Annotated in this window: 55 protein-coding genes and 1 tRNA gene (2 of these 56 only partly in view); 16 read left to right on the top strand and 40 right to left on the bottom strand. The window is 60.8% G+C overall.

Annotated elements, in window-relative coordinates; translation table 11 throughout:
- A protein-coding gene (glmS, locus tag KIT08_09600) for a glutamine--fructose-6-phosphate transaminase (isomerizing) (protein ID UYN89340.1) crosses the window boundary here: on the bottom strand, positions 1–1,188 show its 5' portion. The gene continues 654 nt to the left of window position 1, outside the view; the window shows 1,188 of its 1,842 coding nt (coding positions 1–1,188); the start codon lies at positions 1,186–1,188; the stop codon falls past the left edge of the window.
- A 600-nt stretch (positions 1,189–1,788) separates the two neighbouring features.
- Here glmS and KIT08_09595 point away from each other — a divergent pair.
- From KIT08_09595 to KIT08_09555, 9 genes are all read left to right on the top strand, one after another.
- Complete coding sequence (locus tag KIT08_09595) at positions 1,789–2,853, top strand: rod shape-determining protein (GenBank protein ID UYN89339.1); 1,065 nt, start codon at positions 1,789–1,791, stop codon at positions 2,851–2,853.
- Positions 2,854–2,924: 71 nt separating this feature from the next.
- On the top strand, positions 2,925–3,767 hold the full coding sequence (gene mreC / locus KIT08_09590) for a rod shape-determining protein MreC (GenBank protein UYN89338.1): 843 nt from the start codon (positions 2,925–2,927) through the stop codon (positions 3,765–3,767).
- 4 nt (positions 3,768–3,771) lie between these two features.
- Positions 3,772–4,266: a hypothetical protein gene (locus KIT08_09585; GenBank protein UYN89337.1), complete on the top strand. Its 495-nt coding sequence runs from the start codon at positions 3,772–3,774 to the stop codon at positions 4,264–4,266.
- Positions 4,266–6,359, top strand: coding sequence for a penicillin-binding protein 2 (gene mrdA, locus KIT08_09580; protein UYN89336.1), 2,094 nt, complete (start codon positions 4,266–4,268; stop codon positions 6,357–6,359). Before KIT08_09585 ends, mrdA begins: the two co-directional genes overlap by 1 nt.
- Positions 6,360–6,470: 111 nt before the next feature.
- Entirely contained in the window at positions 6,471–7,175 is a 705-nt protein-coding gene (minC, locus tag KIT08_09575) for a septum site-determining protein MinC (protein UYN89335.1), read from the top strand.
- 5 nt (positions 7,176–7,180) lie between these two features.
- Positions 7,181–7,993, top strand: a complete 813-nt coding sequence (minD, locus tag KIT08_09570; protein UYN89334.1) for a septum site-determining protein MinD — start codon at positions 7,181–7,183, stop codon at positions 7,991–7,993.
- Positions 7,986–8,252: a cell division topological specificity factor MinE gene (gene minE / locus KIT08_09565; protein UYN89333.1), complete on the top strand. Its 267-nt coding sequence runs from the start codon at positions 7,986–7,988 to the stop codon at positions 8,250–8,252. The genes minD and minE overlap by 8 nt, the downstream gene beginning before the upstream one ends.
- Positions 8,253–8,305: 53 nt before the next feature.
- Positions 8,306–9,412 (top strand): rod shape-determining protein RodA, encoded by a 1,107-nt coding sequence (locus KIT08_09560; GenBank protein ID UYN89332.1) that lies wholly within the window; start codon positions 8,306–8,308, stop codon positions 9,410–9,412.
- 17 nt (positions 9,413–9,429) lie between these two features.
- Positions 9,430–10,920, top strand: a complete 1,491-nt coding sequence (locus KIT08_09555) for a glutamate--tRNA ligase (protein ID UYN89331.1) — start codon at positions 9,430–9,432, stop codon at positions 10,918–10,920.
- Between the two features lie 78 nt (positions 10,921–10,998).
- Here KIT08_09555 and KIT08_09550 read toward each other — a convergent pair whose 3' ends face one another.
- The 6 genes from KIT08_09550 to KIT08_09525 form a co-directional block, all read right to left on the bottom strand.
- Entirely contained in the window at positions 10,999–11,697 is a 699-nt protein-coding gene (locus KIT08_09550; protein UYN89330.1) for an SDR family oxidoreductase, read from the bottom strand.
- Positions 11,698–11,714: 17 nt separating this feature from the next.
- Positions 11,715–12,617, bottom strand: a complete 903-nt coding sequence (locus KIT08_09545; GenBank protein UYN89329.1) for a cupin domain-containing protein — start codon at positions 12,615–12,617, stop codon at positions 11,715–11,717.
- A gap of 43 nt (positions 12,618–12,660) precedes the next feature.
- Positions 12,661–15,114 (bottom strand): amidohydrolase family protein, encoded by a 2,454-nt coding sequence (locus KIT08_09540; GenBank protein UYN89328.1) that lies wholly within the window; start codon positions 15,112–15,114, stop codon positions 12,661–12,663.
- Positions 15,115–16,683, bottom strand: coding sequence for a sugar ABC transporter ATP-binding protein (locus KIT08_09535; protein ID UYN89327.1), 1,569 nt, complete (start codon positions 16,681–16,683; stop codon positions 15,115–15,117).
- A gap of 50 nt (positions 16,684–16,733) precedes the next feature.
- Positions 16,734–17,999: a substrate-binding domain-containing protein gene (locus KIT08_09530; protein UYN89326.1), complete on the bottom strand. Its 1,266-nt coding sequence runs from the start codon at positions 17,997–17,999 to the stop codon at positions 16,734–16,736.
- A gap of 121 nt (positions 18,000–18,120) precedes the next feature.
- Complete coding sequence (locus KIT08_09525) at positions 18,121–19,143, bottom strand: ABC transporter permease (GenBank protein ID UYN89325.1); 1,023 nt, start codon at positions 19,141–19,143, stop codon at positions 18,121–18,123.
- A 306-nt stretch (positions 19,144–19,449) separates the two neighbouring features.
- Between KIT08_09525 and KIT08_09520 the strand changes: the two genes are divergently transcribed.
- Positions 19,450–20,742: an amidohydrolase family protein gene (locus KIT08_09520; GenBank protein ID UYN89324.1), complete on the top strand. Its 1,293-nt coding sequence runs from the start codon at positions 19,450–19,452 to the stop codon at positions 20,740–20,742.
- 6 nt (positions 20,743–20,748) lie between these two features.
- Here the strand turns inward: KIT08_09520 and KIT08_09515 are convergent, their stop codons facing one another.
- Genes KIT08_09515 through KIT08_09480 form a run of 8 tightly spaced genes read right to left on the bottom strand, consistent with a single transcriptional unit; the run spans position 20,749 to position 30,642 of the window.
- Complete coding sequence (locus KIT08_09515) at positions 20,749–22,548, bottom strand: hypothetical protein (protein ID UYN89323.1); 1,800 nt, start codon at positions 22,546–22,548, stop codon at positions 20,749–20,751.
- Between the two features lie 40 nt (positions 22,549–22,588).
- The gene (locus KIT08_09510; GenBank protein UYN89322.1) at positions 22,589–24,079 is read right to left on the bottom strand and encodes an aldehyde dehydrogenase family protein; all 1,491 of its coding nucleotides are present in this window, start codon (positions 24,077–24,079) and stop codon (positions 22,589–22,591) included.
- Positions 24,080–24,083: 4 nt separating this feature from the next.
- On the bottom strand, positions 24,084–25,475 hold the full coding sequence (locus KIT08_09505) for a 2-oxo acid dehydrogenase subunit E2 (protein UYN89321.1): 1,392 nt from the start codon (positions 25,473–25,475) through the stop codon (positions 24,084–24,086).
- Between the two features lie 27 nt (positions 25,476–25,502).
- The gene (locus tag KIT08_09500) at positions 25,503–26,504 is read right to left on the bottom strand and encodes an alpha-ketoacid dehydrogenase subunit beta (protein ID UYN89320.1); all 1,002 of its coding nucleotides are present in this window, start codon (positions 26,502–26,504) and stop codon (positions 25,503–25,505) included.
- Positions 26,491–27,510: a thiamine pyrophosphate-dependent dehydrogenase E1 component subunit alpha gene (locus KIT08_09495; protein ID UYN89319.1), complete on the bottom strand. Its 1,020-nt coding sequence runs from the start codon at positions 27,508–27,510 to the stop codon at positions 26,491–26,493. The genes KIT08_09500 and KIT08_09495 overlap by 14 nt, the downstream gene beginning before the upstream one ends.
- A complete protein-coding gene (locus KIT08_09490; protein UYN89318.1) occupies positions 27,510–28,385 on the bottom strand; it encodes an NAD(P)-dependent oxidoreductase in 876 nt (291 codons plus the stop codon). The genes KIT08_09495 and KIT08_09490 overlap by 1 nt, the downstream gene beginning before the upstream one ends.
- A gap of 13 nt (positions 28,386–28,398) precedes the next feature.
- Positions 28,399–29,247, bottom strand: a complete 849-nt coding sequence (locus KIT08_09485) for a cupin domain-containing protein (GenBank protein ID UYN89317.1) — start codon at positions 29,245–29,247, stop codon at positions 28,399–28,401.
- A 12-nt stretch (positions 29,248–29,259) separates the two neighbouring features.
- Positions 29,260–30,642 carry an aminopeptidase P family protein gene (locus tag KIT08_09480; GenBank protein UYN89316.1) on the bottom strand — a complete coding sequence of 461 codons (1,383 nt, stop codon included), beginning with the start codon at positions 30,640–30,642 and terminating at the stop codon, positions 29,260–29,262.
- A 211-nt stretch (positions 30,643–30,853) separates the two neighbouring features.
- On the opposite strand from KIT08_09480, the gene KIT08_09475 reads away from it, so the two are divergent.
- The gene (locus tag KIT08_09475; GenBank protein UYN89315.1) at positions 30,854–31,540 is read left to right on the top strand and encodes a cupin domain-containing protein; all 687 of its coding nucleotides are present in this window, start codon (positions 30,854–30,856) and stop codon (positions 31,538–31,540) included.
- A 58-nt stretch (positions 31,541–31,598) separates the two neighbouring features.
- Positions 31,599–31,672: transfer RNA gene (locus KIT08_09470), tRNA-Gln, on the top strand.
- A 368-nt stretch (positions 31,673–32,040) separates the two neighbouring features.
- Here KIT08_09470 and KIT08_09465 read toward each other — a convergent pair.
- From KIT08_09465 to KIT08_09445, 5 genes are read right to left on the bottom strand one after another with little or no spacing between them, the layout of a single operon-like run.
- Complete coding sequence (locus tag KIT08_09465) at positions 32,041–33,138, bottom strand: hypothetical protein (GenBank protein UYN89314.1); 1,098 nt, start codon at positions 33,136–33,138, stop codon at positions 32,041–32,043.
- On the bottom strand, positions 33,135–35,315 hold the full coding sequence (locus tag KIT08_09460; protein UYN89313.1) for a YfhO family protein: 2,181 nt from the start codon (positions 35,313–35,315) through the stop codon (positions 33,135–33,137). The genes KIT08_09465 and KIT08_09460 overlap by 4 nt, the downstream gene beginning before the upstream one ends.
- A 9-nt stretch (positions 35,316–35,324) precedes the next feature.
- Positions 35,325–36,866, bottom strand: a complete 1,542-nt coding sequence (locus KIT08_09455) for a hypothetical protein (protein UYN89312.1) — start codon at positions 36,864–36,866, stop codon at positions 35,325–35,327.
- On the bottom strand, positions 36,863–38,851 hold the full coding sequence (locus KIT08_09450) for a hypothetical protein (GenBank protein ID UYN89311.1): 1,989 nt from the start codon (positions 38,849–38,851) through the stop codon (positions 36,863–36,865). Before KIT08_09450 ends, KIT08_09455 begins: the two co-directional genes overlap by 4 nt.
- A complete protein-coding gene (locus KIT08_09445; protein UYN89310.1) occupies positions 38,841–40,136 on the bottom strand; it encodes a hypothetical protein in 1,296 nt (431 codons plus the stop codon). Before KIT08_09445 ends, KIT08_09450 begins: the two co-directional genes overlap by 11 nt.
- A gap of 234 nt (positions 40,137–40,370) precedes the next feature.
- Here KIT08_09445 and KIT08_09440 point away from each other — a divergent pair, with 234 nt between their 5' ends.
- On the top strand, positions 40,371–41,069 hold the full coding sequence (locus KIT08_09440; GenBank protein UYN89309.1) for a hypothetical protein: 699 nt from the start codon (positions 40,371–40,373) through the stop codon (positions 41,067–41,069).
- Here the strand turns inward: KIT08_09440 and KIT08_09435 are convergent, their stop codons facing one another.
- From KIT08_09435 to traF, 13 genes are all read right to left on the bottom strand, one after another.
- Entirely contained in the window at positions 41,070–41,375 is a 306-nt protein-coding gene (locus KIT08_09435; protein UYN89308.1) for a YggU family protein, read from the bottom strand.
- 3 nt (positions 41,376–41,378) lie between these two features.
- Complete coding sequence (locus tag KIT08_09430; protein ID UYN89307.1) at positions 41,379–41,621, bottom strand: YggT family protein; 243 nt, start codon at positions 41,619–41,621, stop codon at positions 41,379–41,381.
- Positions 41,622–41,629: 8 nt separating this feature from the next.
- Positions 41,630–42,343, bottom strand: coding sequence for a YggS family pyridoxal phosphate-dependent enzyme (locus KIT08_09425; protein ID UYN89306.1), 714 nt, complete (start codon positions 42,341–42,343; stop codon positions 41,630–41,632).
- Positions 42,340–43,128, bottom strand: a complete 789-nt coding sequence (gene pgeF, locus KIT08_09420) for a peptidoglycan editing factor PgeF (GenBank protein ID UYN89305.1) — start codon at positions 43,126–43,128, stop codon at positions 42,340–42,342. The genes KIT08_09425 and pgeF overlap by 4 nt, the downstream gene beginning before the upstream one ends.
- Positions 43,128–44,114 carry a DUF2085 domain-containing protein gene (locus KIT08_09415; protein UYN89304.1) on the bottom strand — a complete coding sequence of 329 codons (987 nt, stop codon included), beginning with the start codon at positions 44,112–44,114 and terminating at the stop codon, positions 43,128–43,130. Before KIT08_09415 ends, pgeF begins: the two co-directional genes overlap by 1 nt.
- A gap of 5 nt (positions 44,115–44,119) precedes the next feature.
- Positions 44,120–44,602 (bottom strand): redoxin domain-containing protein, encoded by a 483-nt coding sequence (locus tag KIT08_09410; GenBank protein UYN89303.1) that lies wholly within the window; start codon positions 44,600–44,602, stop codon positions 44,120–44,122.
- Complete coding sequence (locus KIT08_09405; GenBank protein UYN89302.1) at positions 44,599–45,489, bottom strand: sulfite exporter TauE/SafE family protein; 891 nt, start codon at positions 45,487–45,489, stop codon at positions 44,599–44,601. The genes KIT08_09410 and KIT08_09405 overlap by 4 nt, the downstream gene beginning before the upstream one ends.
- A 6-nt stretch (positions 45,490–45,495) precedes the next feature.
- Positions 45,496–46,611 (bottom strand): L,D-transpeptidase family protein, encoded by a 1,116-nt coding sequence (locus KIT08_09400; protein UYN89301.1) that lies wholly within the window; start codon positions 46,609–46,611, stop codon positions 45,496–45,498.
- A gap of 82 nt (positions 46,612–46,693) precedes the next feature.
- Complete coding sequence (locus tag KIT08_09395; protein UYN89300.1) at positions 46,694–49,111, bottom strand: heavy metal translocating P-type ATPase; 2,418 nt, start codon at positions 49,109–49,111, stop codon at positions 46,694–46,696.
- Between the two features lie 17 nt (positions 49,112–49,128).
- Positions 49,129–49,332, bottom strand: coding sequence for a heavy-metal-associated domain-containing protein (locus KIT08_09390; protein UYN89299.1), 204 nt, complete (start codon positions 49,330–49,332; stop codon positions 49,129–49,131).
- A 21-nt stretch (positions 49,333–49,353) separates the two neighbouring features.
- Positions 49,354–49,623, bottom strand: coding sequence for a metal-sensitive transcriptional regulator (locus KIT08_09385; GenBank protein UYN89298.1), 270 nt, complete (start codon positions 49,621–49,623; stop codon positions 49,354–49,356).
- 96 nt (positions 49,624–49,719) lie between these two features.
- The gene (locus tag KIT08_09380) at positions 49,720–50,313 is read right to left on the bottom strand and encodes an HAD family phosphatase (protein ID UYN89297.1); all 594 of its coding nucleotides are present in this window, start codon (positions 50,311–50,313) and stop codon (positions 49,720–49,722) included.
- 65 nt (positions 50,314–50,378) lie between these two features.
- The gene (gene traF, locus KIT08_09375; GenBank protein ID UYN89296.1) at positions 50,379–50,981 is read right to left on the bottom strand and encodes a conjugal transfer protein TraF; all 603 of its coding nucleotides are present in this window, start codon (positions 50,979–50,981) and stop codon (positions 50,379–50,381) included.
- Between the two features lie 121 nt (positions 50,982–51,102).
- Between traF and KIT08_09370 the strand changes: the two genes are divergently transcribed.
- Genes KIT08_09370 through folK form a run of 3 tightly spaced genes read left to right on the top strand, consistent with a single transcriptional unit; the run spans position 51,103 to position 52,666 of the window.
- Positions 51,103–51,825, top strand: coding sequence for an SDR family oxidoreductase (locus KIT08_09370; protein ID UYN89295.1), 723 nt, complete (start codon positions 51,103–51,105; stop codon positions 51,823–51,825).
- A gap of 3 nt (positions 51,826–51,828) precedes the next feature.
- Complete coding sequence (locus tag KIT08_09365; protein ID UYN89294.1) at positions 51,829–52,185, top strand: dihydroneopterin aldolase; 357 nt, start codon at positions 51,829–51,831, stop codon at positions 52,183–52,185.
- A complete protein-coding gene (gene folK, locus KIT08_09360; protein UYN89293.1) occupies positions 52,178–52,666 on the top strand; it encodes a 2-amino-4-hydroxy-6-hydroxymethyldihydropteridine diphosphokinase in 489 nt (162 codons plus the stop codon). Before KIT08_09365 ends, folK begins: the two co-directional genes overlap by 8 nt.
- Positions 52,667–52,721: 55 nt before the next feature.
- Here the strand turns inward: folK and KIT08_09355 are convergent, their stop codons facing one another.
- The 7 genes from KIT08_09355 to KIT08_09325 form a co-directional block, all read right to left on the bottom strand.
- A complete protein-coding gene (locus tag KIT08_09355) occupies positions 52,722–52,868 on the bottom strand; it encodes a hypothetical protein (GenBank protein ID UYN89292.1) in 147 nt (48 codons plus the stop codon).
- A gap of 76 nt (positions 52,869–52,944) precedes the next feature.
- Positions 52,945–53,574 (bottom strand): GTP cyclohydrolase I FolE, encoded by a 630-nt coding sequence (folE, locus tag KIT08_09350; protein ID UYN89291.1) that lies wholly within the window; start codon positions 53,572–53,574, stop codon positions 52,945–52,947.
- 4 nt (positions 53,575–53,578) lie between these two features.
- Positions 53,579–54,139 (bottom strand): ribosome-associated translation inhibitor RaiA, encoded by a 561-nt coding sequence (gene raiA, locus KIT08_09345; protein UYN89290.1) that lies wholly within the window; start codon positions 54,137–54,139, stop codon positions 53,579–53,581.
- 77 nt (positions 54,140–54,216) lie between these two features.
- Complete coding sequence (locus tag KIT08_09340) at positions 54,217–54,789, bottom strand: ComF family protein (protein ID UYN89289.1); 573 nt, start codon at positions 54,787–54,789, stop codon at positions 54,217–54,219.
- A 117-nt stretch (positions 54,790–54,906) separates the two neighbouring features.
- On the bottom strand, positions 54,907–55,848 hold the full coding sequence (locus KIT08_09335; GenBank protein UYN89288.1) for a type II secretion system F family protein: 942 nt from the start codon (positions 55,846–55,848) through the stop codon (positions 54,907–54,909).
- A gap of 2 nt (positions 55,849–55,850) precedes the next feature.
- Positions 55,851–56,819, bottom strand: coding sequence for a type II secretion system F family protein (locus KIT08_09330; GenBank protein ID UYN89287.1), 969 nt, complete (start codon positions 56,817–56,819; stop codon positions 55,851–55,853).
- 3 nt (positions 56,820–56,822) lie between these two features.
- Positions 56,823–56,886, bottom strand: the 3' end of a protein-coding gene (locus KIT08_09325; GenBank protein UYN90806.1) for a CpaF family protein. Its footprint extends 1,193 nt past the window's final position; 64 of the gene's 1,257 nt are visible here — the last part of the coding sequence; its start codon lies beyond the right edge, outside the window — the gene reads right to left on this strand; its stop codon occupies positions 56,823–56,825.

Raw genomic sequence — 56,886 nt, 5'->3', positions numbered from 1 at the left:
CTGCATCGAGATGTAGCCATCCGCAATGCGCATGGCCTGCGAGCCGATCATATTGATGTTGGCCCACAACTTGGCGCCGCGCTTGCGGCCCTCAGCCATGGCAGCCAGCGTATCCGCCGTCTCGCCTGACTGGCTGATCGCCAGCACGGCCATCTTGTCCGTGATCAGCGGGTCGCGATAGCGAAACTCGGAAGCAATGTCAAACTCCACGGGGATCTTGGCGATGCGTTCAATGTACTTGGCGCCGATCTGCCCGGCATAGCCTGCCGTGCCGCAGGCGATGATGTAGATCTTCTCCAGGTCTTTGACGAACTTCTCATTGAGCTTGAGGTCCGGCAGCAGGATACGGCCAGTCTCAAAATCCACACGGCCGGAGATGGTGTCAGTGAGCGAGCGCACTTGCTCGTGAATTTCCTTCTGCATGAAGTGGCGATACTCACCCTTCTCGGCCGCCACCGGATCCCAGAAGATCACGTCCACATGCGGCTCGAGGGTCTCGCCCTGCAGGTTGCTCAGGCTCATGCCATCACGAGTCACGACTGCCATCTGGCCCGATTCCAGGAACACGACTTCGCGGGTATGCTCCAGGATGGCGGGCAGGTCGGACGAGATGAACATCTCGTCCTTACCAAAGCCCACCACCACCCCACCGGCGTTGCCCATGCGGGCGGCAACAATGCGGTCTGGCTGGCGTGAGCTGAAGAGCACGATGCCATGATGGCCGCGGATCATACGCAGCACCTGGCGGGCGGCGTCTTCCAGGCTGCCATCCTTGGCCATGAAGCGATCCACCAGCTGCACGATGACTTCGGTGTCGGTGTCCGACTTGAACTCAACGCCTTCGGCTTCCAACTCTTCGCGCAATTCCAGGTAGTTCTCGACGATGCCGTTGTGCACCAGCACCACCTCGCCGGAGACGCTGGTGTGCGGGTGCGCATTGCGCACGTTGGGCTCGCCGTGGGTGGCCCAACGGGTGTGGCCGATGCCCAGCTGGCCGTGCACGGGCTGCTGCTCCACCGTGCTGAACAGGCGGTCCAGCTTGCCGGCATCCCGCCGAATTTCAATGTGCTCGTCTTCCAGCACGGCAATGCCGGCCGAGTCGTAGCCGCGGTACTCCAGGCGCTTAAGCCCGTTCAAAATGATCGGCGTCGCATCCCGCGGGCCGATGTATCCAACAATTCCACACATGTGAAGAATCCTCCAACACTGTCTATAGGCCGCTGCTGGGGCTTTTGTCCGCATGGTTGCCCACGCGGCGTTGTGCGCCAGCTTTATCTTGGAGGGAAATTCGGGGGCGGGTCTCCCGGAGTGGCATCCGCTGATCTACGCAAGCTGGTGGACGGCCTTCGGCCGCCCCCTTGCGCTTGCTAGTATTCGATTTTCGTGGCCCAGGGCCACTTATCTTCGCGGTGAAGCGTGGAGAAACATGCTTCTGTTTCTCCAGCGGAGCGTAGCTCCGCAAGAACCAACTCAACCTCGTCACCCGGCCGTGGTTTTCGACCACAAATGCCGGGCCGTGCGCTGTTCCCTCAAATGTCGTTGGTAGTTTTATCTGCTCGCTTTCACCTCACACTTATCTCAAGTGGGCATGATTATACCCAGCATAGCCATCCAATTTGTTCAAGACGGGTGAACGGCTGCCTGCGCCTGCATGGTAGAATCACTTGATTTTCTGCAAGGTCTCGCAGTCAGTTCACTGCCTACAACTAATGAAGAAGTTGTCACTCACACAAGAACCCCACCCTGCCATGGCAGGGTGCTTTGCATTGCTCTGCCTACGGGGTATGAATGGCCTTTAACCCTCTCAATTGGATTCTTGGCTTTTTCTCGCTGGATATTGGCATTGATCTGGGCACGGCCAACACCCTGGTGTTCGTACGCGGCAAAGGTATCGTCATCAACGAACCGTCATGGGTAGCGGTGGAAAAGAAATCGCGCATCCCTATCATGGTCGGCGATAAGGCCGCCGTGGGCCAGGTGGCCAAAGAGATGGCCGGCCGCGCCCCTAAAAACGTCGTGGTCATCCGCCCCTTGCGGGATGGCGTGATCTCCGAATTTGAGATCACCGAAGCCATGCTGGCCCACTTTATCGGCAAGGCTCACGAGCAGAGCATTGTGCCCCTGCCCCGCCCGCGTGTGGTGGTGGGCGTGCCCACCGGCGTCACCGAGGTGGAAAAGCGTGCCGTGAACGACGCCGCCTTGCTGGCTGGCGCCCGCGAGGTCTATCTCATCGAAGAACCCACGGCCTCAGCCCTGGCGGTTGGCCTGCCGATCAACCAGGTGGGCGGCAGCGTCGTGTTGGATATCGGCGGCGGCACCTCTGAAGTGACCGTCTTCTCGCTCGGCTCGGTGGTAGCCAACCGCAGCCTGCGCGTAGCAGGCGACGAGCTGGACCAGGCCATTGTGCAGTACATTCGCAACAAGTACAACATTCTCATCGGTGAACGCGCCGCTGAGCAGGTCAAGATCAAGATCGGCTCGGCCTTCCCACTCAAGGAAGAGAAGACCACCACCGTGCGCGGCCGCAACCTGGTGACCGGCCTGCCCGAAACGCTGGAGATCTCCTCCATCGAAATTCGCGAGGCGCTCAGCGGCCCGGTGGACCAGATCATCCAGGCCGTGAAAGAAGCGCTGGACGATGTGCCACCCGAAATGGTGGGCGATGTGATGGACAACGGCGTGTGCATGTGCGGCGGCGGCGCACTGCTGCAAGGCCTGGCCGAACGCCTCAGCGACGAGCTGCGCCTGCGCTGCTGGGTGGCGGATGACCCGCTCACCTGCGTGGCCCGCGGCGCCGGCCTGGTGCTGGACGATATTGAGGCCTACCGCCACTTTCTGCTCCAGATGGATTAATGGCGCCTTAGCGCCTGTACCAGCCACCCGCAGCAGGCTGGATTCTAGCGATATGATTTCTGCGGTTCACAATGCGCCCCTCTCGTAACAATCCCTATCAGCTCGCCGCCCTGCTGGTCGCCGCCGCAGGCCTTTTGCTGTTGGCCCTGGGCGGCTACCTTACCCCGCTGTTCACGGGAGCCCTAAACCCTGTGGAAGGCGTGCAAGGCTGGCTGTACACACGCTTTCAAGCCGTGCAGGATTTTGTGAACGCGCCGGTTAACATCGCCAGCCTGCGACAGGAGAATGCCTTGCTGCGCGCCGAGAACGCTCAACTGCAAACGGAGATCATCACCCTGCAGCAGCAGGTCTCCGAAGGCGAGCTGCTCTCCGCCCTGCTGGATTTTGCCCGCGCCCGCCCTGAGAACACCTACCAGGCGGCCGGCGTCATCGGTCAGGACCCGAGCCCTTTCCTCCATTACATCATCATCAACCGCGGCTCAGACGATGGGTTACGCCGCGGTATGCCGGTTGTCTCGCAACAGGGCCTGGTTGGCCGCATCGCCCAGGTGACCGCCACAGCCTCCCGAGTGGAGTTGATCACCGACCCCGGCAGCCAGGTGAGCGTGCGCATGCAGCCCTCCGAAGTGGACGGCCTGCTCAGTGGCAGCGTCACCAGCCAGCTCAGTATTGACCTCATTCCGCTGGATGCCAACCTGCAAGCCGGCGACCTGGTGTTCACATCCGGTATTGGTGGCGCCTATCCCGGCAACATCCTCATCGGCCAGATCAGCAATGTGCGCCGCGAGGCGACGGCGTTGTTCCAAACCGCCTCCGTGCAATCAGCGGTGGATTTCACCCGCTTGGAGATCGTGCTGGTCATCGTCAACTTCCAGCCTCTCGACATCAGCCCCTTGCTGGACAGCGGGAGCTAGCAGCATGCGTACGCTGCTGGCTGTACTGCTCCTGCTGGGCGCCACCCTGCTGCAGGTCACCCTGCTGCCGCGCATCCGCATGCTGCAAGGCAGCGTAGACCTGGTGCTGCTGGTACTGCTCACCTGGATGATGCAAGAGGACAACCGCCCAGACTGGCGGCTGGGCCTGGTGGCTGGCGTGATGATGGGTTATGCCAGCGCGCTGCCCGACATCGTTCTCATCGCCGGCTACACGCTGGCCGCCCTGCTGTGCCAGTTACTGCATCGCCGCATCTGGCAAGTGCGCATGCTTACCCTGCTCACCAGTCTCATTCTGGGCACTCTCACAATACACATCCTCACCCTGGGCTATCTATGGCTGTCGGATAACCCCATGTCAGCCGGGGAAGCTTTTAACCTCATTACTCTGCCCACCCTGCTGCTGAATCTCATCCTTCTCTTACCCGTAAATGCTTTAATTTCAGAGTTGAACAAACTGTTTGCCACACCTACCAACTGATGAGCCTGATAAACGGAACCCCGAAAAAAGCCCAAAGCTCGCTGGAGCAATGGCGTCTGCTAACCTTCTTTGGTTTTGTAGCGCTGGTCTTCTTTATTTTTGCCCTGCGCCTCTTCTATCTGCAGGTGCTGGAGCATGAGAACTGGCTTAGCCAGGCCGAGGGCAATCGTACCGAAGTCATCAGCCTCGCCCCGCAGCGCGGCGTGATCTACGACCGCAATGGCGTCATCCTGGCGCAGAATGTGCCTTCATACAACATTGTTGTGGTGCCCGCCAACCTGCCGACTGACCAAGGCGAGATCGAGGAGATCATCTTCGCGCTGGCCGAGCTTACTGACCAGCCGGTGAGCCTGGGCAGCATTGACGACCCGCTGATCCCATGCGGCGACAACCTGGGCGTACGCCAGATGATCGAGCTGCAGACCAGCTTCTCTCCCTACGACCCCGTTGCCATTCAGTGCAACGTCTCGCGCGAGATGGCCCTCGCCGTCAAAGAACGTGCCGTGGACTGGCCTGGGGTTGAAGTAGTTGTTGAACCCATCCGTGAATACCCCACTGGTTCCATGTCGGCTGCCATCATCGGGTATCTTGGCCCCATTCCCGCTGCGCAGGAAGAAGCGCTGCGCGCCCTAGGCTTTGTACCCAACCGCGATAAGGTAGGTTACGGCGGCCTGGAGCTCTACTTTGATGAGCTGCTGCGCGGCACTCCCGGGCGCCGCGTGGTGGAAACGGACGCAGGTGGCCAGGTTCTTCGCGATATTGAGCCACCGATCGAGGCTGTTGCTGGCGAGAATATCGTGCTCACCATTGATGCTCGCCTGCAAGCGGCTGCCTCCGCCATTATTGAAGAAGAGCTGGGCCTGTGGAACGCCTATTTTAGGGATCTACCGCGCAGCCATATGACCAGCGGCGTCATCATTGCCATGAACCCCAGAACTGGTGAACTCCTCGCCATGGTCTCGTGGCCGACTTTTGAGAACAACCGCATGACGCGCTTCATCCCCGCCTACTACTACGAACAGTTGTTGGCAGATGCCACCAAACCGCTGGTCAACCACGCCGCCGGCGCTGAATTGCCCGCCGGCTCCGTGTTCAAGATCGTCACGGCTGTGGGCGCTCTGAATGAAGGCATTGTCTCACCTGAAACCATCATCCAGACCCCTGGCTCGATCACGGTCAGTCAGCGCTTTTACGAAGGCGAAGCCGGCCAGAACCGCGAATTTGTGGATTGGAACCGAGCGGGTTTCGGCCAGCTGAACTTCTATGGCGGCATCGCCAACTCCAGCAATGTGTACTTTTATAAGCTGGGCGGCGGCTATGAAGGTGAGATCCCCGAAGGGCTCGGCATCTGCCGCCTGGGCACTTACGCCCGCGCCATGGGTTACGGCAGTGCGCTTGGCGTAGAGCTTCCCTATGAGGTCAATGGTCTGGTGCCAGACCCTACCTGGAAACGCTTGAACCAGGGCGAGAATTGGTCTACTGGTGACACCTATATCACCAGCGTAGGTCAAGGCTATATCCTCTCGTCGCCGCTGCAAGTCCTTGTCTCCGCTGCTACGATTGCCAATGACGGCGCGCAGATGCGCCCCACCTTGCTGCGCCAGGTGGTGGACGGTGAAGGCAACATCATTCAGGATTTCGAGCCAGACCTGCGCTGGGACATTACCAAAGATGCCATTATTGAAAACTATGAGAACCCTCAAGGCATCGGCGCCTGCCGCCCCACCGGTGAGATGAGCACGGTGGACCCGGCTGTGATCGATGCTGTGCAGCGCGGCATGCGTGAAGCCGTCACCTATGGCACACTGGCTGAGCGCTTCGCCAACCTCACCATCGCTGCCGCGGGCAAGACCGGCACCGCCGAATACTGCGACGAGGTGGCCGCTGCCAACAACCGCTGCCAGTACGGCGCCTGGCCCAGCCACGCCTGGTCTGTCGCCTACGCGCCCTACGACGACCCCGAGTTGGCCGTGGTGGCTTTCGTATACAACGGCAGCGAAGGCTCGTCTGTGGCCGGCCCGATTCTCAACCGCGTCATCCAGGCTTATTTCGAGCTCAAGTCCATTGACACGCAACTCGGCCTCGCTCCGTAGCCCTCGATTTTTTTGACCCAAAGGCGCGGCCAAGGGCCGCGCCTTTTTGTTTCGACCCATACATGACTCCATTCCCCAGCGCCGCAAAAACCGCAATGCTATAATTTTTTGGTGAGCGACGTACAAGTCATACCCATCGACATCAAAGGCATCCGCGAAGGGCTGCTGGTCACCCTGCCCGAGGGCGAATGGCCCGCGCTGGAGCAAGCCCTGCTGGATGAACTGACCCGCCGGGGTGAGTTCCTCAAGGGCGCCAAGCTCATCATCAACGTAGACACGCACGACCTCAACGTGGCCGCCGTGAGCCGCCTGCGTGACCGGGTCACCGACAGCGGCCTGCTGCTGTGGGGTGTGCTGAGCAACTCGGCCCTCACCGAGCGCAGCGCCCAGTTGATGGGCATGGCCACTCGCATCCACGATGGCGCTCGCGCGCCGGAACCGGAAGCCGAAGACTACGACGAGCCCGCTGCCCCGCAAGACCTGGGGCCGGATGGCGGCATCATGGTGCGGCGCACCCTGCGCTCCGGCGCCAGCCTGCATGCCCCCGGCCACATCACCATCATTGGCGATGTGAACCCCGGCGCCGAGGTGGTGGCCGGCGGCAACGTGGTGGTATGGGGCCGCCTGCGCGGCCTGGTACACGCCGGTGCCCATGGCAATGAGGACGCCTTTGTGTGCGCCATGGATCTTTCGCCCACCCAGCTGCGCATCGCCGGGCATATTGCCATCCCGCCCGCTGAGCGCGGCCAGATTTCCCCCGAGATTGCCCGCGTGCAAGACGGGCAGGTAATTGCAGAAAATTGGACCTTAGGATAAATACGATGACTGGACGCGTAATAACCATTACTTCAGGCAAAGGCGGCGTGGGTAAAACCACCGCCACTGCCAACATCAGCGCCGCCCTGGCGGCCATGGGCCACAAAGTGGTCTGCATGGACGCCGATATCGGCCTGCGCAACCTTGACGTTGTGCTGGGCCTCGAGAACCGCATCGTCTACGACTTGGTAGACGTGGTGGAAGGCCGCTGCAAGGTACGCCAGGCTATGATCCGCGACAAGCGGCTGGAGGAGCTCTATCTCATCCCCGCCGCACAAACGCGTGACAAAAACGCGGTGGCCCCCAAAGACATGGTGCGCATTTGCGATGAGCTGCGCAAGGACTTTGACTACATCGTGATCGATTCGCCTGCCGGTATTGAGCGCGGCTTCAAGAACGCTATCGCTCCCGCCGACGAAGTGGTGATCATCACCAATCCTGAAGTTTCCGCCGTGCGCGATGCTGACCGCATCATTGGCCTGGTGGAGGCTGAGCAGAAAGGCCCCGCCAAGCTGGTGGTCAACCGCATAAACACCGAAATGGTCGAGCGCGGCGACATGCTGGCAGTAGCCGACGTGCTTGAACTGCTGGCAGTCGAACTCATCGGCATTGTGCCGGATGACACCGCCGTACTGGTCAGCACCAACAAGGGTGCCCCCATCGCCCTCGAGCCCAAGAGCAAGACCGGCCAGGCCTTCCGCGATATTGCCCGCCGCCTTACCGGCGAAGAAGTCCCTTTCAGTGCCAGCAACGGCAACAGCGGCTTCCTTGGCCGCCTCTCCAAGCTGATGAAGACCAAAGAAGGGCGCAATGCCTAGCCTGAGCGAACTCCTCGGGCGCAAGCGCAGCGCCAGTACCGCCAAGGACCGCCTGCGCGTCGTGTTGATCCATGATCGTAGCGTCCTGCCCCCTGGCGTGATGGACTCGCTGCGCCAGGAGCTCATCGAGGTCGTGGCGCGCCATATTGATGTGGACCGCCACGCCGTGCGCGTGGAGATGGTGCAAGAGGGCCGTAGCGCCACACTGCAGGCTGAGATTCCCATTAAAGCCGCCCCAAAGCAGTCCTCATCTGAGTAATAATCTGCCCTGCGCTTGCAGGGCAGATTTCTTTATCCTGTTGGCGAGACCCCATGCGAACCGCTATCTGGCGACACTTTGACTTTTGGCTGCTCGGCGCAGTCGTAGTGCTGCTCACCTTTGGCGTGGCCATGATCCGCTCCGCCATCGCTGGCAACGCCGAACTGGTCGAGCTCAACGTGCTGGGCCGCCAGATCTACTTTGCCCTTGCCGGCCTGGCCGTTATCGTTGTTTGCACCCTGCTCGATTACCGCTTGTGGATCTCGGCCAGTCGTGTGCTCTATGTGCTGCTGGTGGTCTTGCTGCTCTTCACCATTTTGGCTGGCCAGACCAGCTTCGGCGCCCAGCGCTGGCTCAACATCGGCCTGGTGGTGCTGCAGCCCTCCGAGCTGGCCAAGATCACCATGATCATCATCCTGGCCGACTTCTTCGCCCGCAACCGTGACAAGATCGGCGATCTGCGTTGGGTGGCCCGCAGCGTGCTGCTGACCGCCGGCCTGGTGGTCCTCATCCTGCTACAGCCCAATCTCAGCACTTCAATCGTTCTGCTCACCGTTTGGTTCTCGCTGCTGTGGGCCAGCGGGCTTAAACTCAAACATTTGGCCCTGTTCATTGTAGGTGGCCTCTTGGCTGCCGTGATCAGCTTTCCCTTGCTGCAAGACTACCAGCGCGACCGCATCATTCGCTTTATTGCCCCCGAAGAGGATGCACGCTACGGCAGCAGCTACAACGTTACCCAGGCGCTCATCAGCATCGGTTCCGGCGGTGTGCTCGGCCAAGGGTATGGTCAGGCCACCCAAGTCCAGCTGCGTTTCCTAAAGGTGCGCCACAACGACTTCATTTTCTCGGCCATCTCTGCGGAGTTTGGCCTGGTGGGCGCAATGGCCGTTCTGGGCATGCAGCTTTTTATCATCTGGCGCTGTGTGCGCGCCGCGCGGCTTTCTCAAGATGCGTTTGGTTCGCTGATCGCTTACGGAATTGGCGTTATTATTGCGCTGCATACCATCGTGAATGTCGGCATGAACATACAACTGTTACCTGTTACCGGCCTGCCGTTGCCATTTGTCAGCGCGGGCGGGAGTTCATTGCTGACCTTTATGTTTGGTATCGGGTTGGTGCAAAGCGTGATCGCTCGTCACCGATCCCTCAACTTCTCATAGCAAAGGCTTCGCAGTACATGACGCAGACCAACGCAGCCCGAGTGCGCTTCGCGCCCTCTCCCACGGGCCTTACCCACCTGGGTAGCGGCCGCACCGCCCTGTATAACTACCTGCTTGCCCACCAAACCGGCGGGCAATATATTTTGCGCATCGAGGACACCGACCAGAAGCGCTACAACCCGGACGCCGAGCAAGACCTGACCAGCAGCCTGCAATGGCTGGGCCTGCAGTGGGACGAAGGCCCGGGTGTAGGCGGCCCGCACGAGCCGTATTACCAATCCAAGCGCATGGAGATCTACCGCCAGCACGCCGAACAGTTGGTGGAGAACGGCAAGGCCTTCTATTGTTTCTGCACGCCGGCCGAGCTGGATGCAGTGCGCAAAGCCCAGCAGGAAGCCAAACAGCCGCCCCACTACTCCGGCAAGTGCCGTAACCTGCCGCTGGCCGAGGCCAAGCAGCACGTGGCGGCCGGCGAGACGCATGTGGTGCGCTTCAAAGCGCCCAAGGACGGCAGCATCACCGTGCACGACGAGCTGCGCGGCGACATCACCGTGCAGAACCGCACCATCGACGACCGCGTCCTGCTCAAGAGCGACGGCCACGCCCTCTATCACCTGGCCGCCATGGTGGATGACCATCTGATGGGCATCACCCATGTGCTGCGCGGCGAGGAGTGGCTGCCCAGCCTACCCTTGCATGTGCACATCTACGAAGCCTTTGGCTGGCCTCAACCCAAGTGGATCCACCTTTCAGTCTTCCTCAAGCCTAGCGGCAAGGGCAAGATGAGCAAGCGCGAGACCGAAGCCATGAAGCTGACCGGACAGTCGATCTTCATTCAGGACCTGGCCCAGATGGGCTACCTGCCCGAGGGCGTCATCAACTGGATCGTACTGATGGGCTGGAGCTACGACGACAAGACCGAATTCTTCACCCTGCCCGACCTTATTGAAAAGTTCGACATCGCCAAGCTCAACCCGTCGCCCGCGGCGATCGACTTCAAGAAGCTGGACCATTTCAACGGGCTGCACATCCGCGCCCTGCCCGCCGAGGAGCTGGCTCGCCGCCTGCTGCCCTTCTTCGAGCGCTCCGGCTACCAGGCCGACCCGGCCCTGCTGGCGCGCATCACGCCGCTAATCCAGGAGCGCATCGTCACGCTGGACGATGCGCCTGAGATCGCCGGTTTCTTCTTCCGCCCCAGCGTAGACGTGCCGGCCGAGAAGCTGCTGCTCAAAGACAAGACCGCCGCCGAGTCCGCCGCCGTGCTGGCCAAGGCGCTCAACATCCTCGAAGCCTTGCCGGAGCTGACCGCCTCGGCCGCCGCGGCGCCCATGCGCGCCGCCGCCGACGAGCTCGGCATCAAGGCCGGCGCCCTGTTCACCCAGCTGCGCAACGCCACCACCGGCCAGGAGATCAGCCCGCCGCTCTTCGAGAGCATGGAGCTCATCGGCCGCGAGACGGTGCTGGCCCGCCTGCGGGCGGGGGTGGACGCACTCAGCAAGCTCAGCTAGAAAGAACCTCACCCAAACGACAAAAAAAAAACACGGCCTTGTGGCCGTGTTTTTCTGTTCTTCATGGCTGGAGAATTCCTACCACCAGCCGCCATCTACATCCAAATTCACTCCGTTGACGCCCTGGTTTTCCAGCAGGAAGATGGCCGCATCAGTCACATCCTTGATCGTCACCAGTTTCTTGGTCAGCGTGCGGGCGGAGAGCGCCTCCAGCACGCCGGCCGGTTTGTCTGCCCAATACGGCGTCTCGCCCACCACGCCCGGATGGATCGCGTTCACGCGCAGCGGCGAGAGCTCAACCGACATGGCCCGCACCAGCGTGCTGACACCACCGTTGATCGTGGTCACCGTGGCCGAGCCGGGGTACGGGCGCTCCTTGGCCATGCCGCCGTACATCAGCACGCAGCCGTCTGCCCGCATCTGCGGCAGCAAGGCATGCACCACTTCGGGGTAGCCTACCAGCTTTAGGGTCACCAGCTCCACTGCCTGGTCAATGTCGTAAGTTTTAATGCTGTTCTCGTCGCGAGCGATCGACACCAGCACCAGGTATTGCACGTCCTTCACATCCGCCAGCGCCTTGGCAATGTCGCGCGGCTTGCTCAGGTCAAAGTTCACACCGATCGCGCCGTTGCCGATCTCCTCGGCCACCTTCTGGGCGCGGCCGGCCTCGCGGCCGGTCACAACCACCGGGTGGCCCTTGCCGGCATAGTGCAAGGCTAGCGCCTTGCCCAGCTCAGACGTTCCGCCTACAACTACAACAGTGCCCTTGTCTGCCATCAGGTGTCTCCTCTGCCTTACTCGTTCTTCAGTTGCTCTTCAAAATAATCCCAGTCACGGCCAAAGCGATACGCATGCCGCGAGGGGGATTGCGGCGCCGAGGTTTCGAGCCACTGCACCGTGGTGTTCATCTTGTTCTTGAAGCCGTGCACGCAGCCCACCCCGGCCCAGGCCACATCGCCGGGCTTCAGAGTAAAGGTCTGGTTGTCGAACCAGGCCTCCACCTCGCCGTCCAGGATCATGTAAGTCTCTTCGAACGGGTGGTCATGGCTGCCGGCCCCGCCGCCGGGGATGTACTTGACCATGAACATGGTGTGCAAGTGGGCGCCCAGGTCGCTATCCACCATCATCTTGACCGTAATGCCGGTGTACACCAGCAGCGCCGTGCGCATGCTGCCCGAAACGGCCAGCAACTCCTGCGATTGTTTGCCAGGGTCCATGTGCTGATCAGTGATATTGCCAAAGAAACGCGTACGCGTATCGCGTGGATTGACGCGGATCGGCTCGCCCACCTGGGCCACCCGCCCCTTGACCGGGAACACATCGCCGTCCTTCCACAGCCGTGGTTGCGGGGCCAACATCTCCACCCAGCGCACTTTGCCGGCGCCGCGGTTCTTGTAGCCGTGCGCGGCGCCCACATGGATCAGGCCATAGTCGCCCTTCTCCAACGCGAACGCGCCGTCGCCGGTTTCGCAGATCAGCTCGCCTTCCAGCACATACACGCTCTCTTCGAACGTGTGCAGGTGCGTATCCACGTGGCCGCCGGGCTCCAGCTCGCAAATATTGAACTCTTGGTGCACTGAGCCTGACTCGCCGTTGACAATAGACCAGCGGCTGAATCCCTTACTGATGCCCTCAAAGGCCTTGGGTAGCACAAAGTCGGCCTGGTCTGCCGTACGTACTAAAAAGCGTTCCTTCATTTTCACTCCTGAACTGCAGGCGGTTGTCCGCGGCAATGAATGGCTAGATGGTTGGCAGTTTGAAGCGAGAGCGGCGCAGCACATAATCACGCGCGTCGTACACCATGTTCTGCACCGCGTTGAGATCTACATTCACCAGCTGGCCGCCGCGCTTGAGGATCCTGCCGGCCACCATCACGGTGTCAATATTGCTGGTGTCCATGCCCCACACCACCGCTGCCGCCGGGTCGTTGAGCGGCGTGACATTGATCTTGTTGGTGGTCAGCATGATGATGTCAGCCTCTTTGCCCGGGGTCAGCGTGCCGATCTTGTGATCAAGCCCGTTGGCCCGCGCCCCTTCGATTGTGGCGTACTCCAGCACGTCCTGGTCTGTGATCAGGTTGGGCACCGCGCTCTCGCCCGCCAGCCGGCGTTCGTGGATCAGGCTGTGCTGCAACGAGATGACCGAGCGCATCTGCGTGAACATGTCGCCCGGCACGTTGGTCTCCACGTCCACACTCAGGCTGGGCTTCAGCCCGCGGTCGAGGAACTTTTGCGTGGGCGGCATGCCGTGGCCCATCATCATCTCCACCGGAGCCGCCAGCGAAACCGAGCCGCCCGAATCGACGATCATCTGGATCTCAGTATCGTTAAGCGTGGTGCAGTGGATGTAGGTCGTATCCGGCCCCAGCAGCTCCGGCCCCTTGCGCCCAAACTCCTCCACCTTGCGGCGCTGGCCAAACGTGCCCACGCCCACATGAGTGGTGATGCGTGCATCCACCGAACGCGCCATATTCCAGTGCGAGCGGGTGATCTCAAAGTCAGTGAACTCCGGCCCGGCCGCCGCCAATGCATAGGTCAGCAACTGATCCTTGCCGGTGAAGTGTGCCCGCGCCGCCCGCACGAACCAACCCGGCTGCTTGGGCTCATACTTGCCCCACCACGGGAAGCCGTAGGCGAACACGGCGCGCATGTTGGAATCGCGCAGGGCTTGCACCACCGCATCGGTGTGCTCCGGCGAAGCCTGAATGTGCGACCAGTCCAGCAGCGTAGTGATACCAGCATCCACCGCGCCGAACGCGCTGACGATATTGCCGGCATAGGCATCCTGCGGGCGATAGGCGCGGCCAAGGCGGCCGAGCACAAAAGTAATGTAGCTGCTGCGGCCTTCCAGCGGAACATCCGTGCCGATATTGCGCAGCAAACCTTCCCAAATATGGCGGTGCGTGTCCACAAAGCCGGGCATCACGATCATGCCCTTGGCGTCCACAATCTGGGTGGCGCCATTGGCCTGGATGTTTGCCCCCACCTGGACGATCTTGCTGCCTTCGATGAGCACATCGCCCACCAGCAGCGTGCCGATCTTGGGATCGAGCGAAATGACCGTGCCGCCTTTCAGCAACATTTGCTGCCCGGCCGGCAGGCCCTTTTCAACGGTGTCCGGCGGCTCAACGAACACGTTGGCCACCGCATAATCCTTATTGCGTTCACGACGCGCCGTAAACACGCGGCGCAGCTTCTTCCAGTTTTCCTTGATGAGCATGCGCAGGTCATGCACCTGGTACAGCACCAAGCCAATGATCGTCAGGCTGCCCATCACGATCGGGTCGTTCAGCCAGCTGCTGGTGATGATACGCAGCGAGAACATGTTGCTGATCAGCGCCAGGAACAGGCTCACAGCCAGCGCGCCGGTAAAGTGACCTACGCCACCCGCCAGGCTGGTGCCGCCGAGGGCCGCCGCCGCAATGCTGGTGAGCGCAAACGTGGTGCCGGCACGGGCATCACCCACGCCCACCTGCACCGCAAGAAAGAAAGAGGCGATCGAAGCCAGTAGGCCGGAGAGCACCAGGCCGCGCACCTGTACCCACTTGGTCCGGATGCCGAGGCGGCGGCCAGAGCGCACATCATGGCCCGTGGCGCGTACGCGCAGGCCGCCCGCAGAGCGGCGCAGCCAGATATCCCACAGGATCGCCACCACCAGCGTAATGATGAAGGCCACCGGCACCCAACCCACCTTAGTGCGCAGCAAGCCCAGCGCCGCGCCGTTGATGGTGCCGGACGCCACCGGGCGCAACACCAGCGCCACGCCTTCCAGAATACTGAGCGTGGCCAGGGTTGCAATAATAGAAGGCAGCTTGACCCAGCGCACCAGCACCGAGTTGAACAAGCCCACCAGCACGCCGCCCAGCATGATCAGGCCGGCGGCGATCGCCACCGATTGTGGCGAGGCATCATTCGTCGCAATAAAAGAGGCCGCCACGATGCTGAAGGACATCACGGCGCCCACAGAAATATCCAGGTAACCCACCAGCATGGCGTTGACCTGCGCCATGGCTACGATCGCCAATGGCAGGGTGGCCTGCAGCAGGTTGCTCAGGTTGTATTCGGAGAGGAAGGCGCTGCTCTTGCCGCCGGAATATGACACCAGCGTATAGATCATCAGCAGGAGCAGCATCAGGGGATACCACTCCTGGATGCGGATGGCGGCCTTCTTCAGCCGCTCCTTGTTCCGGTTCATCTAATCCTCTCTTCCACCGAACGCAAACTGATCTTCCACGTTGCCGATCTTGGCGCCGCGCACCATGGCGTCAATAATGGTGCGCTCGTTCAAATGCTCCTGCGGAATGTCATGCACGATCTGGCCGCGCGAGATGACGAACACGCGGTTGCACAAACTGGCCAGCTCGATCGGATCGCTCGATTTCACCACTACAGCTGCGCCCTCGGCGGCCTTGGTATGCAAAGCTTCATAGATGTCGAAACGGGCGGCTACGTCCACGCCCTGAGTGGGCTCGTCGGCCAGGAGCACATTCACATCATCACGCAGGAAGGGGCGCGCCATCACGACCTTCTGCTGGTTGCCACCAGAGAGAAAGCTCACCGGCATATCCAACGACGGCGTGCGCAGCTTCAACTGCTGGCCCATCGCCCCCACCGCCTCGCGTTCGCGGCGCGGCATCAGCCAGCCCAGTCGCGTGAACTTCTGCAGCGCCTGCAGCGAAGCGTTGGTGATCGCCCCCAGCACCAAAAACAGCGCATCGCGCTTGCGGTCGCCCGCCAGCAGCATGATGCCGGAGTTGAGCGCGCCGGTGGGCGAAGTCAGATTGACGTGTTTGTCAAACACCTGCACCTGCCCACCCTTGGGCGGGATGGCGCCGCACAGCGTCCAGAAAAGATCACCCTGCCCATTACCCTCCACACCGGCAATGCCAATCACTTCGCCGCGGCGTACGCTAAAACTCACCGGGCCGAAGTATTCGCCATGCAGGTCGGTCACCTTCAACACGGTTTCGGTATCTTCGGTGATCTCCAAACGGGTCGGAAAGGCTGATTCCAGCGGGCGGCCGATCATCAGCTCCACGATCTCTTTTTCAGTTATCTTGTCTGCTTCATACGTGCCCTGGTTCTGGCCGTCGCGCAATACCGTGATGCGGTCGGCCAGGCCCAGCACTTCGGGCAGGCGGTGGCTTACATACACCACGGCCACGCCCCGCGCAGTGTGCTCTTTGATCGTGCGCTGCAGCCACTCCACCTCGGAGGGGCCCATGGCCGTGGTGGGTTCATCCAGCAGCAAAACCTTGGGGTCAGACAGCAGGGCTTTGGCTACTTCCAACAACTGGCGCTCGGCCAACGCCAATGCGCCGATCGGAGCTTCAGCAAAAATGTCATCCAGTTCAAAGCGCGCCAGAATTTGAATGGCCCAGTCCTTCAGTCGCCAATAGGTAGACGGACGGGCGTCTTTTGACGCAGATAAGTACAGGTTCTCAGCCACGGTCATGCCGGCCACTTGCGAGATGTCCTGATAGGCCATCCCCAGGCCCAGTTCGCGGGCCTTGGCTGGCGAATCCGTGGTGAGCGGTTTGCCCATGATGTGCACAGTGCCTTCGTCCTGCTCCACAAAGCCACTGGCTATGCCCAGCAACGTGGATTTGCCTGAGCCGTTCTCGCCGACTACGGCGTGAACTTCCCCAGGCAAAACTTGCAGGTCCATGCCCTTCAGGGCTTGCACTGTGCCATAGCGTTTAGAAACTCCCAGCAGCGAGAGCGCGAAGCTCTCGCTGCTGGGGTTCTGATTCTTGTCAGTCACTCTAGACCAGAGTTTCCTGTTCCGAATTCAGTGTGCGAATGTGCCCGGAATTAGGGGTACATCGCCCGCACGACATCATGCGGAACCATGGAGGAGATGGAAGCATCGTCCGGCAGGTCAGGGTAGCAGTGGCTGGGGTTGACCGGCTGGATGTACGGCGGGATCACGATGCTGTTCGGCACGTCGTAGCCGTTCAGGTGCATCATGGCCGCAGTCAGCGCAATGCGGGACTGGTAGTTGCCACCGGAGCCAAAGAAGATCTTGAAGTCATCCGGCTGGCCCATCTCAACCCACTCACAGAACAGCACAGTCTCGTCCGTGCGCAGGGTCAGCACCAGGTTCACCGGCAGGCCAGCAGCCTCATAGGCGCTCAAGCCACCCATGAAGGAACCAGCCGCTTCGTAGCTCACACCCGCCAGATCGGGGTGGGCGCTCAGGAAGCCAGACATGGCCTCGAAGGTGCCCTCACGGGTCCAGAAGGTGTCAGCCGCGCCGACCAGCTCGATGCCATCGCCCAGCTCAGGCTCTTCGCAACTCTGCCAGTAAGCAGACAGCGGGTTACCCGGAGTACCACCTAGGAAGGCCACCTTGCCGGTGCCAACTTCCTCGTTGAGGATGCGGGCAAATTCCTGGCCCAGCAGACATACATCCTCAGAGATCGAGGAGAAGTAGGCGCTGCCGTCACCCAACACACCATAGGAGTGGGTCACGTAGATCACGCCGGCGTCAGTGGCTTCCTGTACCACGGGCAGCAAAGCATCGCCCGCATCCGGGAAACCGACGATGACGTCAACACCTTCGGCGATCAAACCGCGGATGTCAGCGATCGCCTGCTGGGTGTCGAACATGGCGGTGGTGTAGATGATGCGGCCGATCTCAGGGTAGGTCAGGGCCTGCAGCACCATTTCCATGTGGGTCACTTCGCGCCACAGGTTCTCACCAAAACCGTCAGCCAAAGCCACGGTGATGGGGCCGCCGGTGCCGGTGTCACACACCTTCTCGCGCCAGCATTCCAGGGCCTTGGCAGCCATCTCATCGCTCACGGGCTGGCCAGCGCGGTACATGGCCGCCAGCACAACATCGTTCACCTGAGAGGCGTCAGACACGCCCATCGTCTTCATCAAGACTTCAGGGTCTGCGTCAAAGATCTCCTCAGACCCGGTCGCCTCATCCGTGGGGGCATCATCGCCGCCAGTGGACGGCGCCGAAGTTGCCGGAGCCGCAGTGGCTGCCGGGGTGCCGCCGCCACAGGCTGCCAACACCAGCGCCAACATGGCGATGAGGAAGGCAATCGTTTGTAGTTTGCTAAGTTTCATCTTTCGACTTCTCCTTTTTTCCTTCTTTTTGCATTATTGCTTTAGTTGAACGATACGATCCGCGACGATTCTGTCGATTGACCGTTTTGTCGCCATAACCTCCTTCTGTAAACCGGTATCGTTATTCCTCAGCTTTGGCAAAACGCCGTTGAAACAGCCCCTCGACCATGTCCACGATCCGATCACCGGATACGGCCATGCCGCCGATAATGGCAACGCCAAAAACAACAAACTGCAAAGAAGTGGGCAACCCCATCACTCTAAGCATCTGATCAAGCACCGTCAGGAAGAAGGCTGCCAGCGCAGTGGAGAATACGCTCGCCAGGCCACCGCTCAAAGATGCGCCGCCGATCACAACAGCAGCAATCGGGCCAAGAAGGTATGCCGCACCCAGACCCTGGGTTGGGCTGCGAATAAATGCTGCCAACAGAAAGCCCGCCAGGCCGTACATCATGGCGGCGATCACATAAGCCGATACTACGTAGACCGTCACGCGCAGGCCGCTGATGCGGGCTGCGATCTGGTTGGCGCCCACGGCGCGGAAGCGGCGCCCGACCCCCGTGTAGGTCAGAATAATGGTCAGCGCCAGGGTCACGATCACTGCGATCCAGAAGATCCAGCCAACGCCATACACCTGGCTGATGGCCCAACGCGAAAGCCCGCTGGGTACCGAAGCCTCATTGGCGATCTGGGTCGCATACTTCAGCAGCGCCCCGCGGGTGATCTGGCCGATCGCCAGCGTCACGATCAGCGCATTCAGACGGAACACGCCCACCAGGAAGCCGTTGGTAAAACCGATCAGGGCTGAGACGGCCAGCGCCATCGCCAAACCCTTGAGGATGTTTTCATTCTGGCCTGCACCTACGCCCACGGTTACGAACGCAGCCAGCGTCATGATGCCGGGTGTAGAGAGGTCAATACCGCCGGTCATGACCACCAACATCTGGCCCAGGCTGACAATGACTAAAAATGCGGTGAGGGGGAGTACTGCGGTGAAGGAAGCGGCGGAAAGGGTTGCGGGGGCTACGAAATAAGCGGCTACAAGCAAAATACACATCGCGATCCACACAGGGATATAACGCGATGAGATGACGACGGAAGTGAGGAATTCGGTAAAGCCCTGGTTTGTTTTGCTTTTTAGCATTCTGCCCTTAGGTACAGTACTCCAGTGAAATGAGGCGAGGGTTCATTCTTTTGCTGTGCAAAGCCTAGGGGGATTTGTCTGTTTATAAACAAATAAGCACATTTAGTCAAGCCCCATCAAACACAGCCCCTAGAAATGTTCACCGCTATTTGACATTTCGGGGCACCTATTGAACATTCAAGATTAGAAAAGCCAGAAACTCCGCTATCTGTTTGATAATGCTAAACGCTATTACAATGTAAGCTAGCTTATGACGAAGCTTTGGCCTCACATTTCGTCATAGACAACGCGCAGAGGTGCTGTTCGATGGAAAACCGCAAGCTCATTAAGTCCGCCGCCGTGCTCAGCATGGACCCGCAGGTGGGCAACCAACTTAACTATGACATCCTGATCGAGGGCGACAAGATCGTTCAGGTGGCCCGCGGCATCTATGACGCCGGAGCCGAAGAGATCGACGGCTCCGGCATGCTGGCCATGCCCGGCTTTGTGGACGCCCACCATCACATGTGGCTGGGCGTGCTGCGCAACATGGGCGCCGAATATATGGTCAGCCAGCAAGTCTTCGACGGCACCAGGCAAGCCACCCTGGCGGACAGCTTCAGCCCTGAGGATGTCTACGCCAGCACGCTGGCCAGCGCCATCAACGCCATCGATGCCGGCATCACCACCGTGCTTGACCATGCCAACCTACCCACTGCCGATCACCTGGCCGCCAACGCCAAGGCGCTGGCCGAAGCCGGCCTGCGCACCGTGCTGGCCGCCCCCGCCAACCTGGGCAAGGCCGGGCTGGAAGAGTTACACGCCTCCCTGCCCGCCGAGCGCAGCCGGCTTGCCCTCGCCTCCTCTGACCCGCAAACCAGCAGCCTGGCCGATCTTCAATCCGAGTGGGAGTTGGCTCGCAGCCTGAGCTTGCGCATCTCGGCCCAAGTAGGCATGGGCACTAAACCGGGCGACCAGCTCAGTGAGCTCAACAAGGCCAAGCTGCTCGGGCCCGACCTGATGTTTGCCCATGGCAACACTCTTTCAGACCGCGATCTTAGCGCCATCCGAGACGCCCGCGCCGCAGTGGCCAGCGCTCCCGCCGCCGAGATGATGCAAGGCTATGGCGCACCCACCGTCCAGCGTTTCCTCGACGCAGGTCTCAACCCCGGCCTGGGCATCGACACCGAGATCGCCAACCGCGGCGATATGTTCAGCCAGATGCGCAATGCCATCTCCATGCAGCACGCCATGCGCTTTGACAAGAAGCTGGCCGGCAGCATCTTCGCCGACCGCATGATGACCACCCGCGACATTATTCAGTTCGTCAATGTATATGGCGCCCAGACCCTGGGCATGCAGGACGAGATCGGCACCCTGACCCCCGGCAAGCAGGCCGATATCGTCCTGCTGCGCCAGCACCATATCAATGTCATGCCCGTGAATGATCCCATCGGCGCGGTGGTGTGGGCTATGGACTGCAGCAACATCGACTCAGTGATGGTCGCCGGAAAGTTCCTCAAGCGCCACGGCGAGTTGCTCAACTGCGATCTCGCCAGGCTGCAAGCGCTCACCGGCGCCACGCGCGAGCGCGTCCTCGGCGTCGCCGCGCCGGCCTAGCTCTGATCAGCGGTTAGCACAGGGGAAGAAATCCCTCAGATCTGTGAGCGCATACATCGTCACAGACCCATCGGCTGCTGTTACAGGTACGCCTTGGAAATAATCGGCATACATATCCGGCTCGTGTACAAAGACATACTTGAAGCCATCCGCGCTCAGCATATCGATCGCCCCCGTAATGCTTGCCATCTTGAAGTCAGTGCAGTCCAGCGATTCCTCGGCCCGCCACAGACTCAGCAGCAAATTGCTGTCGATATAGTCAAAAGCATTCGGCGGCATGCGGCTGGTCATGCCCTCAACGATCGGCTTTCCATGGACGGTCTGTAGAAATAGATAATATTTGGAAGGGCTGTAGCCCATTGGCAGGTCAATGACTGCAAACTCGTCCGGATCATTGGCAATATCCCGGTAGATCGCGGGTGCCTCCAGAGGCGCAACCCAAAACTCCCCGTTCCAATATTCCACAAACAGCGCCAGAGCCAGCAGCAAAACCACCCCGGCACGGATCTGCGGCTTGCCCTGTAACCCCTCAAGCCACCCACTCAAGCCAAACGAAGCCAGCACGCTCAGTGGCAGCAGCACACCTATGTGAAACAGGATCGGATGCACACTTCTGAAAATTTCGAACCTACGCATCAGCAGCCAGGCAGGCAGCGGCACTTGCATATAAACCCTGCCGGCAAACCTGAGTGCTGGCCCTAGGCTAAGGGTCAGAAACAACGCCGCAATGACCGCCCACAACCATATGGTTTTGCGGTCTTTCGCGAAGAGCACCGCAGACAGGCTTGCGATTAGCGCCACCCACCCCAAATACGGGGAAGAATACACTGACACACTCTGCGCGATCTTGTCACTCAGCTCACCCAGCAACGGGGTCAGCAGTGGGTTGGCAGGCGGCGGTACGAAATACGACAGCAAGTCCACCTGGCTCTCATAGGCAGTGAACTTGTTTTCGATCACAAAAGAGAGGCTGGCGCGGTCATCAAATATTGGCAAAAGCCGCGGCGCCACAAACACACTGGCGGCCAGCACAAACAGCCCCAGAAACCGCCAGAAGTATTTTTCACGCCAGCCGCGCTCGAGCAAGCCCTCATAGGCCAGTAACATCGCCAGTGTGATGGCCGCGAATCCGAAAAGATACAGGCCGGTCCACGCCACCAAGCCCAGCAAGACCCCGGCCAGCGCAGCCATCCCAATGCGTCTATGCCTCAGCCCGATCAGCACACAAAGCACAGCCAGGGGGATGAAGGCCAGCTGGGCCAGGTCGGGGTGGCCGCGCAGATCGCCAATATGATAGGGAGCGAAGGAAAAAATGGCTCCGCCAAACCAGGCCGCTACCCGGTTCTTGGTCAGCCAGAACGCCAGCAGATAGGCCGCATATGCGCTCGAAAAGACGCCCACAAGTATCATCACTTTGTAGGCGCTAAACACCCCCATGAACTGACCCAGTAGCCAGATGACAGCAGTGGTCGTCCATGATGCTGGATGAAAAGACAAGTCCAGCCCAACCGGATAGAACAGATCCCTGCTGTAATGAAAGGGTTGCCCGGTGGCCACCATCCGCTCCAGCCACCAGACATCCCACAACTTCATAAAGGCATCGCCGCCTATCGGCATTGAACTTCCCCCCAGATTCAGTACGAGGGGATAGGTAACAACCACCGTGGCAAGCAGGTACGCAAGGATGACCGCCGCGTCGCGGCGCAGCCAGTCTTGGATGCTTGCTGGATTAAGCGTCATCAAACCGTCCTGAATGACCGCCAGTATAAACAAAAGAGCGCCATACGGCGCTCTTTTTGTCTCCATTCTGCTGCTGTCTGAGCAGTTACTGCACTGCTCGACCCTGTTATTCGCGATTGTTAAACGTCACCAGCTTGAGCTCAGTCATCTCCTCGATGGCATAGCGCAGCCCTTCGCGGCCAAAACCAGACTGTTTCACGCCTCCATACGGCATATGGTCAATGCGAAAGGTCGAGACGTCGTTGACCATCAGGCCGCCCACTTCGATTTCCTCGAAGGCCTTGTTGACGATGTTCATGTCCTGCGTAAAGATGCCCGCCTGCAAACCAAAATCAGACGCACCCACCGAATGGATGGCTTGATTGACGTCGGTGTACTGGAACAAGCCCACCAACGGGCCAAACACTTCCTGGCACGAGACGTTCATGTCTTCCTTTAGCGAGGCCAGCACGGTCGGTTCCACAAGGTTGCCGTCTCGCTTGCCGCCCGCCAGCACTTCGGCGCCACCCGCCTTGGCCTCCGCCAGCCATTCCTCGACGCGGTCGGCCGCCCCGCTGTCGATCACGGGGCCGACGTCTGTCTTCTCATCCAGCGGGTCACCCACCACCAGCGCCTTGACGCGCGGGATCAGGTCATCCACAAAGTCTTCGTAGATCTTGGCCGAGGCGTATACGCGCTGCACCGAAATGCAGGATTGCCCCGCGTACGAAAAGCCACCCCACGCCACGCGCTCGGCAGCGTACTTGACGTCGGCGTCATCGTGCACGATGACGCCGGCATTGCCGCCCAGCTCCAGTGTGACGCGCTTCATGCCCGCCTTGCCCTTCAGGCTCCAACCCACCGCCGGGCTGCCCGTGAAGGTGAGCAGCTTTATGCGCGGGTCCTCGATCAGCGGCGCAGCGTCCTTGGTCGCCGAGGTAACGACAGAATAGCCGCCATCCGGCCAGCCGGCCTCCTGGATGATCTCGCCCAGCTTGAGCGCGCTCACAGGGGTCGCGCTGGCCGGGCGCAATACGATGGGGTTTCCAGCCGCCATGGCTGGCGCCACCTTGTGCGCCACCAGATTAAGCGGGAAGTTGAACGGGGCAATGCCAGCGATGGGGCCAAGCGGCACGCGGTGGATATGCGCCACGCGATTCTCGGTGCCCGGCAGCCAGTCCAGCGGCACAATTTCGCCATAGTGCCGCTTGGATTCCTCGGCCGCCACCTGGAAGGTGTACGCGGCCCGGTCGACTTCCAAACGAGCCGTGCGGATCGGTTTGCCAGCTTCGAGCGCGATTGTGCGCGCCAGATCTTCGCGGCGCGCCAGAATACCTTCGCTGACCTTCATCAACATTTCGGCCTTCTTCCACGAGGGCAGCTTGCGCGTCACCTGGAAGGCACGCGTCGCATCCGCAATGGCCTGCTCGATCTCCTTGGGGCCGGCGCGGTGCACAACGGCCACGAGGGCGTCGTTGTACGGGCTGCGCACTTCGATGGCATCGCCGGTCTTGACCCACTGGCCGTTCAGCAGCGCGCCATACTCGCCCAACTCGGAGCTGCCACCGGTCGCCTTGCGGGCCTCCGAGCCCCGTAAACGTTTGATCTCTTCAGCCATGCAATTACTCCTTAAGCTCCGCGGCTTCAATCAGCCCGGCCAGTGTGTCCAAGAATTGTGCCCCGCGCAAACCATCCAGCACGCGGTGATCGCACGAGAGCGTCAGCGCCAGCATCGGCCGGATGGCCGGCTGGCCGTCCACCGGCACTACTCGCTCCACAATGCGCCCAACCGCCAGAATGGCGGCGTTGGGCGCATTGACGATGGCGGTGAAGCTATCGATGGCGTACATGCCCAGATTGCTTATCGTAAACGTGCCGCCCTGAATATCGGCGGGCAGCAGCGATCTGCTATTGGCTTTCTGCACCAGCTCAGCACGGCGTAAGGCCACGTCTTGCAGGCTCAGCTTGTCTGCATCTGCCACCACTGGCGCCACCAGGCCGTCTTCCACACCCACCGCCAGCCCAATATTGATGTGCTCGTTGGGCCAGATGGTGCGACTGCGCCAGGTGGCGTTGACATTCGGGTGCTGCGCCAGCGCCGCCGCACAATATTTGACCAGCAGGTCAGTGAAGGTGATCTTGGTTTCGCCCGCCGCGGCCTGCGCCGCCTTGCGCGCCGCCATCATGTTGGTGGCGTCCACTTCACGGCTCAATACAAAATGGGGGATGTCCTGCCAGCTTTCGGTGACGTGCTCAGCCATCACTTTCCATAGGCTGCTCAGCGGTGGGCCAGCTGGCTCGTGCGCTGGCTGCGCCGCAGCAACTGGCACGTCGCCGTTCAAAACATCGATCGCCAGCACGGCCCCTTCGGGGCCGCTGCCGCGCAATAGCGCCAGGTCAATACCCATCTCCTGCGCCAGCCGTTTGGCTTTGGGCGAAGCGAGCACCTTCTCGCCCGCCCCGCGCACTATCGGCGCAAAACCGCCAGCCGGGCCAGCGCCACGTGTGCGCAGGTACTCACGCACATCATCCTTGCTGATGCGCCCGCCCGACGGGCGCACCTGCGCCAGGTCCACGCCGTGCTCAGCGGCGATGCGCAGCGCGATCGGGCTGGCGTTCACCACCACTGCGCCCACGGGAGCGTAGCCGGCCGCAGGCGCGGCTTGTTGCCTGACTGCTGGCGCCGGTCGGCCAGCAGTTGCTGGCCGCGGGGCAGCTGCGGGCGCACTGGCGGCCGGGGCCGCAGCAGCTTTGAGCGCCGCCAGCAGCTCTTCACGGGGCGGGGCTTGCTCACCCTCCGCCAGGATCAGCGCTATCGCATGCCCAACGGGAATATCCTGCCCGGCGCTGGCAACAATATTGGCCAGCACGCCGCTTTCGGTTGCGTCGATCGAAACCGTCACCTTATCGGTTTCGATCTCCATCAAGGGTTCGCCCTTGGCAATTGTGTCGCCTTCCTGCTTGAACCAGGCGAGCAGCTTGCCGGTCTCTTGCGCCATTCCCAGCGCGGGCATGATGACTTTAGTAGCCAGCCGGGCCTCCTAGTTCGCGCCGCACAGGGTCTTGGCCATCTCGAACACCGTGTCGGGCGTCGGCACGGTCAGGTCTTCCAGCACCGGCGAGAACGGGATGGGCACGTCCATGGCGCCCATGCGTTTCACCGGAGCATCCAGATAATAGAACGCGCCATCCGCGATCACCGAAGCCATCTCGGCCGTGACGCCGTAACGCTCGTAGCCTTCGTCCACCACGATGGCGCGGCTGGTCTTCTTGGCCGAGTTGATCAAGGCCTCCTTGTCCAGGGGGAAGGTGCAACGCGGGTCAACCACCTCGGCGCTGATACCGATCTCGGCCAGCATGTCGGCCGCCGCCAGCGAGACTTGCACCATGCTGCTGGTGGCCACGATGGTGATGTCGCTGCCTTCGCGCTTGATATCAGCCACGCCCAGCGGAATGGTGTATTCCTCTTCAGGCACTTCGCCCTTGAGCTGGTACATCATCTTGTCTTCAAAGAACACCACCGGGTTGTCGTCGCGGATGGCGGTCTTGAGCAAGCCCTTGGCGTCATACGGGGTCGATGGGATAACCACTTTAACGCCCGGCACATGGCTGAACCACGCATGCAGCGACTGCGAGTGCTGCGCCGCCGAGCGGCGCGTAGCGCCCATCGTGGTGCGCAACACCATCGGCACTTTGAGCTTGCCGCCCGACATGTAATGGATCTTAGCGGCTTGGTTGACCATCTGGTCCATGATCAGGGTGCTGAAATCTCCGAACATGATATCCACCACCGGGCGCATGCCGGTCATAGCCGCGCCTACGCCCAAGCCGGTAATGCCCGGCTCGGAGATGGGCGAATCGATCACGCGGTCCGTCCCGAACTCGTCCACCAGCCCCTTGAGCACCTTGAAGGCGGTGCCGGCTTCGGCCACGTCCTCGCCCATCACGTATACCGTCGGGTCGCGGCGCAGTTCTTCGGCCAGGGCCTCTTTGATGGCCTGGCCCATCGTGATCACACGGCCGTTGCCGTTAGGCGTAGACATTCGTATCCACCTCGCTGGGGTCCGGGTACGGCGCGTTCAGCGCAAACTCTGCGCCACGCGCCACTTCGCTCTTCACATCCGCCTTGATGTGGTCGAGCACACTCTGGTCTGACAGCTTCTGGCCAATGATCCAATCCGCCAAAATGGTGATTGGGTCACGCTGCTGCCATTCGAGCTCTTCTTCTTTCGGGCGGTAGTAGGCCCGGTCAATGTCGCCGACATGATGGCCGTGATATCGATACGTATTGCATATCAGGAAAGAAGGCCCCTCGCCCTTACGCGCTCGCTCCACCAGGCGCTTGGCCGCTTCGTTCACCACGCGGGCGTCCTGGCCGTCGATCTCTTCGGTGTGGATGCCAAAAGCTTCCGCCCGCCCCGCCAGCGTACCGGCGGCGGTCTCGTTGTAGTGGGTGTACTCGTTGTACATGTTGTTCTCACATACAAAAATAACCGGCAGCTTCCAGAGCTGGGCCATATTCATCGTCTCGTACAGCAGGCCCTGCCCCAGCGCGCCTTCGCCGAAGAAGCACACCGCCACCTGGCCGGTGCCCAGCCGCTTGGCGCTGAAGGCGGCCCCGGCGGCGATGCCAGCGCTGCCGCCCACGATGGCGTTGGCGCCCAGGTTGCCGTTGGCCTGGTCGGCGATGTGCATCGAGCCGCCCTTGCCGCCGCAATAGCCGGCGGCCTTGCCCAGCAGCTCGGCGAACATGATGTCCACCGCAGCGCCCTTGGCGATGCAGTGGCCGTGGCCGCGGTGTGTGCTGGTGATGTAATCATCGCCGTTCAGCGCTTCGCACACGCCCACCGCGATGGCTTCTTCACCAATATACAGATGAGCCAAACCCGGCATCTTGGCCGAGGTGTACAGCTCATTCACCTTGTCTTCAAATTCACGGATGCGCACCATCTGCTCGTACATCTGCAGCAGGTCTTCGACATCCTCAGTGCCCGCCGGTTTGCCGGCAGGCTTGGTGCTTTTGGCTTTGGTGCTTTTTGCTTTCGCCATTACTTCGCTCCCATGTGCTTGACAGCTTCGATCAAGATCGCAAAGTCTTTCTCGCCCCAGCCCTTCTCTTGGGCAAAGGCCAGCACGCGCTGCGCCGTTTCAGTTGTGGGCAGCGATACTCCCAGCTCAACCCCCAGTTCCTGGGCCAGCTTGATGTCTTTCTGCATCATATCCACAGGGTACCAGGCCACATCCGGCAGGGTCACCAACTGCGGGGCCTTGTACTTCACCAGCGGCGAGCCGATGACGCTGTTGGTCAGCACCTCGATGGCAGTACTGCGGGGAATGCCCGCCGCTTCAGCCAACAGGATCGACTCAGCCAGCGCCAGCACCTGCACGCCGACGCTCAAATTCGTCGCCACCTTCATGGAAACCGCCAGGCCGCTGGCGCCTACATAGGTGGCCTTGGAGCCGATTGCCAGCAGCACCGGCTCTACCGCCTTGAATGCAGCCTCGTCGCCGCCCACCATCATGGTCAGCTGGCCAGCCTCCAGTGTAGCAATGCTGCCCGAGACCGGGCAATCCAGCATCTGCGACCCGGCCGCGGCGGCCTTGGCCGCCAGTTCGCGGCTGGCCGCGGGGCTGACCGTGCTCATTTCCACCCAGGTCTTGCCCGCCGCCAGGGCGGTCAGCACGCCGTCCGGCCCTTCAGCGATCTGGCGCAATGCGGCCGTATCGCTGACGATGCTGAAAACGATCTCAGAGGCTTCGGTCACCGCCCCCGGCGTGTCGCCCCAGGCCATCCCCGCATCCAGGAGCTCTTGCGCCTTGGCCTTGGTGCGGTTGTAGCCGGTCACGGTGTGGCCGGCGGCCATCAACCGCGTAACCATGCGGCTGCCCATCACCCCTAAGCCAATAAATCCAACATTTGCCATCTATCTCTCCAAACTAGCCGGCGTACTTGCCAGACCAGTCTCTTTCAAATCGAAACGCTTCCTTAGCCGGCGGCAGCGGCGCTTGGGTCTCGATCCAGCGCACCGGCTCGTCGCCCACCTGCTCAAAGCTGTGAATGCAACCCACGCTGGTCCAGATCGAGTCGCCCGGGCCGAGTTCATAGGTCTGGCCATCCGCGGTCGCCTTCACGCGCCCGCTGACAATGTAATACGACTCTTCGAAGGTGTGGTCATGCGCATCGATCTTGGCGCCGGGTTGATACTGAATAAGAAACAGGGATTGATGCGTAGCCCCAGATGAGCGGTCTACGAACATTTTGATCGCCACACCCGTGGTGGCATTGAAACCTTCCATCTGCCCCGGCTCGCCGGGCTTGGGCAGCTGCCCTTCGTCGAAGTGGCCCACCATCATCTCCGCGGCCCGCGCCGGGTCTGGCGCCTGGCCGCTGGCGGCCAGCTCACCATCTACGAAGAATGTATCGCTGCCATCCGGTCTTGGTTGCGGTGCCTGCATTTCGACCCAGCGCGCTGCCACGCTGCCCTTGTTCTGCCAGGCATGCGGCGCGCCCGTGGGGATCAGGCCATAGTGCCCCGGCCCCAACTCGTAAACCGCCTCACCGATCTGGCAGAGCAGGCTGCCCTCCAAGATATAGAAGCTTTCCTCGAACGCGTGCAGGTGATGGCTGATGTGGCCGCCCGCTTCCAGCTGGCTGATACCAGTGCCCATATGGACTGAGCCCATGGTATGGTCAACATAGGTCTGGCGCGAAAAGCCGTCGCTCTTATCCTTGTACCCTGCGGGCACCCCGCCGGGCAAATTGTGTAGGCTGGTGGTGCTATGCATCTGCGTACCTGGTTACTTCTTGGCTTTCTTGGCGCTGCGTTCCTCCGCACCGTTGGGGCTTTCGTCCGGCAAGCCCGCACCGCCGTAGTCCACACCGCTGTAGTCAATGTTGCGGTGCGACTGTGTGTCACGCGTCGTGGATAGCCAGCCATTGGTGGTGAAATAGCGCTTGCCTGCCACCATCAACTCCTCGGCCGGGAAGCGTGTGATCACTTCCACACCTGTCTTGGTCACCACCATCTGCTCTTCAATGCGCGCCGCCGACCAGCCGTCGCTGGCGGGCCAATAGGTTTCGAGCGCGAACACCATGCCCTCTTCGATCTCTTGCGGGCTGTCGAACGACACCAGGCGGCTGAACACCGGCTTCTCCCAGATCGCAAGGCCTACACCGTGGCCGTATTGCAATGCAAAGCAGGCTTCTTCGTTGGGGAAGCCAAATTCCTGCGCCTTGGGCCACAGCTTAACCACGTCCGCCGTGGTCACACCAGGGCGAATGGCGTCGATCGCTGCATCCAGGTAATAGCGGCAGCGTTTATACGCATCCACCTGGGCCTGCGAGGCTGAGCCGATCGCAAAGGTGCGATAATAGCAGGTGCGGTAGCCCATGTAGGAATGCAAAATATCGTAGAAGGCCGGGTCACCCGGGCGCATCACACGGTCACTAAAAATATGCGGGTGCGGGCTGCAGCGCTCGCCGGAGATGGCGTTGACGCCCTCCACATGCTCCGAGCCCAATTCGTACAGCACCTTGTTGACCAGGGCCACGGCTTCGCTTTCCTTCACGCCGGGCTTCATAAAGCGGTACAGCTCTTCGTAGGCCGCATCCACCATCATGCAGGCCATGTTGAGCAAAGTAACTTCATCCTGGGTCTTGATGACACGGGCATCCTGCAGCAACTGCTGCCCATCCACTACGTTGATGCCTTCCTTCTGCAGGGCGAACAGCACCGGCGGCTCCACCATGTCGATGCCGACCGGCTCGTTCAGCAGGCCGCGCTCTTCCAACTCAATACGAATCTTGCGCGCAACGTCCTCGGCCCGCATCGCCCCCGGCGGCATGGCGCCACGCAGGGTCGAGATGCCCGCCCGCGACCGTCCCTCGCCCAGCCAGGGCGCGTACAAAGTGTGGTGCTTGGCCGCCGAGCCAAAGTCCCAGTTGATCGGCTCGTCGTCCTGCGGCAGCAGGCAGAAGCGACCCAGTTTGTCGATCGCCCAGGTGCCAATGGTGGTGTTGGTGATATAGCGGATATTGTTCATGTCGAAGCACAGCAGTGCTCCGATGTTGGATTCTTTCAGTTTGGCCTTGATGCGCGCCAGACGCTCCGTACGCAACCGGTCGAAATCAACACGTTGCTCCCAATCCACACCCATTGTTCCGTACGTTCGCAAATCCATGTTGCCATCCTTTCAAAAGGAACTGCAAAGAGATCGCTTGCTGGCGTGCACCACCTTGCGTAAAGCTTCAAAAGCCTCGCAAGTTATGTTTCGTGTAATTGAACGCATTATAGTGGCAAACAGCACTCTGTCAACCAGGATTGAACGCACTGAACAATATTTGGCGTGGCAAAAATGGCCCTCCTGTATTAGACTGTACAAATCCATTACCATGTCTGACTTGATTGAACAAAATCCCAGCGAAATCGGCCGCAAGCTGTGGGCCGCCCGCCAAAAACACAAAATGAGCCTGCGCGATCTCGCTCGCGCCGCCGAGATCAGCGCCAGCATGCTGAGCCAGATCGAAACCGGCAAGGCCTTCCCCTCAGTGCGCTCTCTCTACAAGATCGCCGCTGCTCTGGGCGTTTCTGTGGATTACTTCTTCCCCGCCGAAGATGATAGCAATCCATCCCCGATGAACGGCGCGGTCAACAGCAGCGAGCTGACCGCCAGCCAGATGCGCGAAGCCCTGCTTACCAGCGAGACGAGCGAAGCGGTGGTTAGCTTCCCCACCACCCACAAGGCGCCCATCGTGCCCGCCGCCGCCCGCCCCACCCTGGAGCTCAACAGCGGCATCACTTGGGCGCGCCTCACCGCCACCGCCGAGCAGGATACCGAATTCCTCGAGATCCAGTACGCCCCCGGCGCTGAATCCGGCAAGAATATGTCCAGCCACACCGGCCGTGAGTTTGGCCTGGTGCTGGAGGGCCAGCTTATGGTCGAACTCGGCTTCGAAACCTATACCCTGGCCGCGGGCGACAGCATCATCTTCGACTCCAGCACGCCCCACCGCCTCACCAACAATGGCAGCGCCCCCATGCGCGCCCTCTGGGTCGTCCTCAACCCCGAACAACGCTAGCCAGCCTGACACAACGCTAGACGCTCTCACCATGGCGTGTTAAAATGGCTACTTGCAGTGCGGATTCGTCTAGTGGTAGGACGTCTGACTCTGACTCAGAAAGCCCTGGTTCGAGCCCAGGATCCGCATCCACACTAAACGGCCAGCGTACGCTGGCCGTTTTTGCTTTCCTTGACAATCGGATCCATTTTCGCAGCCCATTCTGATTGTCGGATATACCCAACTCACACGAATGAGCGCTAAACGCCAGATATCTTTTCAGTTGCACGGGATGCCCCCACCCACAAAACGAACAACATCTTCGCCTCGGCCATTCCTAGCAGGTATCGACAACACGAACCCACAATTAGCGAGGGATCTTATGGACACATCTTCCTTATATGCCCTGCCCGCCTCTCTAACATTCCACTTGATCGCAGGCTTAAAGTTGTTACTTATAAGTTTTAACCCCCACCCCCTGCCGCGCATAATAACTTCCTGTCCGGTCAAGCAGCAGCGCACTATTCCGGCACAAACAGCCACAGGCTCATCAGCGTGAACAGCACTCCGTATGCAAGCACCCGCCGCACTCCATGCCGCCCGGCGAACAGCAGCGCCGCCAGCTGCAGGCCCACCGCCAGCCGCACCGCCCCATACGGCTCTATATACAAAGCCAACGTCATGAACGGAAAGATGGCCGCGTGCGCCAAAAGCGCCAGCGCGCTAAAGTCGGCCTGCTGGCGCAACCACGCACGCAGCCCAGCCCACAAGCCCCACAAGGTGGGCATAAAGATCGTGGGCATATACAGCAGGCCAACTACCAGCATCCAAACTTGGTTGTACTCGCCGATGCGCCACCAGCCCGCGAAGGGTATCCACTCCAGGCCAGTCGCATTCGCCCCACCCAACCCGAACCCCAGGCTGCCAAACTGGCCCAGCAGCCACAGCCTGAACGCGGCCAGTGGCAGGCCCACCACCAGCGCCAGGCCGGCCGCATCCCGCCAGCGACGGGCGAAGAGGTAGCTCAGCCCTTGCGCCGCCACGAACAGCAGCGCGGTCTCCTTGGCGAACACGGCCAGTGAGAGCAACAACCAATTGAGTGGAGTGCGCCCGCGCTCTTCGCACCACACCGCCGCGATCACCAGCGCAAACGCCAGCGTCTCGGGCAGCGCCAAACGGATGGAGAGCAGGCAGCCCAGCAGCAGGCCGTAGCCCAGCGCATACCAGCGGCTTTGGCTCCAGCGTTGCAACAGCTGCCCCAGCAGTTGAACGCCGACGAGATGCGCCACCAGCGCCACCAGTGGCAGCATCCAGGCCAGCAGGCTGGGGTTGCCAAAGCTTACGCCGCGCGCCAGCAGCGGCAGCAGGATGCGCTGGTAACGGTAGGCCGGCACATCCAGATACTGCGCCGCTTCCTGCGGATCCGCATAGCGAGCGATGGCATAGAAGAACTGCCCATCGTAGCCTTCGCTGCCATTTGGTTCACCCTGCGTGAACTGCGTGCCGGGACGGATGAGCTCATTCACGTCCCAGCCGGCCCGGGCCAGCACTGCACCCAGCACCAGCAGCGCCGCCAGCAGGGTCACCAGCGTCGGCGAAAGCAGGCGGCGCAGGCTCATAGGCTGCGCCGCCATGCAACCAACCACAACGGCCAGGTCAGCAACGTGCTGACCTGGCCAATAGTAAAAGAGAGGGGCCGATACACAAACTCAACCTGATGTACACCGGCTGGCACTTGCACAGCACGGAACACGCCATAGGCTGGCTGAATATCGGCTGGCACGCTGTCAATCTCGGCGTGCCAGCCGGGGTAATACGTATCGGCCAGCAGCAGCCAGCCGCCCTGCGCCACATCCACCCGGATGCGCACGCGGTTGGCGCTGCTTTGCACGATGTTGGCCTCGCCAGCCAGCGGGCAGGCGGGCAGCTCGGCGGCCAGCGCCACAGGCGGCTGGCAAGCGTACAACTGGACACGCGGCAAAGCTGGCACGCTCTCAAAGCGCCCTTGCCCATCCGGCAGCACATGCTGCAACACGCTCACGTTCATCAAAGTCAGCATGCTGGCCCGCGTCTCCGGATCTGCGTTCTCCAGTGCCTCGATCCAGGCCGTGTAGCGCGCCGGCAGCAGCGGGTCAAAGTTGTTGGCGCTCGGCAAACCTTCCAGCAGGCTGGTATTTGGCAACAAGCCGGCGCGCACGTCCAGCGGGTCAGCACTATGGAAGGTATCAAAGCGAAACAGATGCTCGAACTTCAGCGCGCGCTCATCCTCCGCCGGCATATACAGCCGCCCGCCATCAAGCTGAGTTTGCAGATCTGCGTGCATGGGCTGTTCAGCATACAAGGCCAGAGGTGCGCCTGGGTTTTGCCCCCAGCCCGCCACCAGCAGCTCGCCGGCCACAAATATGCCCAGCAGCCAGGTGCGCTTGCCTTGCGCGAACTGCCAGCCGCGCAAGTTGAGCAAACTCACTGCAAGCAAGGTCAGGCCAAGCAGCCAAACGGCCCGCGAGTAGCTGGCTGCTATCTCGAAACGCGGGTCTGTGCGCAACAACATGCCCACCACCCCGCCGGCCATCACGGCCACCGCACCTGCCACCGCCAGCCGGCTCCAGTACAGGCCACGCCCTTGGGGCGAACTCCCTTGCGCAGCGCGCCAGCGCTCTACGCCCAGCCCAGTCAGCAGGCTGAGCGCCAGCACCGTCCACAGGCTGAAGCGCGTCGGGCCTTGGAACATATCAAAGGTAGGGATATGCGCGAACAACCAGGAGAAGACCGGCGTATTCTTGCCCAGCGCCAGCAACAAGGACACGGCCACCACGCCCAGCAGGAACCACACCAGCCGGCGCGGCTGCGCTTTCCTCAGCGCCAGCACGGCCAGCAGCAAGGGCAGCACGCCAATATAGATCGCATCTTCCCAAAAGTTTCCGTAGCCAGCAAAGTCACCGCCCGCCGGCGAGCCGAACAAGTGCGGCGCCAGCAGAGTCAGCAAACGCCACGGCCACAGCGAATACGTCATCGCCAGCGCGGGGTCCACTTGGCTGGCGCGCTGCGACTGCAGCAGATATTCCGCCGTGGGCAACAGCTGCACCGCGCTCAGCGCCAGCGCCAATGCGCCGGCGGCCACAAAGCCGGCCAGCGCCCGCCAACGCTCGCCGGATGGCCAGACCCAGAACAGCAGCCAGGCGCCGGCCAGCAGCGCCGTATACCAGGCCATTTGCGCGTGGCCCGCCAGCCACTGCAAGGCCAGCAGTGCAGCCAAGCGCAATACAGTGCCACGGCCAGGCGCCTGCGCCAACCGATACATGGCCAGCAGGATCCACGGCAGCCAGGCCAAGCTGGCATTGATGCTGAGAAAGTGCGCCCGCGTCACCAAATAGCCCGACAGCGAGAATGCCAGTGCACCCACCAGTTGGCCTTGCACGCTCGCCCCCAGAACGCGCAGCAACCGCAGCATGCCGGCGCCAGCCAGACCCAGGTGGGCCGCCACCAGCAGCGCCTGGCCCCAGGCCATCAGCGGCAGTCCGCCGACCGCCGCCAGCACGAAATACAACCAATGCGGCGGATAGAACAAGGCCGATTGGTAATTAGCCACCAGCGGCGCGCCCATGCCCAGCAGCGGGTTCCACAGCGGCAACTCGCCGCCCAGCAACGTACGCCAAGCTTGCCACCACCATGGCACAAACTGGGTCGAAGGCGTGCCCCAGTACAAGGCTTGCCCGCTCAACCACACCGGGGTGAGCAATACAAACGGAGCAAGCCAAATCAGAACCTGCGGGGAGAATCGCTTCGCTAAGCTCACAAGCGTATTCTAAGGGAGCACACGCAGGAGTTCATAGAGACCATACACGGCAACCGTTTGCATAAAGGGGGCGGAACTTGGGAACCAGCGGCGCAAGGCAACCTGCTCCGGCCCCCACACAACATAATCCACCCTGTGCTGGCGCAAAAAGGCCAGGCGCTCATTGTCCGTCATTTCGATGGCGTAAAAAGCGAACACTTCCGCACCCAACGCCTCCAGCCCCACGGTCTCCGGCCCGTGGCCAATCATCACTCGCACCGGCACCCAGGCTGGCAGCGCATTGCCCGTGTCGTAGCCAGCGAGGGCGATCGCGCCGCGCGCATCTGGCCGCGTTCGCAAAGTTTCGAATATGGATACTTCATCCGCGGGACGGAACGCAGGAGTGGCCGGATGCAGCGCGGCCTGCATAGCGCCCCACCACAACAGCAGCGTGCTCGGCAGCGCCAACACGAACAGCCAGGCGCCGCGGCGTATCTGGGCCGCCGGCCGTGTCTCCAGATAGCGCAGCGTCAACGCCAGCAGTAGCACCCAGGCACCCTCCGCAAAGCGGCGCTGCAAACCCACCGGCAGGTATAGCAGCACTGGCAATGCCAGGAGCCAAACCTCGCTCAGGGTTGCAAGATTTGGCCGAGCGCGCAATGCACGCCAGCCCAGATACGCAAACGGCAGCAGCCAGCCGTAAGCCAGCAAATAATGCGCAGGATGCGGAGCCAGGATCAGGTTTTGGTTAGCCCAGGCACGCAAATACGGGTCGCTTGCATAAGCCCAGGCGTTGTAGGCCAGCGGGATGGCTGCCCCGGCCACAGCCCACACGACCGAGCGTAATTGGGCTTGCCAGCCTGGCACATGCCGCAGCCACAGCGCCGCACAATACAGAGCCAGCAGCACCAAGCCCAACGCAGCCGTCAGCAAGTGCACCAACGCCATCGCCAGCCACAACATTGTCACATGGCGGGCAGACTCTCCGCGCAACACGCCAAGCAAGCCATACAACAACAGCGCCCGCGCCAGCACGAGGTGCGGCAACCCAAACACCGCCAGATAGCCGAATGTCTCTGGCGAATAAAAATCCAGCGGCATGGAGCCAAACATCTCGCTGCGGCCAAACAGCAGCAGTACCCAGCCCAGTCCGCCGCCCAGCAAGGCCAACGCCGTGCCAAGGCGACGCAGCGGCTGGCTGCTTACAAACTCTGCCAGAAAGGCATACAGCGCAAAGCACAAGAGGCCGATGCTGAGGATGCGAAAGAGATGGAACGCGATCACGTAGGCCAGATGGCTGGCCCCCAAACCCAGCAGCTTGCCCAACACGATGTATGGCAGATACAGCAGCGCGCCAACTTGCGGCTGCGTACTATAAGGGCTGTGAAACAGCCAGTCGCCGACCGCGCCCTGCAGCATCTTGGCGATGTACGAGTTGCCATCCTCCACGCCGATCAGGAAGCCAGTAAAAGTATGCGGCTGAGGAAGCAAGGCAAGCAGATAGGGGAGGCTGGTCAGCGCCGCCACAAAGGCGGCGAAGCCCAGCGCCCAGCGGCGCTCCGCGGCGCTCATGCGCGCCTCCGCACCAAGATACCAATGCATGCCAGCCAAGCCAGTGCGGCGATCGGCACGCCGAAACGCAGCGCATCCGGCATGAAGTGCAGTACGATCTCATGCTCGCCGTCGGGCAAAGCCACTGTACGCAACGGGCCGTCAGACGAGGCGAATTCAGCTGGCTGCCTGTCCACAAACAAACGCCAGCCGGGATACTGCACTTCAGCCAGGATCAACAGGCCGGGTCCATACGCATGCACCGTCATCCGGTTGGCCTGCGCATCCAGCACGGTGGCGGGCTGCGCCACGCCGCCTTGCTCCACCCAGGCGCGTGGCCGGTACGCGGGGTTGAAATAGATATAGGGCTCAACTTGCACCTGCCCAAGACCATCAGCAGACACAGGCTGGGCCGAAACAATGTATTTGACATTGAGCTGGCTTAGCAGCGCAATATCCAAATCAATATTTGCATTCAACGGTGGTTGCACCACGCTGTATCCCTCGTCTGGATAGCCTCCTGCGGTGGCAAGGAAGCTAACGTAACTTTGCAGTTGCAGCGGATCCACCCCGCTGGCAAGCTCCACGCCGTAGAACGCAGCGGTTTGCTGCGGTAGGCTGTAGTCTGGCGAATAGACGCGGAAGGGTTCCTCATCCACAGCGAGGAACCCGGCCACGTGGCTGCCTTCGGCCAGCACATCATCCGCCGGCCGGAAGCGCAGCAAGCTGGCAGAGGCGATGAGCAGGTCAGCCAGCAGCAGCCCGCCGAGCACAAGCGTCAGGCGTTGGCCCGCCAATCGCTCGTGCGCCAGCCAGGCTGCCGCCGTGAGCACGGCGGCAAACAAGGCTGGCCGCCACAGCGGGGCGTCTTGCAGCCAGGCCAGCACGCCAATAGCGAGCAACAGTGCGAACACGCCGGCATGTAGCAAGCGCAACCCACGACGGGGTGCACCACTCAGGGTCAGTTGCTGGATCGCGGCGGCGGACAGCACCGCCCACGCAAACGCAGCCAACAACAAAGCGCGCGTCGGGATGCGCAGTTGCGAGAAGCCGGGCAACCCGGCCAGCCGATCCGCACCAGGGATATGGCTGCCCAGTGCAATGAGCAGGCAAGCCACTATCACCGCAAACCAAAAGCGTGTCTTTGGCTGCCAGGGATGTGCCACAAGCACCAGCAGGAGCAGCACAATGCCTGAGTACACAATCCATTCATGCGCTCCACCCCATTGCGGCAGCAGCAAGCCCAGCAGGCTCGCAGGCGGCAGCGAGAGCTCCAATATTTCGGCTGCGCTGAGGCTGGCGCGGGTCGAGAGTTGGCCGTATTGCCAATACAGCCACAGCGCGGGCAGGGCCAGCAAGCTTGCCAAGGCAGCTTGCTCCACCAAATGGCGTACACGTCGCTGCCACAGTAGCCATGCGCCCCACAGGACCGCGGCGTACAGCGCCCAGCGCGGGTCTGCTGCGGCGATCAGGGCCAGTAGCATTGCGGCCGGCAGGCGGCGCTGCCCGCTGGCCCACAACAGCCAGGGCGTCAGGCATACGGCCATCACCAGCATCACATGCCCGGCACCCACATGGCCAAAAAGCCGCGGCGCAGCCTGAAAAGCCAGGCCGCCGATCATGGCGGCTTGGCGCGCAAAGCCTCGCTGGCACAGAAAGCAATACATGCCTACGCCAGCGAGCAAGATGTGTACGGCGAGCACAAGGTTGAGCCCCAATGGCAAGGGGAACAGCAGCACCAGCCAATATGGCGGATACCAAAAGCCCGAATACGGATGAGCAACAAATGGAAAGCCAGACAATATTTGCGGAGACCACAAGGGCACTTCGCTGTGACCCACGGCGCGCTGCAGGAACAACGCGTTGGGATAATGTGTCACGGCCATATCCGAGAAAAGCGCGCCGGAGCCGGGATAGATGAAGCCGCTCAGGCCAGGCAGCAAGAGGAGCACGGGCAGCATGAAGGGCCAGTACTCCGCCAGGCAGGCCCGCAGTCTATTGCCCATGCCGTGCCAAGATCTCTATACTGTTCTGACTGAACACGCTGCCCCAGCCTTCGATGGAGTTCGTAAACTCGCTGGCGCTATTCAATAGCACGTATTCCACTTTCCATTCAGTCAGCCAATCGCCGGATGGTTGTTCGAAGAAAGCTTGCACCTCCGCCTGGCGCTGGGATGCCTGCACAGTTTCAAAGGGATGCCCATACCAGACGCGCACATCCGCAAACGCGGGCAGATGCAAGCTGTTGCGCTCCGGCGCCAAGACCAAGGCGCCCGGCGCGGCGTGCTCATCGAGCCACGCATAGGCTGCCAGCTCATCTGCTTGGAGATACAGCGCAGGCTGCTGCTGTTGCACTGCCTGCGCCATGCCCAGCAACACGAGCAAGTTCGTAGGCAAGGCCAGCAAAGCCAAGGCGGTCAAGCCAAGCTTCAAACGTGAACCGAAAATGTGTGCGGCAGCCACAACGGCCAAAGCAGTCAGCGGAACATACATGCCGCTGATCAAACGGCGCTGCAGGCCAAAGGGCATATACAAGAGCACAAAACAGGCGATGCCCCACACTGCGAACAGGCCCAGGTTAATACTGCGTTGTTTGAATGCGAGATAGATGCCCGGCACGGCCAGCAAAAGCGCGGGCGAGAACGAAACTACAAAATCCCAGAGGGGCATGGCGGGGGTGAGGTTCTGCGCGCTCCAGCCGGTCAGCACTGGATGCGTACTCACCACCCACAATGTATACAGTGCATACGGCGCGCCGGCCACCAGCACGCAAGCGGCCTGCTGCCAGCGGCTGCGGGCTGCCTGCTCCCACAGCTGCGCCAGCGCCGCCGTACCTAGCAGTACCACCACGGCCACTGCCCAGCCAAACGGGTAGACCATTACCAAGGCAAGGGATGTCAGCGCCCAGGCAACCGGCCGCGGGGTTGCGACGGGTGTGAGCAGATAGATCTGCAAAGCGAGCCCTAGCGGGAAGTGTGCATTGGCCAGCGCGGCCAAGAACGGATAGGCCTCGGCCACCCAGAAGTCACTTGTGAAGCCACCAAATAGCACCGCCAACCAACCCACCCCGGAACCAAACAGAGCCAAGCCAAATACCCACAGACGGAGCCGCTCGGGCGGGGTAGCGACGATAAGCCGATACAGCGCTGCACACAGCGCCGCCGCACCAACGATACGCGCCGCGTTCAGCGTGAAAGCCAGACCCAAACCCGCCCAGCGAGCCACATGCCCCAGAAATAAGTAATACAGATTGATTGCCGCGCCCTCGCCAGGTTGAGCCGTATAGGGCATCACAAAACTCCACTGCCCATCGAAGCCCTGGCGTATTTTGGCCAAGTAGCTGAACCCATCGGTTGGATTGAGTAGAAAGCCGGCAAACTGATGCTGCGCATCGGCAGCAACTTGGGCCGAAAAAAAAGGCAGCGATTGCAGCAAAAGGAACACAAATACCAAAAGTACAATAGGCAGCTGGCGGCGCATGCTGTATTTTAGCAAAGCCCCACCTGGCTACCTTATAATCAATGCATGAGCCGCGCCTTCTCCCTGTATCGTTTGCAGCAAGCAGACACCAAGCTGGACCAAGCCGCGGCGCGTCTGACCGAGATCGAGCGCATTCTAGGTGACAATCAAGCTCACCAGGCAGCCAGCCAGGCGCAGCAGCAGGCTCAGGCCGCGTTGCATACCGCCCATACCGCGCTGCGTGCCGCCGAAGAAGAGGTGGCTGCTCAACAAAAACGCATCGAGCAGAACCAGGCCAGCCTTTACGGCGGCTCGGTCACCAACCCCAAAGAATTGCAAGACCTGCAAATGGAATCTGAGAGTCTGGCTCGCCGTCTAAGCGAGCTGGAAGATGTTCAGTTGGAAGCAATGGCCGCTCACGAGCAGCAACAAGCCAGCAAGGCCCTCGCGGACTCGGCGTTGGCAGAAGTGGAAGCGAAACTGGCTGGCGAGCACAAGGCCTTGTTTGCTGAACAAACTGAACTGCGCCAACAGAGCGAGCGCCTGCGCACAGAGCGCGAAACCGCCGCTGGAGCAGTAACTGCCGCAGACATGGAAACATACACCGCCTTGCGCGGCAGCAAGGCGGGCACTGCGGTAGCCAAAGTGCAAGGCGGCACCTGCTCCGCCTGCGGGGCCGAGCTCTCGGCGGCGCGTGCCCAGGCGGCCCGTTCTGCCGAGGAGCTGACGCGCTGCGATAACTGCAAGCGCATCTTGTACGGTTAGCTATTCCAACTGTTTGAGAATTAGATCCTGGGCTTCGCTGCTATCCATGTCAATAATGGTGACGAGTTTGTCGCGCCCGGTTTGGCCGGCAACGATCTCAATGCGCGATCTGGGGACAGATAGCACTTTGGAAAGAAAATCGATCAACGCCTCATTGGCCTTGCCATCCACTGGCGGGGCCGTCAAGCGGATCTTGATCGTGTGGTCAGGCAGGATCTCGACGATCTCGTTGCGGCTGGCCCGCGGGGTCACCCGAATGGCAAGGGCAGCTCCGCCGCGTCCGTCGGTCAGTTTGTGGCGTGCCATGGCTTAGCGGAACGCGTTGATGACGACCGCGCTGAGGATCTGCAGCAGGATCAGCAATACCAGAGGGCTGAAATCCAGCATACCGGTGGGCGGCAAAATGCGGCGGATGGGCGCCAGCATAGGCTCAACAATACGGTCCAGCGCCTGGCGCACGGGGTGATATGGATCCATGAAGTAACCCAGCAGAATATCAATGATGACGATCCAGCTCAGCAGATCAAAGATCAGTGCGATTGCTTGCTCCATACACTCCTTTACTTCGGCCGCGGACCCATCAGCCCTTCGCCGATGCGCACCATGGTCGCCCCTTCCAGAATAGCGGCTTCGTAATCATTGCTCATACCCATCGAGAGGTCGGGCAAAGCCATGTTCAGGCGTTCTGCCAATGTATCACGCAGTTGGCGGGTGCGCTCAAAATATGGGCGGGCTTCTGCCAGGCGGGCTGTGATGGGCGCCATGCTCATCAAGCCGCGCACCTCAAGCCCCGGCAGGCCAGCGATGACCTGTGCATCGGCAAAGAATTCGCTGGCGTCCTGATGACAATCCCAGCCCTGCTTGGTGATCTCTCCGCTGACATTGCATTCCAGCAGCACCGGCAGAACATGCCCGGCCTCTTGCGCAAAGCGGTGCAAGCGTTCGGCCAGCTTGAGACTATCCAGGGAATGGACGATCGAGAAATGCTGGGCTACTTCGCGCGCTTTCCGGCTTTGCACATGGCCGATCATATGCCAGTCCAGTTTGCTTGCTGCCGCCAGCGCATCCTGCTTCTCACGCGCCTCGGTGAGATAACTCTCGCCAATATCAGTGACGCCCAGGTCAAGCAACGTCTGAATAGCCTCGGCGGGATGACCCTTGGTAACAGCGACCATGTGCACGTCGGAGACGTCCCGGTCGGCCTGGCTGGCTGCGGCGTCCATTTTCTGGCGCACTTCGGCCAGGTTGTGAGCAAGGCGTTGCGAATAGCTCATGCACCAAGTGTAATCAATGCGCCAAAGCGGCCAGTGCGCCCAGCAGAGCCGCGATGCGAGAACCAGTCTTGCGGATTGCCAGCCGTACACAGGTCGGCCATTTCGATGTTCTGCACACCAGCCTGCTGCAAGACAAGCTGGTTGGCAGCCACCAGGTCAAAGTGCGAACTCTCACCATAAGCCGGCAGCAGCCCGCTCGCCTGGCCGCCGAACGCAGCCTGCACCTGCTGCACAACCTCTTCGCCCACCTCGTAGCGCTCGGCGGAGATGGCGGGGCCGATGGCGGCCAGCAGGTCCTGCGGGCGGCTGCCGTAATGCTGGCTGAGCGCTGCCACGGCGACCGCAGGCACGCGCGCTACCGTGCCGCGCCAACCGGCATGCGCCAGCGCAACGGCACGTTGCCGCGGGTCATACAGCACAATTGGCACACAATCGGCATAGCGCATGAACAGCGTGACCTCAGGCTGATCAGTGATGATGATGTCGGCTTTGGGCGGGCGCGCCCAGTCAGCCGGGCGCGGGGCGTGGGCAACGTGCACATCGACGCCGTGCACTAGCCAGCTATCGAACATGCTCTCAGGCCTACGGCCCACCGCCGTAAATGCACGCTGTAGGTTCTGGCGCACATCTGCCAGCTCATCGCCAACGGTGCTGCCCACATTGAGCGAATCATACGGCGCAGCACTGACCCCACCTTGGCGGGTGAAGACAGCATGTTTGACGCCAGCCGCGTGTAGCTTCTCAAAGGTGTAATAGCGCAGGCCGTCAGTTTGCTGAAACGGCATTATTGCTTTTTCTTGGCGCCTTCGATGCGGGCTTTCTTGGAAGCTGTCTGCACGCGCACATCCTGGAACGACTCTTCAAGCAACGGAATGCCGAACCAAGCCGTGGTGAAGCCAAAAATGGCGCCGGTCAGCGTACGCAGCAGCGGCGTACTCTCGCGGTATTCCCAGAAGCTCCAGTTGGGTATCTGGCTGAGCAACTGGCTGAACCCATCCAGGCCAATGGGCACAAAGCCCAGTGCGATCCACAGCATCCAATGCAACGGCTTGATGCGCCGACCGGTGGCCGCATAGAGCAGGCCAAACACTAATATTGCACCGTAGATGGCAACATCGCGCTGGCAGAAGGCAACTTTGTAACCAACCTGCTCATTGCCAATAAAGCGACGGGCATCCAGCATGTCATCGCTGTTCAGCCCGGTGGCAGCTTCATAGCTGACGTACTCTTGCAAGCCCGCCGCGGCGCGCGGGTAGACCGGTTGGTCGCCAAACAAGAACCAGGAGCGGAACGCCATTTGATGACACACGGCCCCATAGGTCGAGTAGATCGGCCGCGCCAGGCCAGGATAGCCAGCGTTCATCAACGCGGGAGCCAGGAACGGTAGACCCACATACAAGAACACGATCAAGTTGAGTAAAGCCAGATAATGGCGGCCGAGAAACTGGGCCAAGCGGTCAGAGCCGGTCACCTTGGCGCCGCGCGCTTTGCGCTTTGCATACTTGGGGTCGCCTTCAATTTGCTCAACGCGATCTCGGGCTGCGGCCATGGTCATCTCCAGTTTGCGGCGGTCAAAAGGGGCTTCGACCACATACGGGCCAACCTGCACCACGGGCACACGCGTACCATAGGCGGCCTTGAGGTCAGGGTCTTTCTCAATATTAACGAGCGCCAGGTTATGTGGGATTTTGTCCTGCAGCGCCTGCAAATCCTGCTTGGCAGTCTCGCATAGCGAGCAGTTGTCTTTGGTGTACAGGGTGACGGTGATCATAATGGCTAGGGTTCCATTTGCTTGAGGTAGTTGTCAATGTCATTGGCGGTCATTTCACCAATATGAAAGAAGCGGATGACGCCCTTGGTATCGATGAAGAACGTGGTGGGATAGCCGCGCACGCGGTACAACTCCTGCACACTGCCGTCTGCATCCAGCACTATAGGCAAGTCCACACCGATCTCAGTGACAAAGTTCTGCACTTGCTGGCGGGTTTCACCAAAATCCACGGCCAGCACAGCAAAGTCGCCGTGATTATAGCGTGCCTGAATGGCTGGCATTTCCTGGCGGCACGGGCCGCACCAGGTGGCCCAAAAGTTGAGCAGCACGCGCTGGCCGCGCAGATCGCTCAGGCGCACCTGCTCACCGTCCAACCCGGGCAGCGCAAAGTCGGGCGCGGCTGAGCCTACCACTGGCTGCGCCCCTGCCAGGGCGCTGCACGCGCCCAGGAACAGTGCGCAGGCCAGCAAGACAGCCTGCGTTCTCATGGAGAGAGTGCGCCCAGCGCGTACAGTGCCACGATCATCAGCAGGCTGGCGCCGCTGCCAATGAACCACCACTGACCGAACGGCTGGCCGCGACGTTGGGCCACGGCGCCTACGCCGAGGCCCAACAATAGGCTGGCCAGAATGGCCAGCAGCATGTGCAGGCCAATGCGGCCCTCCTCGAATGTGGTGAAGAAGAAGCCCAGGCTGGCCAGGGTTTGAAAACGGCCGCTGAGCAGCAGCAAGCCCAGCGCCACCAGCACCAGGCCGGTGATGCGCTCCACATAATGACTCAGGCGCGCGTAGCGGCGCACCACATTCGTGATCCAGCTGACCTGGGTGGCTGCAATCAAAAAGGGAATGGCCAACCCGGCGGAATAGGCGCTGAGCAGCACCGCACCCTGGCTTAGCTCGGCGCTGTTGAAGGCCAAGGTGAGGATGGAGCCTAACACCGGGCCCACGCACGGCACCCACCCCGCCGAGAAGAATACGCCCATCATAGCGGATGAAAGATAACCGCGCTGCGATCGCAAGCTGGATTGGGCGCGCAACTCGTAATCCAGCCAGCGTATGCGCAGTATTCCACTGAGATGTAAACCGAAGAGAATAACAATGACGCCGCCCACCTGTGACAGCAGGCGCGTGAAAGAGAACATGAACTGGCCTAAGGCCGCCGAAAACAAGCCAAGCAAAATGAAAATGAAGCTGAAGCCGATCACGAAAGCCAGCCCGTGCAAAAAGCTGCGCCATGTGTCGGGCTGTCCTTGTACCCCTGCCACGCGGCCACTCAGGTAGCCCACGTACACCGGCACCAGAGCAAATACGCACGGGGAGAGGAAGGAAGCCAAACCAGCCAGGAAGGCCAACCCTACGCTGGGCGCCGGTATCATGCCGGCTTAGCCCTGCACGACGCGCACACTCGTGCCCGCTACTTGATCGATCTTGCCCGGGTAATACTCCACCTGCGGCGCAGTCCAGCGGAAGATGAACTTGGCATCATCCTGTGTGGCGTTGATGCAGCCCGCCGAAGTGCGCTCGCCATAGTTGTTGTGCCAATAACAAGTATGCACCGCAATGCCACCGGTGGCGATGAAAGTGCACCAGCCAATGCCTGCCAGATCGTAGCCGGCGCCGGAGGTGCCGCCCGTCATGGTGGTCGAGATGTACTTCATGTACACCCGTAGATAATCACTCACCGGCGTGAATCCCACTCCATCTTCATCATCGCGTCCTGTGGAGACACGCGAAAAATACACCTCGCGGCCATCCTCAAAACAAGACATGGTTTGGCGCGCAATATTGATGACGAGCTCTTTGTTCTCCACCTCAGGCGAGATGGGAGCTATGTCCTCAGGGTGGATGGGCTTGAAGGCGTGCGCCGGCGCCCAGAAGTGATCGCCAAGGCTGCCGTACAAATCATACACATGGTATTCAACTTGACCCGCATCGTTGGTGCGGATCTCGTCAACCCACATCACCTGGCCGTAATACAAACGGATGGGCCAGTTGCTCTGCACCAGAAAGCGGATACGGTGACCGTAGGGTGCGCTGGCGTTTGCCAGCTGCACCTCGACATAGGGCTGAGTGACTTCCATCCACATGCCGGGGCCGTTGCCATAATCCGGCAATGCAGTCAGCGGAGTATTGGTGATGTTCTTGACTGGCTGCAAAAATGGGGCCCATACATAGCCTTGCGGCGTTTCGATCCAGCGCTGGTTGCGCAGGCCGCTGGCGCTGCCCACCACTTCGCGGATCCATGGCACGACTGCATCGCCCATCAGCTGGCCCACCTCCGCCGCCTCGCGGCTGGGGGCGGCGCGCAAATAGACGAAGCGATCCAACTCCTCCACCACGCGGCCCAGGCGCTCGGCCTGCGGAAAAGGCTCCTGCAGCAAGTAGCGCGGGTTGACCTTCAAACCCGGGCCAGCCAGCGGCCCCAGGGCCGCCGCGCCCAGGCCCAGGCTGCCAAGTTTCAGAAAATCTCGTCTGCTGAGTGGGGATGGGTTGGACATGGCGGTATTTTATCGCGGCAGCATGAAACCAAAATGAGCCCAAACTGTAGAGTGCGCCACTAGCATGGCGCGCTTCTAATATTTAGGATTTCAGCGGTACTTTGCGCAGACGCAGGCTGTTGCCAATGACAAAAATGTCGCTCAGCGCCATCGCTCCAGCCGCCAGGATCGGGCTCAGGAAGCCCAGCGCAGCGGCGGGGATGAGCAAGATGTTGTAGATAAAGGCCCAGAACAAATTCTGGCGGATGGTGCTCAGCGTGCGCTTGGAGAGCGCGATCGCCTTCGGCACGCCGCGCAGATCATCGGTCATCAGCACCACCGGAGCGGTGGCCATGGCCACATCCGTGCCGGTGCCGATGGCAATGCCGAGATCGGCCTGCGCCAACGCGGGCGCGTCGTTAATGCCATCGCCCACCATGGCCACCTTATGCCCGGCAGCCTGCAACTGCGTCACCTCAGCTGCCTTTTGCTCGGGCAGCACCTCGGCCAGCACATAGTCCAGACCCAGCTGGCGAGCCACCGCATCGGCAACGCCGCGTGCATCGCCCGTGATCATGCCCACTTTCAAGCCCATGCGGTGCAAGCTATCAATCACTTCGCGGGCATTGTCCTTGAGGGTATCGGCCACGCCCAGCACACCAGCCAGCGTGCCGTCAACGGCGACATAGATGGCGGTCTTGCCGTCGGCGTGCAGGCGCTCGCCAGCAGCGGTCAGGCTACCCAGGGTAATGTTGTGCTCATTCATCAAGCGCACATTGCCGATCAGCACTTGCGCTTCGTTCATATCCGCCGCCACGCCGCGGCCAGTCAGCGCTTCAAAGCGCTCCGGCACCGCCAGCGCGAGTTGGCGCTCATTGGCAGCGGCCACGATTGCCTCGCCCAACAGGTGTTCGCTGGCATGCTCCACGCTGGCCGCGACACGCAGCAACTCGTCTTCGTTTTGGCCTTCGGCCAGCAGAATGTCGGTCAGCGAGGGCTGGCCGCGGGTTAGGGTGCCGGTCTTGTCGAGTAGAACCATCGATATGCCGGAGGCACGCTCCAGCGCCTCGCCGGATTTGATCAGCACGCCCATCTCGGCGCCGCGCCCGCTGCCCACCATCACGGCCGTGGGCGTGGCCAGGCCCATGGCGCAGGGGCAGGCAATCAACAGCACGGCGGCCGTATTGATCAGGGCGCGGGTCAGCGTGGCGTCCGGCGCGCTTGCCGGAAACACAAAGTACCAGGCCAGGAAAGTGAGCGTGGCAATAAGGATCACTACGGGCACAAAGATCTCAGAGATACGGTCGCCCAGCTTCTGGATGGGCGGACGAGTGCTCTGGGCGTTCTCTACCAAGCGCACGATCTGCGCCAGCGCGGTGGTCTTACCCACCTTGGTGGCCTCGAACACAATCCGGCCCTGCTTGTTCAGTGTAGCGCCGATGACTTCGTCACCCGGCGTCTTGCTGACCGGCATCGATTCACCGCTGATCATGGACTCGTCGGCGGCGCTATGGCCTTCCATCACACGGCCATCCGCCGGGAACTTCTCACCGGGACGCACAACCACGTGGTCACCCACCAGCACTTCTGCGCTGGGAATTTCGACTTCCTGGCCGCCGCGCAGCACCCGCGCCAGCTTGGGCTGCAAACCCATCAGCTTGCGGATGGCGTCGCCGGTGCGGCCGCGGGCGTTCACTTCCAGGTACTTGCCTACGCGGATCAGCGTGATGATGGCGGCGGAAGTTTCAAAGTAGCCGTGCCCGGTAAACAAGCCGAGCAGCAGCGCTACGGAGTAAAAGTACGCCACAGACGAACCCAGCGCCACCAGCACATCCATGTTGGCGCTGCCATTGCGTAGCGACTTGTAACCGTTGACGTAGTAGCTCCAACCGGCGACGAACTGCACAGGCGTGGCCAGGGCGAAGAACAGCCAGTCCACCCAGGCGGCATGCGCCCAGTGCCCCAGCAACCCAAAGTCGCGCCCCATCGAGAGAATAAAGAGTGGCAGCGTGAAGAGCACACTGAACCACATCAGATTGCGCTGCTTCTGGATCTCACTGCGGCGCACACCGGCTTCCACATCCTCGCCCGCCTCGGCGGCGGCCAGCTCAAAACCTGCCTGGGCCGCGGCGGCCCGCAACTCAACCTCGCTGGTGATGGTGGGTACGTACTGAATACGCACTTCGCCGGTGACGGGATTGATGTTCGACTGCAGCACACCGTCCAGTGCGCCCAAGGCTACATCCAGGCGGCGGGCATCCGCCGGGTCATGCAGATGTTGCACCTGCAGGCGCGCTTCGCCGCTGGCTACGTCGTAGCCAGCTTTGCGAATGCGCGCCAACATGGCCTGCAAGTCGGCCTGCCCAGGGTCAAACTCGACCGCGGCGCGCTCATTGGACAAGTTTACGCTGGCATGCGAGACGCCAGGCACCTTGTACAGGTTGCGCTCCACCGTAGAGACACAGTTGGCACAGGTCATCCCCAGGATGGGCAGATTGTATTGCTTGCTTGCTACAGCCATGTTGGTTCCTTGTGGTTCTATTCGGCCGGGTAGTTGATCTCGGCCAGCAACGCCTTCACCGAGTCATCGGTGGCCGGCTCGCTGAAACGCACCATCACTTTTCTCTCGTCCAGGCTGGCTTTAACAGCTTCAACGCCAGGCATTTCAGCCAGCTCATTCTCGATGGTCTGGGTGCAATGGCCGCAGTGGATCTTGGGAACGCTATACACAATGGTGTTCATTTTTGGATTTCCTTTCGGTTTTTAAACCTTGGTTGCTGCTTGATAGACTTCGGCAATTTCTGCCAGCACGCGTTCGCGTTCATCGGCATCATTGCCGCGTACAGCCGTTATGACGCAGGAATGCATGTGCTCCTCCAGCACCATCTGGCTGACCTTGTTCAAGGCAGCCTGGGTGGCCTGGATCTGGCGAATGACGTCAATGCAATACGCGCCATCATCCACCATGCGCTGGATACCGCGCACATGGCCCTCAATGGTTTTAAGCCGCTTGCTTGCACGTTCTCGGTTCATGCTTCCTCCTCATACCCCCTCCCCCAGGGGGTGGGTATGGGGAAAGTATAGCATGCCCTCAGGGTAGTGGCAAGCCTTGAAAAATAAAATGGAGAGTTAGGCTAAGAGGACTTGCAGGTCAGCCAGGGTCTGCTCTCGGTCAGCGAAGAGCACTGCCTGCATGCCGGCTTCCTGCGCACCGCGCACATTCTGGATGAAATCGTCCACAAACACGCACTCACCGGACTGAACACCCAAGCGCTCAGCCGCCAGCAGGTAAATGGCTGGATGCGGCTTCATCACCCCCACCTCGCCCGAGATCACCACCGCATCAAAAGCATCCAGGATCGGATACTGGTCGGTCAGTGCGGCGCGCAAATTGTTCATGGCGTTGCTAAGCAGGCCGGTCTTGTACTTCGGACGCAAGGCGCGGATATAGGCCATGAGCTTATGGTCAAGATGGTCTGAGCCGAAGAAGGCTTCGCGCAGCTCCCCCACTGTCATGCCAAATTCAGCCGAAACTTCCTGCAGGTACTGCTCTCCATCCACGCCGCCTATCTGCGCTTGGCGGCGGTTCTCGCCGTCAAAAACACGCGCCTCAAGCTCCCGGCGCGTGATGCCCAAACGCGTTGCCAGCGCATCGCGCTGGTTGTCAGGGTCAGTGCGCACCAGCACACCGCCGAAATCCCAGATTATTGCTTTGATCGTCATGGACTGTATTGTATGCGTTTGCTGGGCTAATAATCAAAAAGCCCGCCAGTTGGCGGGCTTTTTGATCACTCGTTGGTTGCGTCGATAAGGGCTTGCTGTAATTCAGGGCCATCAATGTAGCCGCGCCATTGCCCGATCACTACCCCGTTGGCATCGATAAGGAAAAAGTGCGGCTGGTAGGTGTAGCCGAGCTGCTCTTGGATCGGCAGTGTGCGCGGGTCATCACGGTCAAGGTAGACAAACGCCACCTGGTCACCGTACATGTTCTCCAGACCATGCACGGTGGGCGCTACCGCCTTGCACACCGCGCACCAGTAGGCAAAGAACTCGACCAACTGCACGCGGCCAGACGCCAGTCTGAATTCGTCGGGATGGCTGGCGTGAAAATCAGGGCTACCCGGGCGGATGATCGGCAAAGCCGCCTCTCCGCCTTCGGTGCTAACTTCCGTGCTCAAGTCCAATACTGCCCGCGCCGTCGGGCTTTCGACCGCAGTGGATGGGGGCGGCACCTCGCTGGTGCCGCTTTGCAGTTGAATCTGGCCCTCCGGCAAAATCGGCATTTGGCCGGCACAAGCCGCAAGCGGCAGCGAAACCAGTAGCAAACCCGCAACCGCCAGTACGCGGCCGAGGGGTGATGAAAAAAAAGTAGACGATTGAACTTGTACCATCGCAGAAATAGTAACCCGTGGGGCTGTCCAGATGTGCGCTCTCCAACACGGTCTAACTGAAATCTAATTTCAGCAAAACTCTGCCTTCTGAGCCCAAAATCCATGGAGTTAGAATACGTGCATGAAGTTAAAGGGCAAAAATGTGCTGATCACCGGCGCAGCCGTGCGCCTGGGTGCCGTAATGGCCCGCAGCGTTGCCGCCGAGGGCGGCAACGTGCTGATCCATTACAACGGCTCCCGTGCCGAAGCCGAGGCCTTGCAGGCTGAACTGCAGCAGGAGGGCGCAAACGCTCACCTGCTTCAAGCCGACCTGAGCGACTTGCAGCAAGCCGGCCAGCTGATCGAGCGCGCCAGCCAGCACGGCCCGCTGTTCGCCCTGGTGAACAGCGCCTCTGTGTTCGAAGACATCAACCTGCGCACTACCGAACTGGCTGATTGGCAGCGTCACTTGGACATTAATCTCACCGCTCCCTTCCTGCTCAGTCAGGCTTTCTGGAAGGCCGCCGGCAAACAACCCGGGCGCATCATCAACCTGCTGGATTGGCGCGCCTTGCGCCCTGGCACCGACCACCTGCCCTACACCATCAGCAAAGTGGGCCTGGCCGGGCTGACCCGTTCGCTGGCTGCCGCCATCGCGCCTAACATCACCGTCAATGGCATCGCGCTGGGCGCCATTCTGCCGCCCAGCGATGGCCGCCAGCCCAGCGGTATTCTTGACAATGTGCCTGCCGGCCGATGGGCAGAGCTCGACGAACTGGCCCAGACCCTGATCTTTCTGTTGTCAGGGCCTGCCTACATTACCGGAGAGATCATTCACTTGGACGGAGGACGCCACCTGGTGTAAGCCATGGACAAGCTCATTATTAAAGACCTGCTGGTACGCGGCATCATTGGCATTAATGACTGGGAGCGCACCACTCCACAGGACATTCTGATCAACATCGAGATCAAGGCTGATCTGAAGAAAGCCGGCGAGAGCGACGACATCAACGACAGCGTGAACTACCGCACGGTGGCCAAGCAGGTCATTGCGCACACTGAAACAGCGGCCCGCCTGACGGTCGAGGCCCTGGCCGAAGATATCGCCCGCATCTGTTTGGCGCAGCCCGGGGCGCGCGCCGCCAAAGTGCGCGTGGAGAAGCCCGGCGCATTGCGTTTTGCCGCTTCGGTTGGCGCCGAGATCAAACGGGAGGCCAGTGACTGAGTTCCTGGCCTACATTGGCCTGGGTTCCAACATCAAGCCAGAGGCGAACCTCAAGCAGGCCGCGCAAGCGCTGGCAGCCGCAGGCCAGCCCGGCAACACGCGTCTGACCGCAGTAAGTTCTGTTTGGAAGTCGCCCCCATTGGGCAGCGAAGGGCCGCAGTTCCTCAACGCCGCGGCCGAGCTTCATACCCAGCTCGGCGCCGACGAGCTGCGCAGCCACTTGCGCAGCCTGGAGGCTGCGCAAGGCCGCCTACGCAGCGAGGATCGCAACGCCCCGCGCACGCTGGATCTGGACCTCTTGCTCTATGACGGGCAGGAGATGGACCGCGATATATGGGATGCTGCCCATATTGCTGCCCCGCTCAGCGAATTGCTGCCCGCATACAAGAGCACCGTAACTGGCGAGACCCTGACCGACGCCGCATCGCGCCTGCTGGAGAACCAACGCGCCAAACGTACTAGGCAGCAGCTCACAGAGTAATAAAAAAGGCCCGCTAGAGCGGGCCTTTTGCTTTTGCAGGTTGTGCAGGTTAATTCTACAGGTTACTAATAACCTGGTCATACAAGCTGTTGGTTATGCCGTCCGAAAGAAAGGTTAGCGCAACAATACTGAGGATGGCCAGGAACACGATGATAACGGCGTATTCCACCAAACCTTGTCCGAGTTCACTTTTGGTCTTCATTTAGACTCCGGGCAAATAAAAACGAGTGCCAATACCATAATACTACACCGCTCATCCTCTGCCACCGAATTGCAGGTTAGAAATTCAGGCGTTCCGCGCCGCGCGCCAGATTATCCAGAAACTCCTGACGGGTGGAAGGGTTGGCGCGGAAGCTGCCCACCATAGTGGAAGTGGTCATGCGGGCATCGTGCTTTTTGACGCCGCGCATCATGGAGCACATGTGCAGCGCCTCCACCACCACGCCCGCCCCCAGCGGATCGATCGCCCCGCATAGAAAATCGGCGATCTGGCGCGTCAGGCGCTCTTGCACCTGCAGGCGGCGCGAGAACATGTCCACAATGCGCGGGATCTTGGAAAGGCCGATCACCTTGCCACGCGGGATGTAGGCCACATGCGCCCGTCCGAGGAAAGGCAACATATGGTGCTCGCAAAGACTGAAGAACTCGATATCCCGCACGATGACCATGTCATCGTATTCAACCTCGAACAAGGCATTGTTGATCAGCTTGACGGGGTCGGTGCGGTAACCGGACAGTAGCTCCGTGTAAGCCCGCGCCACGCGGCCCGGCGTGCCTTGCAGTCCTTCGCGCTGCGGGTCCTCGCCCACCGCGGCCAGGATCTTGCTGACCGCATCCTCGATCGTAGCCTGTTTAACCTCGCCATCCAGCAGCTGGGCAGCGTCGTAGACTCGTTTGGCTGAACTCATCGTCTTAGGCCAGCTCCGTATTGATAAGGCCATAGTCACCATCACCGCGGCGGTACAACACGCTCACGCTGCTGGCCTCCATGTCATAGAAAATAAAGAAATTCTGATGACCCAGCAGGCGCATCTGCTCGATCGCTTCTGCCTCCGTCATGGGATGCAGAAGGAATTTCTTGCGGCGCACCACCTGCTCTTCAGCTTCTTCCTCATACAAGGCTTCCACTTCTGCTCTAGCCTCATCACTAAGCGAGGCGCCGTCACCCTTGCCGCGGTAGTGCTTGCCCTTGTAGCGCTCGATCTGGCGCTGGATGCGTTCCAATGCGGAATCAAACGCGGTTTGGATCTGGTCGCTCTTATCTTCCGAACGCAGCACAAACTTCTTGCCGCGCAGGGTGATCTGTGCTTTGTAACGGTGTGCCGCCTCACGCGCCGAAGGACGGTGGCTCAGGTCAATCCGCGCTTCCTCCAGATCAATGTAGCGGTCAAGCTTGGCAGCCCGCGATTCCACATATTCGTTCAAGGCATCATCAATATTCAGATCATGGCCGAAGAGTTCTACGTTTAGCACGGCAGCCTCCAGGGAGTGGTTGGAATTCTCTAAAACTAGTGTACCAAAACGGGGCTGGCGCCAACAAAGTGCAATTGTCACAAGGTTCTTGCCAGCGCAAGGACATACACAGACGTAGCTCCAGCCGCCCTTAGGGCGCGTGCGGCGGCGTGTACGGTTGCGCCCGTCGTGATGATGTCGTCCACTAGCAGCACGCGGCAGCCAGCGGCCGCGGCCTGGCCCACAAACGCGCCATGCACATTGGCCCAACGCTGCTCGACCTGCAAATCCATTTGCGGTCGCGTGTCACGCTGCCGCTGCAGAGCATCTGCCGCCAGGGGCAGACCGAGCTGGTTTGCCAACGGCCCGGCGAGCAGGTCCACCGGATTGTAGCCGCGCTGCGCCAAGCGCCGCGCGCTGAGTGGTACAGGCACTATAAGCTCGGCACCCCAACGGGGCGGTAACACCTCAGCCATATGCTGGCTGAGCACAAGACCCAGCTCGCGATTGCGTTTGTGCTTGAGCTTCAAAATGGCCTTACGCAACGGCCCAGCATAGGCGCCCCAAGCACGCGCCTGTGTGAAAGCAAAATGGCGTCCCTGGCAGGCTGGGCACTCGGCCTGCGGGTCAGGCAGTGGATAGCCGCAGTGGCCGCATAGCGGAGGATGCAAGACTGCAGTCTGTGCTTTACACTCAGCGCACCACACCGCGCCCAAGCTGCCGCAACCCGCGCAGCGGGCCGGAAACAGCCAGCCCGTGGCAGCAGCCCCTATTCGGTGAAGCATCAGCTAGAAGAACGCGCCCGAGCGCATGATCTGCAGGACAGCTGGCCCAAGCAGAATGATCATGATGGTCGGGAAGATCAGAAACGCCATGGGCAACAGCATTTTCACCGGCGCCTTCTGGGCATTCTCTTCCGCCCGCTGGCGGCGCTTGACGCGCATGGCGTCTGACTGCACACGCAACACGCGTGCCATGCTGACACCCAACTGCTCGCTTTGGATCACTGCTGCCACAAAGGTGTTGATCTCATCCACACCCAGGCGGGCAGACATGTCTCGCAGCGCTTCGCGGCGCAGCTTGCCCAGCTGGATCTCCTGTAGCACGCGGCCAAACGCACGCGCCAGGTCGTTGTCCCACTTCTCCACCACCTTGCGCATGGCGGCGTCAAAGCCCAGGCCGGCTTCTACGCAGATGGTCAGCAGGTCCATCGCATCTGGCATGGCTTTGGTGACTTCAGATTGGCGGCGGCGCACACTGCGGTTGAGCAGCATGTTTGGCAAAAAGAAGCCAATGAATATCGACCCGCCGGTAATAAGCATGGAAGTCAACGCAAACGGCGAAGTAGTGGGCGAAAGCGAAAATACAAAGAACATCAGAGCGCCTAAGCCGAGGCCAAAGATCAGGCGCGAAGCCAGGAACACGGTTGGCTCCAGCCAACGCGGAGTGCCGGCCATGTCCAGTTGGCGGCGTGTCTCGGTAATCGCATTTTGCGGAGTAAAACGCTGGGCCAGTTCGCCAAAACGCTGGGCGGCCGGGTACACCACGCGTTCCATGAATGGCTGCGAGAGCTCGATCTCCTCCAGGCTGGTGATCTCGCCGCGCTCGGCATACTCTGCCAGTCGGCGCGAGAGTGTGTCGCCCCCGCGGCTTTCGCGCAGGCCCAATACCACCAGGGTGATGGCGCCAACGATGACAATGAACAGGAGTGACAGCGCGATCCACATCATGGCTAGATCTCTACCGTACCCACTTTATCGAGAACGAAGTAGCCGATGACGAGCATGATGCCGGATACACCCAGCATCAGATAGCCGCACAACACCGGCTCCTGAAAGAATTCCATCATGTATTCACGGTTCAGGCCCCACAACGCCAGGCCCAACCCCACCGGCATCAGCGCCAGGAAGCGGCCAGAATATTTGACCTGCGCAGTGATCGCCCGCATTTCACCCTGGATACGAATACGCTCGCGCACGGTATGCGAGATGGTGTCCAGAATTTCGGCTAGGTTGCCACCCACTTCTCGCTGGATGTTGATGGCGGTGACCGCCAGATCCAAGTCCTCACTGGCGATGCGGCGCTGCAGGTTCTCCAATGCCGTTTCCATCGAAACGCCCAGCTGCATCTCCTGCACCACACGGCGGAACTCATCGCTGATCGGGGCCGGCAACTCACGGCTCACCGCCTCCATGGCCTGCAAGGCAGAGAAGCCGGTGCGCAAACCATTGACCATCAAGTTGAGCATATCCGGCAGTTGGTCATTGAACTTTTGCAGACGCTTGGCCTGCCGGAGGCCCACAAAAATGCGCGGAATGAACAGGCCAAAGATCAGGCCGAAAATGGCGAACAGCCACGAGCCGTCAAAGAAGAAGAAAGAGAACAGCGCCGTAAAAACGCTCGAGAACATCATCAGGATTATGTACTCGCCAGACTTGAGTTTAATGTCCGCCCGCGCAAGTTCACGCGAGATATTGTCGCCATAGCTGGTTGTGGCGACGCGTTCATTGAGCCAATTCGTCAGAATCGAATTCTTGCCCTGGCCAAGCTCAGCCTGCTCAAGCTTGATCTCTTTCTCAGCCAGGTAGCCTTCCAAACGCTTGTCCACCAGCGAGCGTTCGCTGCGCAGCGTGACCACCAGCCCAATAATAAATAGGGTGACCGCTACAGCAATTCCAGACCAAAGGATCCAAACAGGCATGGGCTAGTACCGTGGACGCTGGCCGATACCAAAGATGCTCGGTGGCAGGTGAATACCAGCGTCTTCG

The organism is Anaerolineales bacterium (assembly GCA_025808555.1).
Classification (GTDB): Bacteria; Chloroflexota; Anaerolineae; order Anaerolineales; family UBA11579; genus JAMCZK01.
This window is presented reverse-complemented; position numbering and strand designations above follow the sequence as displayed.

What these genes read in the sequence shown, in the direction of transcription:
- KIT08_09595 (UYN89339.1), top strand. Translation starts at nt 1,789, where the DNA reads ATGGCCTTTAACCCTCTCAATTGGATTCTTGGCTTTTTCTCGCTGGAT.
- mreC (UYN89338.1), top strand. Translation starts at nt 2,925, where the DNA reads ATGCGCCCCTCTCGTAACAATCCCTATCAGCTCGCCGCCCTGCTGGTC.
- KIT08_09585 (UYN89337.1), top strand. Translation starts at nt 3,772, where the DNA reads ATGCGTACGCTGCTGGCTGTACTGCTCCTGCTGGGCGCCACCCTGCTG.
- mrdA (UYN89336.1), top strand. Translation starts at nt 4,266, where the DNA reads ATGAGCCTGATAAACGGAACCCCGAAAAAAGCCCAAAGCTCGCTGGAG.
- minD (UYN89334.1), top strand. Translation starts at nt 7,181, where the DNA reads ATGACTGGACGCGTAATAACCATTACTTCAGGCAAAGGCGGCGTGGGT.
- minE (UYN89333.1), top strand. Translation starts at nt 7,986, where the DNA reads ATGCCTAGCCTGAGCGAACTCCTCGGGCGCAAGCGCAGCGCCAGTACC.
- KIT08_09560 (UYN89332.1), top strand. Translation starts at nt 8,306, where the DNA reads ATGCGAACCGCTATCTGGCGACACTTTGACTTTTGGCTGCTCGGCGCA.
- KIT08_09555 (UYN89331.1), top strand. Translation starts at nt 9,430, where the DNA reads ATGACGCAGACCAACGCAGCCCGAGTGCGCTTCGCGCCCTCTCCCACG.
- KIT08_09550 (UYN89330.1), bottom strand. Translation starts at nt 11,697, where the DNA reads ATGGCAGACAAGGGCACTGTTGTAGTTGTAGGCGGAACGTCTGAGCTG.
- KIT08_09545 (UYN89329.1), bottom strand. Translation starts at nt 12,617, where the DNA reads ATGAAGGAACGCTTTTTAGTACGTACGGCAGACCAGGCCGACTTTGTG.
- KIT08_09540 (UYN89328.1), bottom strand. Translation starts at nt 15,114, where the DNA reads ATGAACCGGAACAAGGAGCGGCTGAAGAAGGCCGCCATCCGCATCCAG.
- KIT08_09530 (UYN89326.1), bottom strand. Translation starts at nt 17,999, where the DNA reads ATGAAACTTAGCAAACTACAAACGATTGCCTTCCTCATCGCCATGTTG.
- KIT08_09525 (UYN89325.1), bottom strand. Translation starts at nt 19,143, where the DNA reads ATGCTAAAAAGCAAAACAAACCAGGGCTTTACCGAATTCCTCACTTCC.
- KIT08_09520 (UYN89324.1), top strand. Translation starts at nt 19,450, where the DNA reads ATGGAAAACCGCAAGCTCATTAAGTCCGCCGCCGTGCTCAGCATGGAC.
- KIT08_09515 (UYN89323.1), bottom strand. Translation starts at nt 22,548, where the DNA reads ATGGAGACAAAAAGAGCGCCGTATGGCGCTCTTTTGTTTATACTGGCG.
- KIT08_09510 (UYN89322.1), bottom strand. Translation starts at nt 24,079, where the DNA reads ATGGCTGAAGAGATCAAACGTTTACGGGGCTCGGAGGCCCGCAAGGCG.
- KIT08_09505 (UYN89321.1), bottom strand. Translation starts at nt 25,475, where the DNA reads ATGCCCGCGCTGGGAATGGCGCAAGAGACCGGCAAGCTGCTCGCCTGG.
- KIT08_09500 (UYN89320.1), bottom strand. Translation starts at nt 26,504, where the DNA reads ATGTCTACGCCTAACGGCAACGGCCGTGTGATCACGATGGGCCAGGCC.
- KIT08_09495 (UYN89319.1), bottom strand. Translation starts at nt 27,510, where the DNA reads ATGGCGAAAGCAAAAAGCACCAAAGCCAAAAGCACCAAGCCTGCCGGC.
- KIT08_09490 (UYN89318.1), bottom strand. Translation starts at nt 28,385, where the DNA reads ATGGCAAATGTTGGATTTATTGGCTTAGGGGTGATGGGCAGCCGCATG.
- KIT08_09485 (UYN89317.1), bottom strand. Translation starts at nt 29,247, where the DNA reads ATGCATAGCACCACCAGCCTACACAATTTGCCCGGCGGGGTGCCCGCA.
- KIT08_09480 (UYN89316.1), bottom strand. Translation starts at nt 30,642, where the DNA reads ATGGATTTGCGAACGTACGGAACAATGGGTGTGGATTGGGAGCAACGT.
- KIT08_09475 (UYN89315.1), top strand. Translation starts at nt 30,854, where the DNA reads ATGTCTGACTTGATTGAACAAAATCCCAGCGAAATCGGCCGCAAGCTG.
- KIT08_09465 (UYN89314.1), bottom strand. Translation starts at nt 33,138, where the DNA reads ATGAGCCTGCGCCGCCTGCTTTCGCCGACGCTGGTGACCCTGCTGGCG.
- KIT08_09455 (UYN89312.1), bottom strand. Translation starts at nt 36,866, where the DNA reads ATGAGCGCCGCGGAGCGCCGCTGGGCGCTGGGCTTCGCCGCCTTTGTG.
- KIT08_09450 (UYN89311.1), bottom strand. Translation starts at nt 38,851, where the DNA reads ATGGGCAATAGACTGCGGGCCTGCCTGGCGGAGTACTGGCCCTTCATG.
- KIT08_09445 (UYN89310.1), bottom strand. Translation starts at nt 40,136, where the DNA reads ATGCCCTATACGGCTCAACCTGGCGAGGGCGCGGCAATCAATCTGTAT.
- KIT08_09440 (UYN89309.1), top strand. Translation starts at nt 40,371, where the DNA reads ATGAGCCGCGCCTTCTCCCTGTATCGTTTGCAGCAAGCAGACACCAAG.
- KIT08_09435 (UYN89308.1), bottom strand. Translation starts at nt 41,375, where the DNA reads ATGGCACGCCACAAACTGACCGACGGACGCGGCGGAGCTGCCCTTGCC.
- KIT08_09430 (UYN89307.1), bottom strand. Translation starts at nt 41,621, where the DNA reads ATGGAGCAAGCAATCGCACTGATCTTTGATCTGCTGAGCTGGATCGTC.
- KIT08_09425 (UYN89306.1), bottom strand. Translation starts at nt 42,343, where the DNA reads ATGAGCTATTCGCAACGCCTTGCTCACAACCTGGCCGAAGTGCGCCAG.
- pgeF (UYN89305.1), bottom strand. Translation starts at nt 43,128, where the DNA reads ATGCCGTTTCAGCAAACTGACGGCCTGCGCTATTACACCTTTGAGAAG.
- KIT08_09415 (UYN89304.1), bottom strand. Translation starts at nt 44,114, where the DNA reads ATGATCACCGTCACCCTGTACACCAAAGACAACTGCTCGCTATGCGAG.
- KIT08_09410 (UYN89303.1), bottom strand. Translation starts at nt 44,602, where the DNA reads ATGAGAACGCAGGCTGTCTTGCTGGCCTGCGCACTGTTCCTGGGCGCG.
- KIT08_09405 (UYN89302.1), bottom strand. Translation starts at nt 45,489, where the DNA reads ATGATACCGGCGCCCAGCGTAGGGTTGGCCTTCCTGGCTGGTTTGGCT.
- KIT08_09400 (UYN89301.1), bottom strand. Translation starts at nt 46,611, where the DNA reads ATGTCCAACCCATCCCCACTCAGCAGACGAGATTTTCTGAAACTTGGC.
- KIT08_09395 (UYN89300.1), bottom strand. Translation starts at nt 49,111, where the DNA reads ATGGCTGTAGCAAGCAAGCAATACAATCTGCCCATCCTGGGGATGACC.
- KIT08_09390 (UYN89299.1), bottom strand. Translation starts at nt 49,332, where the DNA reads ATGAACACCATTGTGTATAGCGTTCCCAAGATCCACTGCGGCCATTGC.
- KIT08_09385 (UYN89298.1), bottom strand. Translation starts at nt 49,623, where the DNA reads ATGAACCGAGAACGTGCAAGCAAGCGGCTTAAAACCATTGAGGGCCAT.
- KIT08_09380 (UYN89297.1), bottom strand. Translation starts at nt 50,313, where the DNA reads ATGACGATCAAAGCAATAATCTGGGATTTCGGCGGTGTGCTGGTGCGC.
- traF (UYN89296.1), bottom strand. Translation starts at nt 50,981, where the DNA reads ATGGTACAAGTTCAATCGTCTACTTTTTTTTCATCACCCCTCGGCCGC.
- KIT08_09370 (UYN89295.1), top strand. Translation starts at nt 51,103, where the DNA reads ATGAAGTTAAAGGGCAAAAATGTGCTGATCACCGGCGCAGCCGTGCGC.
- KIT08_09365 (UYN89294.1), top strand. Translation starts at nt 51,829, where the DNA reads ATGGACAAGCTCATTATTAAAGACCTGCTGGTACGCGGCATCATTGGC.
- KIT08_09355 (UYN89292.1), bottom strand. Translation starts at nt 52,868, where the DNA reads ATGAAGACCAAAAGTGAACTCGGACAAGGTTTGGTGGAATACGCCGTT.
- folE (UYN89291.1), bottom strand. Translation starts at nt 53,574, where the DNA reads ATGAGTTCAGCCAAACGAGTCTACGACGCTGCCCAGCTGCTGGATGGC.
- KIT08_09335 (UYN89288.1), bottom strand. Translation starts at nt 55,848, where the DNA reads ATGATGTGGATCGCGCTGTCACTCCTGTTCATTGTCATCGTTGGCGCC.
- KIT08_09330 (UYN89287.1), bottom strand. Translation starts at nt 56,819, where the DNA reads ATGCCTGTTTGGATCCTTTGGTCTGGAATTGCTGTAGCGGTCACCCTA.